The following is a 57,083-nucleotide window of genomic DNA, read 5'->3' as shown; positions in this document are numbered from 1 at the left end:
CCACGCCCGGGATGATTTCCACGCCGAGCTTCGCTCCCGCCTCCATCGCTTCGGCTACGCCTGCCACCGTATCGTGGTCCGTAATCGCAAGAGCAGCCAGTCCGGCTTCTTTTGCCAGGCGCACGTTTTCCGCAGGCTCGCAGGTGCCGTCTGACGCCTTTGTATGAGTATGTAAATCTGCTTGCTTGAGCATGTTGCTTCCACTCCTTCTTTTCGTTTTCTCTAAGTCTGAAATCCGCCCACCGCTCATAGGATGGTACCAAACCCGAATTTTCTCACAGGTTGAGCCGAGGAGGATGTCCATGCGGTTAAAAAACAAGACCCTGACCGGTGTCGTGCAGCCACTCTCCTATGTCGACAAAATGCTCAGACAGCAGGGGTTTCACCGATCAGGCGGGGACGGCATGCCCACGTATGATGTCGTCATGTACGATTCTGCCAGCAGCAGCACGTATTTCCTGCGCATTCCCACCAATTTCACCAACTCGTCAACAGGCAAAGGCGAGATGACTGTCAAGCTGGGTCATCCGTATCTGGAAGCGAAATTTTACATGAACACCTCGGAAGAAATTTTCTTCATACCGAAATCCGTTCGGGAAGCAGCCGAGCACAAACTGGCAGAGATTGCCGATTACCTGTCTTCTCCCTCCGCTCCATCCTGAACCGTGCTCCACAGCCATCTGTTCGCAGCAAACCGATACGCCACTCTCTTTTCTTTTGCCAGGCCGACGAGATAGCCCATGAAAGCCGTCCGGAACAGGGCGTAGCTTGTCGCGTTCTCGATGGAAATGTGCAAGCGTTCACACAGGAGGGCGAGAGCGTCTTCTACTCCGCGCTCCTCTCTTAAAATGTCTTCGATGACGGCGTAAATCCGTTCATGCCATTCCATATTTTTGTGCACCGCACCTTGAGAGGAGGTGGTGTACGCTCCATGACCGGGCAAATATCCTCTGCAATCGGTCGACAGGAGCTTGCGCAAACTGTTCATCGTCTCATGTGCATCTACGAGAAACGGCAGCTTGTGCTTTTCCAATACTTCTTCACCCAAATAACTGTCCGCGGCAAAGCAAATGTCCTCGCAGATCAGACCGACCTGCTGATAGCTGTGCCCCGGCAGAGAAAGGATCGTAAACGGCACACCGTCGATTTCCAGCATCCCTTCTAATGGAAGGAGGTGGTCCACCCGGGAAGCTTGCGCCAGCAAAAACTTGTTTTTCAGCTCCGCAAGCGGTTCTGCTCCCATGTTCAAGTAGATGGGTTCCAGAACCGGATAGCGGATGATCGCTTCTTCCAGCGGTGGCGCGAATACTTTGGCTTCGGGCCAGCATCCGAGCAGGTAGGCGTTTCCTCCGAAGTGATCGGCATGAGCGTGTGTTTGAATGATCGCGCACAAGGGCTGGGCAATCGCGTCCAGCCCTTTTTTGATTTTTTTGGCGGTTTGCGCCTCCAGTCCGGAATCGATCAGAATCGCTCCGCTGTTGCCGATAACCAGGCCGATGTTGACGTGACCGGGAAAATAGCCGACCCGCTCGGTTATCATTTGCGGTGTATAGGCAGACACGATGTTGTCCCTCATTTCATCCTTTTCCTATTTATTTTCTCCAAAATGTCTGCTTCCCCTGCCCTGTTTGCCGATCTCCCTGCCGCTTTTGCGCGAACAGGCTCGCTTGGGCCGCTTTTTCTTTGCGCAATCGGCGAAAGCGACAGGCCAGGCCCGCGCTTCTCGCGTGTGCCTGCCTGCCAAGTATGCAGCGGACCGATGATCGTATAGGGAGGCTGCTGCCGTCCAAGCCCGCTGAACATGTGCGTCGTCGCCGCTACCGCGATGATGGTCACAAGCGAAAACACCGTGCGCTCCAGCCCGATCGTATGCAGCGAACAGAGGACGATCAACCCGTCGATGGCGAGAATCAGCAGCGCCACAGACATGTTGAAGCGCCTGGCCAAAAATTGCGCCAGCAGGTCGGTCCCCCCTGTATTCGTGTCAAAAGCGAGCATCAGACCGACGCCCATTCCGATCAACACCCCGCCCGTCACCGCTGATGCGGACGTCGACCAACTGTTGAAGCCGCGCAAATCCGAGAGCACGTCGATAAAAAACGAAGAGATCAGCATTCCGTGAAAGCTGTGGAAAAACAGCCTGCGGTCATAAAAAAAGACGAGGACATAAACCGGGATACTGACACCCATCATCACCATTCCGGGCGGCCATTGCATGTAATACGTCGCAAGCAGCCCGATCCCGATCATTCCCCCATCCATGAGGCGGTGCGGCACCAAAAACAGGTTGACGCCAATGGCAACGAGCACACTTCCGACGATGATCGCCATACTTTTTTGCAGCCAGTACACGCGCCTCCCCTCCCCCGGACAACTGCTCGCTTATGTGTATGAAAAGACAGATTCGGGTATGTCCTGACAATGTGCAAAATGCGCCAGAGCAAATCGGAACGTTTTGACTCTTCGGTTGACCTATTGGTATACTTACCTGTAACAAGGAAGATACGAATGTTTAGCCGTTTTTGTTCGTACATTTAAAATACACTTAGCGTAACGGAGGTGAATTCTCCGCCTTTCGCACCGCGGGAGGCTGGAGGTGCGCTTGGAGAGTCCGATAGGGGAGATTACGCTGAATCTGCTGCTCGTGGTGTTTTTGGTCCTTCTGAACGGCTTCTTCGTCGCAGCAGAATTCTCGTTGGTAAAAGTTCGCCAAACTCGTCTGGCCCAGCTCGTCAGTGAGGGCAACAACAAACGTGCCCACTACGCGCAAAAGGTCACCCGCGAGCTCGACGCCTATTTATCCGCCTGCCAGCTCGGCATCACGCTGGCATCGCTTGGACTAGGCTGGGTTGGTGAGCCTGCAATCGCCCATTACGTCGAACCCATGATGGCCTATTTTCAATTCCCGTCCTATATGGTGGGGCCCGTTTCGCTTGCCATCGCGTTTGCCATCATCACATTCATGCATATCGTGTTCGGGGAGCTTGCTCCCAAGTCGCTTGCCATCCAGAGAGCGGAAGCAACCTCGCTGTGGACGGCTGCTCCGCTCATGTTTTTCTACAAGCTGAGCTATCCGCTCATCTGGTTTTTAAACGGCGCGGCCAACCTGTTCATCCGGCGTCTGGGCATCGAGCCTGCCCGGGAAAACGATCCGGCCCATACAGAGGAAGAAATCCGGCTGCTCGTCAACCAGAGCCATAAGAGCGGGCATATCGACCAGACGGAAATGGCCCTCGTGGACAACGTGTTCGAGTTTTCCGAACGCCTTGCCCGGGAAATTATGATCCCGCGCATCGACATGATTTGCCTGTACGACGACAACACATTTGACGAAAATCTCCAAATTATCCGGCAATCCCGCCATTCGCGCTTCCCTGTCGCGCACGAAGACAAAGACAGGCTGATCGGCTTCGTTCACACGTCCGACTTTTTCCTGTCGGCGCTGACAACCGGGAAAGCCGAGCTGAAAGATTTTCTCCGTCCCCTGCTCACGGTGCCGGAATCGATGGAAATCAGTCACGTATTGCGGCTGATGCAAAAACGCCGCTCGCAAATTGCGATCGTCATTGACGAGTACGGCGGTACGGCGGGTATTTTGACCATGGAGGACATTCTGGAAGAAATTGTCGGCGACATCCAGGACGAATTTGATGAGAACGAGCGCCCGGAAATCGAAGAAAGCGCAAGCAATGCCCTCTCCGTTTCCGGCAAAACGCTTTTGACCGAGCTGAACGATTTTTTGACCATCGAGATCGTCTCCGATGAGGTCGACACGATCGCCGGTTGGCTCTACAGCCAGTTAAACGAGGAAGTGACGCTCGGAAAAGCCGTCATGTACCAGGGCTATCTGTTCACCATCAGCGAGCTGGAAAACCATCGCATCACCCGTGTAGCGATCACCCATCTGGATGAGGAAGATTCAGCCGCCCTTCCCGACGATACGATTTTACTGCACGCCCAATCGTAAAGAACGACTTTTTTGGCACGTGTCCCCTGCCGCCAGGGGGCACTTCTTGTTTCAACGGTCCGCGTACGACTTTGACAAAGAAGCTGCTTTATCGAGGTGTCATCATGAACTATGCGTTACTAGACAACAAACCTATCCTGTTGCAGCCCGAGACTTACAACCGCATCCCGTACTGGCGCATGGCCGCCCGGCAGGACAAGGTTCGCTGTCCAGCCTGTACCGCCGCGCTGCGCCTGATTGCCGGAATCAGCTTTGAGCCGTACTTCGCGCATCCGGAGGGAGCCGTCTGCCCGCTTTTGGCGCAAGACAGCTCTGCTTCCATGGAGTGGCTGCAAGCTTTGGACGAGACTGCTGCGGCCGTTCTGCACCCGCTTGTGACTGGCGCAAGCCCTGGTGCTGCGACTGACGCTGCGCCCGCTCTCGCTGATGATCCGCATACGCGCGCGCCTGAGCACGCGGCTGCTGCCGACAGTTCGCTCGCCTTTTCGGATGCGGCCGTCCCGGCTCCGGCACAAACGCCAGACGAGCCTGCTGCCCGGGAAGAAGACACGGCGATGATCGGCTCTTTTCGCTTGCCGAAAAAAAGGGCGATTGGCAGCACGGTCACGCCTGCACCGCCTCCGCCAAAGCCTCCGGTCTTTCGCAAACGGTTTATGCCCAAAAAGACGATTGCGCATTTGGCCGAGCAGCAGTTGGACCAGCCGCTTCATCCTACCCAGCAGCAAGCCGTGCAAACGACTGACGGCCCGCTTTTGATCCTCGCCGGAGCCGGCAGCGGCAAGACGCGGGTCATGACGGCCCGCACCGCTCATCTCATCAAAGACTTGGGCGTGGAGCCAAAACGGATCATGGTCGTGACGTTTACGACCAAAGCAGCAGAGGAAATTCGCCAGCGCATCGCCCGGCAACTGCCGTCCGGCCAGGCTCGCGAGCTGATTGCCGGAACGTTCCACAGCATTTTTTACCGCATGCTGTTGCACCATCAGCCAAACGGCTGGGATCAGCAGCGGCTGCTGAAAAAGGACTGGCAAAAGTGGCGGCTGCTGCGCGAAACCGGAGCATTGCTCGGCCATGACGAGCTTATGGCGCTGAAAGAAACGGACATCACCGAAGCGCTCAGCATCGTCAGCCGTTGGAAAAACGAATACATTCTCCCGCAGGAAGCGGCTTTTCGCGAGGCGGCGACCGATGCGGAAAAACGGGCCGCCCAGCTTTACCCGCTCTACGAGGCCGCGAAAAAAAAGCACCAGTGGTTTGATTTTGACGACATGCTGCTCGGCTGCTACGAGCTGTTGCGCGATAACCGCGATCTGCTGCAACGCTACCAGGAGCGGATCACCCACGTCATGATCGACGAGTTTCAAGATATTAACCGCATCCAGTACGAAACGGTTAAGCTGCTCGCCGCACCGCAAAACAACCTGTGCGTCATCGGCGATGATGACCAGTCGATCTACGGCTTTCGCGGCAGTGACCCCCAGTACATATTGGGCTTCACCAAAGATTTTCCGCAAGCTTCCACGATTACGCTGGAAGTCAACTACCGCTCCCACTCCTCGATCGTCAGCCTCGGCTATTCGCTGATCGGCCACAACCGATCTCGCTGGGAAAAAGCGTGCCGGTCGTTCCATCGCGAAGAAGGCGACACGTTTTTGTTCGAACCGGACGACGAAGAAGAGCAGGCATCCCGAATCGTGGATGAAATCGTGCATCGGCGCGAGCAAGGAACGGCGTTCGGCGAGTGCGCGGTGCTGTACCGCACGAACGAGTCGGCCCGGCCGATCCTGGAGCGGCTGAGCGAGGCAGGCATTCCGTTTCACTACACGCAGGAGGAAGACTCGTTTTACCAGCGCCAGACTGTACGCTGGACGTTGCACTATTTGCGGCTGGCGCTCAATCCGGACGATACAGACGCGTTAAAAGAAATTTTGCCGACGCTCTACATCTCCGGCGATGCCTGGAATGCCGTGCGCAGCCAGGCGATTCTCGAGGACAAGCCGATTTTGCACATCCTCCCGCATCTGACCCAGCTCAAGCCCTACCAGCGCAAGCATATGCAAGCGATCAACGACATTCTCGCCGCCTGCAAAGACTGCCCTCCTGCCCAGGCGCTGGAGCTGATTTACGAGGACGGCAAGCTCCGCGAATATTTGAAAAAGCGGGCGCGTGACCGGGAAGATGGCCGGGAACGCTGGAGTGACGAGCTGCAGCAACTTCTCTCTGCCGCCAAGCGCCACGCGACGATCCGCGACTTTTTGGCCTACATCGAGCAGATGATTAGACAGGAAAAAGAGTGGCGCAATCTGCGGCCACTCCCGGATGAAGCTGTACACGTATTGAGTATTCATCGGGCAAAAGGGCTGGAGTACGATCACGTCTTTCTGCCTGATCTGGTCGAAGGCGCCCTGCCGCACGAGTACACGTTGGACGAGCTGCGCAAAGGCGGGTCGACAGCCCTGGAAGAAGAACGGCGTCTGCTATACGTGGCGATTACCCGGGCCCGCCGCAGCCTGTGTATCGGTATCCCCCGGGAGCGCTTCGGACGCAAGACCCGCCCCTCCCGTTTCATCAGCGAAATGGGCCGGTAAATACTGATAGCCGCCGCCCATGTAAATCAGAAACTCTTCCATGTTCGTAATCAATGGAAACATAAGCCAGGCTCCCTTCGTCGCATTTTGGTTAGTATGCGAGCAAAGGGAGCCTGTTATTCATTCGTATGGGCGCAAAACTTGGCCGCTTAGCCGCCGATGATGTTGTATCCGGCGTCTACGTGCAAAATCTCGCCCGTAATGCCTCTGGACAGGTTGCTGAACAGGAAGAGGGCTGTATCGCCTACTTCGGTCTGGTCAATCGTCCGGCGCAGCGGCGCTTTTTCTTCGATTTCTTTCAGAACCGCGTTGAAATTGCGGATGCCTTTTGCCGCCAGGGTGCGGATCGGACCTGCGGAAATCGCGTTGACGCGAATGTTTTCCTTGCCGAGATCGTTCGCGAGGTAGCGCACCGATGCGTCCAGCGCTGCTTTGGCTACGCCCATGACGTTGTAGTTTTGCACGACGCGCTCGCCGCCCAGGTAAGTCAAGGTCACGATGCTGCCGCCTTCTGTCATCAACGGACGAGCTGCGCGGGCAACCGCCACCAGCGAGAACGCGCTGATGTCTTGCGCAAGCGCGTAGCCGTCACGGGAAGTGTTGACAAATTCGCCTTCCAGCTCCTCGGTTTTGGCAAACGCGATGCAGTGCGCCAAGCCGTGAATGACGCCGACTTTTTCCCGAATCGTCGCAAACGCCGCTTCCACTTCTTCATCTTTGGTCACGTCGCAGTTGACCAAGAGCGATTCCTTGCCCAGTTTGGCGGACAGCTCTGCCACGTTTTCGCGCAGACGCTCTCCCTGATAGGTAAAAATCAGGTTCGCTCCTGCGTTGTGCAAAGATTGCGCAATTCCCCAAGCGATGCTGCGGTGGTTCGCTACACCCATGATTACGATATTTTTGCCTTGCAACAATGTATTCATTATGTATTCGCCCCTTCCCAAGCTATTCCCCGCCATTATAACCGATCTTGTCCTTCGTTACGAGAGGGGCGGAAGAAAAGAGCGCGAAACGCTTCGTTTCGACAGCGGCTTTTTGGCTGTTACTCGGCGGCTCCATCCTGTTCAGTCAGCGGCTTTGCAGAAGCAAACGTCCCCCACGTTTCGTCAAAAGGATTCAGCGACGTCCCCATGACCGGGAACTCCGTTACTCCCTGTGCGGCTTCGTCGAACTGGTTCAGATTGGGCTGGTTCATGCTCACATGACTCCTTCCATCCTGCTGCAATTCCATTGTTTTCTTAGGCTGGCAAAGAGCGCCCCTGTTTATGCATGCAGATGATTGGCATGCATGTACGCCGACAGCACAATGTAGATCAGAACCGCGCCAAAAAAGTAGACGCCGTATTCCGCCCGCCTCGCCTGCACGATATACGGCACGAGGTGGCTTGCTGACACGTACAAAAAAATTCCCGTCGTCATCGCGAGCATCACGCTCGACCAGTCAGGCGGAAAAAACCGTTCGGCAAGCCCGAAGCTGCATGCCCCCACTATCGTGGCAATCCCGAGCGAAGTCGCGCCCCACAATGCTTTTTTCCGGGAGTTCGTCGCGGCGAGCATCAAGGAGGCTACCGTGACCCCATCCGGTATTTTATGCAAAAGCATCGCCAGCAGGACAGACATGCCGACCTCTGCGTCCACCTTCAAGCTCGCCACGAGCGACACCCCTTCGACAAAAGCGTGCAGCAAAAAGCCGCCCAGCACCCCGATCACGCCCGTCGAGCCGATTTCCCCTCCGGCCGCCTTTCCGAGCAGCTCCAGCGCGAACAACGCGGCAAAGCCTACGAGCACAAACGGCATCATCCGCAAGCTTTCCCCCTGGATGACGTGCGGCATCAAGTCCAGCATCGTAATCGCCAGCAACAATCCGGCCCCTGCGCTAATCATCGCGAACAGCGCTTTGCGCGACCAGGCGCGAAGACAGAGCAGAAGCCCGCCGATACAGCTCGCAAGCGCCGCAGCAAGCAAAACAAGCCAAAAGAAAGGTTGCATCATACGGTCCTCTCCTCATCCCGCATGAGTATGGGGACGTGTATTCCTTCCATATGTACGCGCCTGTCCGGGTCAATATGAGTGAGCCAGCCACAATTTGTCCGGCTCGTGACGGAATGACAAAAAACGGAGCACCTGTCCGAAACGGGCGAAATGCCACTACTTTTTAGAACCTTTGTCGATTCTCTCTTACCCGGAAAAAAATGGTGCTATAATGAGTCCACCGGGAATACCGAGGGGAAAAAAGGAGTGATTCGGGATGGATGTACAAGTTTGGATGGCTTCGAAAGAGGTAGCTGATCGCCTTGACGTACATGTTCGTACGCTGCGCAACTGGCTGGACTTGTTCGTACCCGCAAAGGAACGTCTGAAAAATCCGCAGGGTCACTATTTGATTAGCGAAGCGGGCTTTGCCCTCTTGAAAGAAGTGAAGGAACGCAAAGATAGCGGAAACAGCTCGCTCAAGGAAATTCAGCGACAGCTCATAGATGAAGGCCGTTTGTCGGAAGAAATGCTGACTGCCGAAGAGTACGCCAGTGCGGAAGAAACAGCCGTAGCCCTCAGTTCCGGAAGCAACCTGGAAGCAGGCGTGAAGGAAATGGAGCTGGCCGTTCACGAGACGCTGCTGAAGTTCCAGCAGGAGCTGGCCCAGCTTTCCTCGCTGAACAACATGCAGTCGGCCATCCTGCAAAAAATCGCCGACATCGAAGAGATGCAGGAATCGCTGCGCCTGGAGATGCGCCGCGTCACCTTCGAGATGGATTTGATGCACCAGCGCCTGACCCGCCGCAAGGAACGGTACGCCCGCCACGAGCCACGCTGGTCGTTGAATCCGTTTCGCTGGTTTACCCGCTCCGACCGGGCGGCAGAACAGTGAGTTTGGCGAAAAAACGACAGAATGGGAAAAAACGACAATTTTAAGAAGTGACGGCAAGCAGTAGTGCCCTAGACTTTCCATATGATAGAATTGTACTAAGCGAACTGGCAGAATATCAGGACTATTTACATTCTATCGACAAAGGACTGGGGCTTTCGTTGTGAGAAAATTGCATATTACTTCAGTGAAGCCAGGAGATGTTATTGCCAAAAGCATTTTTCAGGAAAACGGGAACGTCCTGCTCGGGATGGGCGTACAACTGACGGAACGCTACATCGAACGCCTCAAGCAATTAGGGATTGATACGCTCTACATTCAGGACAAGCGTACAGACGACATTATCCCGGAAGACGTCATTCGCGATGAGACGCGCAAACAGGCGGTCGATGCCGTGTACAAGAAGATGACCACCCTGATGGACCAGCCGCACATGAAACGCCGTACCTCTCTGCCTGATTTTGGAAGCGCTTTTCAAAAGGTGTTCAAAGAGATATTGCAAGACTTGAGCAGCAGAAAAGACGTGCTCGTCAATCTGTCCAATCTCCACGTAATGGACGGCTATTTTTTTCACCACGCCGTCAATGTCGCTGTGCTCGCAGGTGTGGTTGGCCTGGCAAAAGGCTACAACCAGCAACAGATGTTGGAGCTTGGCATCGGCGCCTTGCTGTTTGACATCGGAATGACCCAAGTGCCAAAAGAGCTGTGGAGCTTGCGCAAAGAGTTGACAGCCGAAGAGCGTCAGCGCCTGCAATACCACACCGAAGAAGGCTTCAACCTCCTGCGCAGCCAGCATAATATTTCCGTCGTTTCCGCGCACTGTGCGCTGCAGCATCACGAGCGCTACAACGGGACGGGCTATCCGCGGCAGCTCTGTGGCAAGGACATTCACGAATACGCGCGCATCGTCGCGATTGCGGACGTCTACGACGCGCTGATCTCGCCGCGCCCTTTTCGGCAAAGCTATTCCCCCTCGGATGCGACCGAGTATTTGTTTGCTTCGGGGAATACGTATTTTGATCTGGAGCTGCTCAAGCTGTTTTTGCAGCACGTCGCCATTTTCCCGATTTCCTCCACCGTTCAGCTCAGTTCGGGACATACGGGCGTCGTCTCGCGGGTCAATCCGCTCGCCGTCAACCGGCCGACGATACGCATCCTGACCAACGAGGACGGCTCCGAGGTCGCTGCGCCGTTTGAAATCAACCTGTACGACAAAGAATGGATGAGCGTCACAATTGTCAAAACATTGTAACAATTCCAGTCATAGAAACAGCAGCCACTCCGCTATCGGAAGGGCTGCTGTTGTTTGCGCTATTTTCTAGTCACGCAACAGGCGAAATACTTGCTCGACGTCTTTGTCGCCGCGACCGGACAGGTTGACGATCACAATCTGCTCCCGCGACAGCGTCGGGGCAAGCTTCAGCGCGTAGGCGATGGCATGGGCGCTTTCCAAGGCAGGGATGATTCCTTCCGTCCGGGACAGCTCCTGGAAAGCGGCGAGCACTTCTTCGTTCGTCACGGTGTAATATTCCGCCCGCCCACTCGTCTTGAGCTGGCTGTGCTCCGGCCCGATGCCCGGATAGTCCAGCCCGGCAGCAATCGAGTACGTTTTTTTCGGCTCTCCCTGTTCATCGAGCAGCACGAGGCATTTGAAGCCGTGAATGACAGCCGGAACCCCTTCGGTCAAGGTCGGGGCCTGGTCTGGCTCCACTCCGATCAGGCGCACGGAAGGCTCGTCAATGTAATGGGCAAAAGCACCGATCGCGTTGCTTCCGCCCCCTACGGCAGCGATGACGGCATCAGGCAACCGCCCTTCCTTCTCCAAAATTTGGCGCTTCGACTCCTCGCTGATGATCGCCTGGAAGTGCTTGACCATCGTCGGGAACGGATGCGGCCCTACAGCAGAGCCTAGCAAGTAAAACGTGTTTTGGTAGTTTTGCACCAAATCGTTCAGCGCTTCGTCTACCGCGTCTTTCAATCGGCCCTGCCCTTTGGACACAGGCACTACTTTTGCCCCTAACAACTCCATCCGGAACACGTTCAGCGACTGGCGCTTCGTATCTTCCTCGCCCATGTAGATGATGCATTCCATGCCAAACATCGCGCACGCTGTCGCCGTCGCCACGCCGTGCTGCCCCGCTCCCGTCTCGGCAATGATCCGGTGGGCGCCCATGCGCTTGGCGAGCAAAATTTGCCCGATGACATTGTTGATTTTATGGGCACCTGTATGGTTCAAGTCTTCACGTTTCAAGTAAATTTTCGCGCCGCCCAGCTTGTCCGTCAAATGGCGGGCATACGTCAACGGATTTTCCCGTCCGACGTACTCCTTCAAATAATACCGGAACTCTTCGTTGAACTCGGGATCGTCCTTGTACGTCTCAAACTGCTCTGCCAAGTAATCCAATACTTCCTGCAGCTCTGGGGGAACAAAGCTCCCGCCGAATTCACCGAAATATCCCTTTTTGGTCTGCTCTGTCAAAGACATGCTCATCTCTCCTCAGCTATTACTAGACTCTTCTAATTTTTTCAATCATATAAGATAAAAAGAGCGTTTGTCAACGAATGTAAAGTTTATTCTGAAACTTCTTTGTTTACTGGACAGAAACGGGCAAAACGCTTTCCCGCTCCCGCCCAGGCGACTTGTCATCGCGCCTTTGCATGCGAACGCTGCCAGTACCCGAGCAGCAAAACTGCGCCCACCAACACGACCTTAAACAGCACCACCAGCCATGGCACCGGGGCGATCCATTCGCGGACCGCTTCCTCTGTGAAAATCATGTTGGCTGCAGCGAGGGCAAGCACTCCAGCCCCGACATAGACGAGCCAGGCGAACCGTTCCATGACGCGCAAAATCAACTGGCTGCCAAATACCATCAAGGGCACGCTAATCAGCAGCCCGATGACGATGAGGATGATATTCCCTTGCGCCGCTCCTGCGATGGCGAGAACGTTGTCCAGCCCCATCATGACGTCGGCCACGACGATCGTTTTCACCGCCTGCACGATATCCTCGCTCGCGTCAATGTCCTCCTGCCCGTCCTCCTCCCGCAGCAGCCTGTAACTGATCCACAGCAAAATCAGCCCGCCGATCAGGTACAAGTACGGGATTTTCAGCAAGTACACCGCGAGGATCGTAGCGATGACCCGGACGATTACGGCGAGCATCGTCCCCCAGATGATCGCCTTTTTTTGCTGCGCGACAGGCAGCTTGCGGCAGGCAATGGCGATGACGACGGCATTGTCTCCGCTCAGGACGATATTGATTGTAATAATGAGCAAAAGCGAAGAGTAAAAACCAGGCTCGAACAATGAATTTCCCTCCGTTTCCTTTTGCGTAAAATCTGTCATTTTTACGGTCACAAGCAAAAACAGCCGGTTCTCCCGCCGTGTCCGGGCTTGTTGTCACTGGGCGATTTCAGTATGATGGTAACGAGGAGGGTTGTCGAAATGTCGAAACAATTCGTTATTGAAGCGATCATGTTGGCTATCTACGGGGAGTTGATGGTCCCATCGCAACCGGTAGAATACCTGATACCCGCGTCGACAATCTATGAATTGGACGAATTTATCCAGAGTCCTGAACCAATCATGCCCTACTCCGGCGACGATCAGTACGTGCGTCGGGTCATGAAGGAAATGAGCCAGTTTTTTGCCGATCCATTCAATCGCAAGCGACTGGAAAAAGGACTGATTGCCCCCTGGTCCAAAGTTCCGTTCACCTTTCCGAACGGCGTCACGCTGACGGTCATCAAGGTGGAGGACAACGCCATGTGGGGAGAAATTTTTGATCCCGTCGAGACGCAGCTTCTGCTGACGTCCGTACGTTTTGAAGTCCCGCTGCTCACAGACCAGCCCGATTTTCAGGATCGGATTTTGGAATATATCGTACCTGTTCAATTTTACGATGTGGATGATTTCGATTTCGCCCTGGAGCAAGGCATCTCGCTCAACGACCTGCGCGAGCCGTAAAAGTTGCGAAAGCATGCCCGCAAAAAACAGACGAACAGACTGACGAGCCTGTGCTTGTTGGTCTGTTCGTTTTCTATTATGGCTTTTTATCCGAAGAAAATTGGCTCTTTTATTCTCATTTTTTTGTGCGTATAGTGAGACAAAAGAAAGGGAACAAAGGAGCCGTTTTTATGGGGAGAACTCCGATTTACACCCGCGTTTACAACCAGCTCAGGTACCAAATTTTGAGCGGCGAGCTGCCAATTGGCTCCCATTTGCCGCCGGAGCGAAAGCTCGCTGCCAGGCTCGGCGTCAGCCGCAATACCGTCGTCAGGGCGTATGCCGAGCTGGAGGTGGAAGGCTTCATCGCCGGAAAAATGGGCAGCGGCCGCTACGTCGAGGCTCTCCCGCCTGCCCCGGCCTTGAGCAGAATCCACTGGAGCAGCCAGCACAACTACACGCATCTGCACGCCGCGCCGCCTCATATGGCTGAACTGCTGGCGATTACGGATACGTACCCGGACACGATCAACTTCGCGCATGGCGATGGAGGCAAGCATACGCTCGTCACTTCCGGCTTTCCCGCTTATGTCAAAAGCGCCGCCGACCAGATCAACTCCTACTTTTTCACATCGGTCCAGGGCTTTCCCCTGCTGCGCGAGCAACTCGTCCGCTGGATGGGCTTCGAACAAGTTTCTTCGCCCGAGCAAGTTTGCGTGACTAGCGGCTCGCAGGAAGGGCTGTACCTCATCACGTCCATGCTCGCCAGGCCCGGAGACTGCATCGTCACGGAAATGCCAACGTACTTCGGCTCGTTGCAGCTTTTTCAGTCGCTGGGCATCCAGGTGATTCCCGTTCCGCTCGATCAGGAGGGCATGAAGACGGATATTTTGGAAGGCATTCTTGGCCGCTACCGCCCGCGCTTCATCTACACAGTCCCGACGTTTCACAACCCGACTGGCTACACGCTTTCCCTGGAGCGCCGCAAACATCTTCTGTCGCTGTCCGAGCGCTACGGCATCCCGGTCGTGGAGGACGACGCCTACCGCCACTTGCATCTGGACACACCGCCGCCGCCAGCCCTCAAGGCACTGGACCAAGCCGGCCACGTCATTTATTTAAACACGCTGTCCAAGCTATTGTTCCCCGGGCTGCGCATCGGCTGGATCGCCGCCAATCAGCATTTTATCCAGCTTGTAAGCAGGCTCAAGGAGCTGTCCATCTCTACCAACACGCTGGGACAGATCGCTCTTGCCAACTACTTGAAAGCCGATGCGCTCACGCCTCATCTCGCTCGTTCACGCAACTTGTATCGGCAGCAGGCCGAAGTGATGGAAGCCCATCTACAGCCGCTGACAGCACTCGGTCTGCAATATGAAAAAGCAGCGGGCGGCTTTTACTTCTGGGTCTCGCTTCCGGAAGGCGTCGAAGCGCGCAAGCTGATGCAAACGTGCAGGCAAAAAGGCGTGTCGTTCACGTGCGGGGACATGTTTTTGCTGCGCCATGCCGAGCAGCCCTACATCCGTCTCTGCTTCACCCACGAGCCGCCGAGCCAGATCGAGCGGGGAATGTCGATCATCAGCGAAATTCTCACGCGTCAAAAGGAGGAAGCGTAAATGAAGCTGTCCAAACATTCAGCTAGCTTGTTTTGGCAGGGAGCCTGGGACGCGCTGCCGCTTGCGGCCAGCTACATTTTGTCGGCCATCATTTTCGGGATGATGGCGCTTGCCGCTGGCTTGACCGTCTGGGAGAGCGTGGCGATGTCGCTGTTCATCTACACGGGAGCGGCCCAGTTCAGCGCGGTCGGGATGATTGCGGAGCATACAGGCATGTGGGCGATCCTTCTCACGACGTTCCTGTTGAACACGCGCCATTTTTTGATGGGACTGTCGGTATCTCCGTACTACCAGGGCTTGCCGCTTGCCCACGTGAACGTCCTGGCCTTTTTTATGACCGATGAACAATATGCCGTCTCACTGAATCGGTTTCGCCATCATCAGAGCGAGGCGGCTTATTTGTACGGGGTCAGCCTGACTTTGCACGCTTGCTGGGTGTTGGGCACGTGGGCAGGCAGCCTCGCCGGAGAGTGGATTCCTGATCCGGGGGCGCTTGGCCTTGGGTTCAGCTATATCGCGATGTTCATCGCCTTGTCCTATTTTCAGCTCACCTCGCTTTCGCGCATCCTCACGTTTCTTTTGTGCGGAGGGCTGGCCGTCGGCGTCGCCTTGCTTTTGCCAAACGGGCTGCATCTGCTCGTAGCGGGACTGGTCGCCTTTTGCATCGGATTCGCCTTGCCTGCCAAGGAAAAAGCCGCTTCATCGCCACAAGCCGAATCGGCACAGGGGGTCGAGACTGCATGAATCTGTTCTGGCTGTTTGTCCTCATGAGTATCGCCACGTACTTCTCCCGCCGCGCTTTCATGCGCCTGCCCAGCTACTGGATGTCGCCACGGCTGAAAAGCGGGCTGAGCTACATTCCGGTAGGGATTTTCGCAGCGCTCATTTTCCCGGCGCTGTTCGTGCAAAACCAGTCGCTCGTCTTCCAGCCGATATTCTTCGTCGCCGGGATCGCCTGCCTCATCGTCATGCTGCTCAGCAAAAACGCCTTTCTCAGCTTTGGCGTCAGCATGGCGATTGTCGTGATCGCCTCGCTGCAGCTCCTGCCCTAACCTGGCGGAAAAAATGCCGCCGCAGAGGTTTGTCCATGGTACAATGTGGGTAAAGACATAGGAAAGCGGTCCGGGGAGGAATTGTATAAATGGAACTGACAAAACGAAGCAACGGTACAGATTGGGAGGCAGAAGCGGCAACGGCCCAATCGATCTTGTTTAAAATGGGAAGCGAGTATTACGGGCTCTCCATTGCTTTGGTGCGCGAAATCATCAAGCCACTGCCCATCACCCGTTTCCCCAAGTCGCCTGTGTACGTGGAAGGCGTCATCGACCTGCGCGGGCGGATTTTGCCGATCGTGAACCTGCGCAAAATGTTCGGCCTGGAGCCGATTGCCCAGACGGATGACACCCGCTTTGTCGATTTGCAACTGGAAGGGCTGAATATCGGCATCATCGTCGACGCGGTGTCCGAAGTGATGAACATTCCACAGCATCTGATCGAACCGGCGCCACCGATCGTCGCTGGCGTAGAGGGCAAGTATTTGCAAGGAATTGCCCGCCTGGACGATAAGCTGATTATGCTTTTGGATGTCGATGAAATTTTTGGTCAATGGAAAAAAGTGTAGGCGATAGCCTGAGCGAAACCAGTACATGACAACTGTACTGGTTTTTTTGTACGGTCGTCCTGCCGCTTTGGACGGCGGTCTTTGCGAAACCTGGCGGCAGCTTGATGCGTACTACTCGTTGCAATCATTTTCTTTTTAACGGAGCGTGAATCCTGTGCATACTCATCCGCTTTTCCCGCTGGCAAAAGCAATTCCGCTCGCTCTCTGCTGCGGTCAGTATAAAACGCTGTACAGCATGTGCAGCGCGGCCTTTCGGGACGAGGTCAGTCTGGAGGAATTTGTTTCCTTCGCCTCCGACTTTCAGCGCGATGGCACCCCATATGCGGAACAGCCACTCTCCGTCGTGCCGCTTGCGGGGATGAGCCGTTTCGTCTGGACTACAAGCGATGGACAAAAAGGCTTGTCCGCGGCGATCGACTCGCAAGGAACGACCGGGTCGCAGCCGGGGATGTGCTCGGGCGGTGCGGGAACTCGGGCAATTCCAGCGAAGCGCATCTGCATTTTCAAGTCTCCAACGCCCTCGACCCGTACACCGCCGTCTCGATTCCGATCCGGTTTCAGTCGCACGCTGCGATCGTCCAAGGGATGTTTGTCCGTGGCTGATTCCCCGATCTCGGACTCCCTTGCTTCCCGATTGGAAAACTTGGCGGCACAATTCTTATCTGTACAAAAAAAGAGCGGGAGCCATCCCGCCCTTTCTGTTTTCTACTCCCTGCCCCCACTTGCCAAATACGCATAATTCACCCAGACCATTTCTTCGATCCCTAAAATCTCTTTGAAAAGATCCACCGAATCGTACAAAAGCGAAGCGCCGGTTTCTTCGTCTACATCTGTCAGCAGTTGCAAATCAAACAGCGAGCGCAACTGCTGCACTTGTTTTGGCCCCGCGATCCGACTGAACGATTGCGGCTTGATTCGCGTAATTCCTTTGCCTACCTCTCGCCGATACAACTCCGAACGCACAACCCGGTCCAGTATGTCTTCATACTTTTGCCGAACGTCCTCGCTGTCTGTAATCCCTTCCTGCAGGTCAATCTCCGGATAAAGTCTGCCGAACTCCGCCTCCGCCATCTCCACATCCAGTGAATAGCTGATCGTCGCCGAAGAGACTTCGAAACCAGCATCGAACAGACGAAACCCCCAGCCATTGTCTTCTGCGTCGTGAAACCAAAGCAGCGGCACGAATTGCTTCGACAGTTGAAGCAAAAACTCAAGCGTCGAGGAAGTTTCAATCCACTCATCCTGCAGGAAAAATGCGTTCCAGTCGCCATTGATGCTTCTGTGGAAGTACGGTTGCGAAGACTTGGACAAGGCAATCAGCACTTTCGGTTCGTATTTGCGTGGATAAAGAATGCCGGTCGTGAACTCACCCATCCGTTTTCCACCGCTTTCTGGAAAGCTTTCCCTGGTCCTTTTCTTAGTCTATTCAGGTACCGCTTGTTTTTTGCTGTGATCTTTATCAAACGTGCTCGTGTGGATCACCGTATGCACAGCTCCCTCCGGCAAAAGCTCCGAACGGTACAGATGGACATGCCGCACCTTCCAGCGAGGCGCGTCGGCTGCCAAGTACCGCTCGTTCCAGTCGAGCAGCGGCAGCCCTTCCGGCGATGCTTGCGGTCCGCGGGCGAGCGTGATGTGCGGACGGTAGCGCTTGCGATCATACGACACCCCCTGATGTAGCTCGAACCGTCTGCCGAGCAGCAGGTGAAGCTGCTTGAGCGGATTCGTTTGCCCGCACAGGCCGAGCCAGAGGACGCGGGGATGCTGGGCATGGGGAAACGCCCCGAAGCCGCCGATGCGCAGTTGAAACGGTTCGATAATCGCGCTGACGATGTCCATGTCCTCACAGATGGCCGGGACGAGCGCTTCGTCGACTTCGCCGAGAAAATGCAGCGTCAAATGAAGATTGTGCAGCGGCTGCCATCTGTCTGCCTGTACTTCCGATTTCAGCCGCTTTTGTACATCGGCAATATAGCGGACAGCCTCTTCGGGAATGTCCAGGGCCACGAACAAACGCATAGACGGATTCCTGCCTCCTTTTTATCCAAACGCCTGCCTTGCCGCGAACGAAAAATAGCCCCCCTGTGACGGAGAGCCATTTTTTACATCCACGCCGCGTCAGGCAGCCATCATCTTTCCGGTTACGATGCCCAAAACGCTGCGCACATATTCGCCGAGTCGCCCGGAGCCAGGCTGATACGTAAAACGAAGCGTCAATTCGACATGTCCCACATGTCCCGCAGGAGGAATGTTCCAGAAAAGGTCCGCTTCTCCGTACAAAATTTCCTCAATGCGCTGCTTCTTGCCTTCGATGTCCAGATCAGGATCGTGAGACAACGAGAATTTCATCATGATGGAAAACGAATCTTTTTTGATCCCATCCCGCAAGCTTAATTTGCCGTGGATCGCGACGAGTCCCGCTTCTCCCCACAAGTTGTACTCCAGCAAAGCCTGGCATTGCGGTTGAACCTGCAGCTCAAGAGCCGGAAGTCCTCCCTCAATCGTAAGTGCGTGACGCTTTGCCAACAGTTCGATCTCCCCTTGAAAACGGTGAGCGCATTCGGAAACAGCCTGGAACAAATCGGGCTCTACAGCGTACATCGTCGTCACCTCTCCCCAACGGATTATCTGCTTTACTACTTCGAAACTCCCCTTGTCGTATCCTTTGTTGAAAAATGACTTATTTACCCATATTTCCTCGAAGGGCAAAAGATTCCTATGAAAATTCTTTTTCACAATGTTGCAACATTCATTCGTACGGGACGGGCATTCCCGGAAACGCTTTCACAAACAGGGCTCGCAGGTGCTCCTGTACACGCTCGTCCAGCTCCAATTGGTAGAGTGCGCCATTTTCATAGCGCAAAAAGGGAAACGCTCCCAAGCGCAAAGGAGAAACTTCTTTAGTCTCCACATACTCCGGCAAAGTCAGCAGGAAACGGGAAAACGGGTTAGCCTCGTCCTCGGACATATGGACGACTTCAAACAGGTCGGACAGGCCGGGCGTCACAATCAGCTCCAGCAGCTCGCCGCGCTCTGCGACCCAGACCGTAAACGACGATTCCCTCACTTCGCTGCGCGCGTGCCTGCGCATCACCCAGACCGCCTGGCGGACCGTACTCATTAACAGATGCTGCGCGCCTTCTGCCCCATGTGCCTCAACCATCCGCCTGTAGCGGAAAACAAAGGCCAGCCCTTCTTCTGCAAGCACAGCGTCGGGCAAGGAAAGCGCCGGGATGCTGAGCGTCTCCTCCTCGCGCACCTGCGCCTCCTGCGGTATGGCTTCGCTTCTCCCCTCGAACAGCGAGCGAATCATTTCCCGGGTGCGCTCAACCTCTGCTGTGGAAAACGAAATGGCCTCGGAGTATATGTGCGTCAGCTCGCCTCCCTCGTAAGCCAAATAGTGCAAAAAGGTGCGCGGCTGCTCCAGCATTTTCAGCGCCATGCCCCGCTGCTCCGCCTGCCGGATGTCAAAAGTGAGCGGAAAGCCGAGCGGCTGCAGCGGATCGGACAAAGTCCAGATCACGCCGAGCAGCTTTCCCTGGTACGTCTTGAATTCGACGGAGACAGCATCGCGCGTCTGCTCGACGAAGGCGTCCACCGATTCAAACACCAGGTACAGCTCGACTTCGCCCTGCCCGTTCAACCGGGCAAAATAGGGCAGCCCGGCCTCGCTCGCAAGCTCGTACAAATCACGGTACGCGCTCTTGTCGAGCACCTCGCCCTGCGTCGCCGCCTCGGGCGATCGCAGGGCAGGGTCCGGGCTGAGCACAGGATAAAAGTCCTCACTCATCCGGTTGCTCCCCCTGTTTTGCCCACGCCTGCATCAGCGGCCAGCCATCCATCTGCGCGAGCAGCGCACGGTCCGTCGCATCAATGTGCACAGGCGTGATGGCGATATAATCATGCTTCACGAGGTCGTAGTCAAACGGCTCGGCAATCGGCATGACTTGCGGATACTCGCGTGTCAAAAAGTACCCTTCCGCTTCCTCGCTGTACTTGTCTTCATAATGATGCAGCGAAAGCGTGGCCGGGACGATGCCTTTCACCTGCGCCAACGGAACGTGCGGGATGTTGACGTTCCAGAAAACTTCCGGGGGCAGCTCGCCTTTTACTGCCCGTTCGCTGAACTCTTTCACCAGCGGCTCAATCATCTGCACGACATCGCCGTAATTTTCCTGGTCATACCAGTTATCGTAGGACAGGGCTACGCCAGGAACGCCCAAAATGACCGCTTCCCGCGCCCCGCTGCACGTGCCGGAGTAATAAATGTCACGCCCCAGATTCGTTCCGACATTGATTCCGGAAAAGACGATATCCGGTTTTTCGTCCGCGGCAAACAGCAAATGGTACGCCGCCTTGACGCAGTCGGCCGGATTGCCGTTCACGGCCCACGCTTTGACGGGAAGACCGTAAAAGTCGCGTTTTTCCGGTGCCAGTGCGGTACGATAGGTTACCCCATGACCGACACCGCTTTTTTCTTCAACGGGAGCCACCACAAAGATTTCCGCTTGGTCCAGTACGAGCAGTGCTTCCACCAATCGCTTGATGCCCAGAGCATCAATGCCGTCGTCATTCGTCACTAAAATTCGCAACACAAGATCTCCTCCTTCATCGTGGCGCCCATCTTCACTTGCACGTGGCTTCCTTTTATTGTACTTTAGAAAGCTTTGCCAAGCCAAGCTTCCAGAAGCTTCCGGTCGAGAGCGCCGCCTCTTTGCCTATTAGAAAACTTGGCTGCGCCAAGCTTTTGGCGCAGCCTTCGTTGCCCTTATACTTATCTGTATGAAAAAAAAGGCCCCAACAACGGGGGCCTTGCCTATTCACCGACAATGTCCTTCCAGCGGTCGCGCCAGGCAATGCCTTCGCGAATCCACTCCTCAACCTGCGCCTGCTTCTCCTCCGAGATGCCAATCAGGCAGGCGATCCGCGCGATTTCCTTCGTCTCCGACGGCGACAGCTTCCGGTCGATCAAAGCCATGTGATACAGCTTGCGCATCATCACGAGCTTCTCGCTTTGGCTCATGTCAACCAGATCCTCCACAATCGTCTCCGGGCGTTTCGGATAGTCGATGTCATCCATTAAAATTTGCCGTTCTTTCAAGGTAAAATGTTCCGAATTGACGATGTCATGAATGCGATCCACTTCTCTTGAACCTATATAACCGTCGGCATGCCCAACGCAAATCATCAAACGAATGGAGGCAAACAAAATATGTTTGTCCTTTTCTGTTCTCGTATACAACGTGCGGTTCCTCCTCCGAGCTTAAGTAACAAACGATAATATCTACATCTAATAATACGATGAAAGAGGAAAGCGGTTTCACACGATTATGTGACAAATTTATGCTACTCTCTCAAAAAAACGGACCGAAAGTCAATCCAGCCGTATGCGTCAAGGCTTACCCCCGACAATCGCGGGTGCGCGATCATCTCGATGCGGTTCGCGTACAGCGGAACAAACAGATGGCGGGCCTTCAGCCTGTCCATGATCGCGCGCACGACAGCCTGCCGCTCCTCTGTCGTTGTAGTTTGCCCCATCTGGCGAATCAGTTGCTCGACCTCCGCTTTTGTCCGCTCGTCCAGGTGGTGCGTAATGCTCAGCGCCTCTGCCCGCAAAAATTCAACGAGCGACAGCTCTGTGCGTTCATCCGCATTGGCGCTGTCCACGACCAGGTCGGCTGCCTGCAGCACGGCAGGTTGGGCCAGCTCTTCAGGCGACGCGTAGCGGATTTCGATGACGATGCCGTATTCCTTCGCCTTTTCCCTGATCCACTCGGCATCCTCCACGTGGTCCGCATCTGGGTAGGTGTACAGGGCAAGCTTCTCCCCGCGGTAGCCGCTGGCTGCAATCAAGCGCGCGGCCTCTTTGGCATCGGGCAGACGTGTATCCTGCTGCATCCGTTCTCCCCATACCTCAGCCTGCTCTCTTCCGCCTTGCAGCGCCGCTCTCAGCGCTGCGCCAGATAGCATGCTGGCGACCAAGGCGCGGAACGCATCGTCTGCGAGCGGCCCTTTTTTGGCTGCATTCAGGCTGACGTATTGAAAGCATTGCTCCTGGCGGACGACGTCTCTCCAGGAGGCATCTGCCAGCTCATAGGCCTGATGCGCTTTGTCCACGACCAGCATGCTCTCCTCGGTCAGCTCCGGCTGGCGCATCCCAGGGACGCACCAAAGTTCAATCCGGTCCAAAAACGGCCGCCCGGCAAAGTACGGCGCAAACGCTTCGAGCACGAGCATGGAGTCGTCATGGCGCACAACCCGAAACGGCCCTGTCCCTGCCGGAAGCCGGGCGAATTGCTCTCCCATCTGCTCGGCATAATCGCGCGGAACGATCGCCATCTGCTCTTTGCTCAGCGCTTGCAAAAACAGCTCATCCCGCTGCTTCAGCCTGATCGTCACCACATAGTCATCGCGGACGTCCACCGCCGCAATCGAGCGGGCAAGCCAGCGGTGCTTGAACGATTGCTGCATCAGGCGCAGCAGGGAAAAACGCACATCGTCAGCCGTCAGCGTGCGGCCATGATGAAACAGCACCCCTTTTCGCAAATAAAACGTCCAGCGCGTCCCGTCCTCATCCGCCTCCCAGTAAAAGGCGAGATGCGGCTCCACCCGCTTCGTTGCCGGATCGAAACGGACCAGCGTATCGAACAAATGCTTGACCAAATGCGTCTGCGAGCGCAGCAACACGTGGATCGGGTCCAGCCCTGCAAACGGTCGGTCGAAAAAAAGACGCAATGTATCCACTCGGCCACTACTACCCTTTTCCCGGGTAATCCGCGCTCCAAACTGGATATTCATCCAGCGAGAAAAATGTTGGGCAAAAGTCGGCCAAGCCTGCCCGTATTGCTCCAACAGCTCCTGCGAAGCGCGAATCTCGCCGGTTTGGACGAGCTCCTTGGCCACAGACAGCAGCAAGTCTGCCGGGTCGAGGACGAGCGTCAGCACCGAACGGTTCCCTCTCCCTCGTCCCGGCTGCCAGAGCAGCCAGCCGCGCGCCTGCATCTTTTTCAGGGTCAGCGTAGCGTTGCGCAACGTACAACACAAGATCGCCGCGACCTCTGCCAATGTAATGTCCAGCGGCCGACCAAACGCTTCCTTTGGCCTGGCCGCGCATAAACGAATGTACTGTTCAACAAGCTGCACGAGATTCACCACCGATTTCGCCAAAAAACATGAAAAAATGCTTCCCCTAATCCTACGCTTTTTCTCCTGACTGCGCCAGCTTACAATTCTCGAAAGAAACAAAGCCAAACCGAAAAAAACCGGAGAAAGGACACACACTTATGAATCTGTTACTCGCTTCCCTTGCCCGTTTTCTTGCTGCGTATCCGCCCTTGCTGTGGGTCCGCCTGTTCGGGGAAACGCTCACGTCCCTGTCCAGCACGATGATCGCTCCGTTTCTGGTCCTGTACTTGAGCGAAAACGTCAGCGGCTCCGTCACCGTGACCATGCTGGTGATTGGCTTGCAGCCCTTTTCCGAGATTGTTCTGACCTTGTTTGCAGGCGGGTTGACGGACCGGATTCGCCGCAAAACGATCATGCTTGCAGCGCTGCTCATCCAAGGCTTCGCCATGCTCGGAATGGCCTTTGCGGATTCTATCGCAGCTTTCGCGGTGCTGTACATCATCAATGGCGCTGGCCGCTCCCTGTTCATCCCGGCAAGCCGCGCCCATCTGGCCGACGCGATTTTGCCCGCGCAGATGGCGAGCGCCTTTGCGCTATTGAATACGTCCAGCAGCATCGGGGCGGCGATCGGCCCGCTCATCGGGGTCATTTTGTACCAGTACGATCCCGCCATGGCGTTTTTGCTCACCGCTATCTCGCTCTTGCTCTACGCGATTGCCGTCTGGTGGAAAATTCCGCAAACCCCGCTGCCTGACCTGCCTGCCCAAGCCGGAGAAAACGCCCGTAGCGGCAAGCGCGAAAGCTGGCAAGCGTATCGCCCGGCACTCGCAATCATGACGCTGTCGCTGCCGATCAGCCTGTTTTACGCGCAAACCGAGACGAATTTGCAGTTGCACCTGAAACATACACTGCCTGACTACTTGCACGCACTTGCGCTGCTCATTGCCGTCAAAGGCGTCCTGCTTATTTTGTTCGAATTTCTGCTGGTCAAATGGACCCAGCATCTGCCTGCCCGCCTGCTGATTACTGGCGCGTACGGCTGCTTCATGCTCGTCTCGCTTGGCTATGCCTACATCGACTACTTGCCGCTTTTGCTCGCCATGCAAGTGCTGCTCGTCATCGGCGAAAGCGTCGGCCTGACACAGCTTTTGGCTTTTGTCACACGCATTTCCCCGCCTTCCATGCGCGGACGGTACTTTGCCATCACCGGAACGCATTGGGACATTTCCCGCACGTTCGGTCCGTATCTCGGCAGCCTTGTTTTGCTGCACAATGGCGGTGCGCTTCTGTTCACCCTTGTCGCCGTCATTTTGGCGATTGGAGCGTGGGCGATGCACCACTATTTGCGCAGCAAAGAAAAAGCCCTCCCGCATGCGCAGGAAGGCTGATAAAAAGCGTCAGGTCAACAGGAAGCGGTCTTCGCTGAAGCTCTCGCCGCCACGGGCTGCTTCGAACGCGCGAAGCAAATCCTGCGGCTTCATCGTCCGCTTCTTCTCGTCCGGAATGTCGAGAATGATGCCGCCATCGTGCAGCATCAGCAGGCGGTTCCCCATGTTCAACGCTTGCTCCATATTGTGCGTGACCATGATCGTCGTCAGCTTGTGGCGCGCGACGATCTTGTCGGTCAGCTCCACGATGAGCTGCGCCCGCTTCGGGTCCAACGCCGCTGTATGCTCGTCCAGCAGCAAAATTTTCGGTTCCGTAAAAGTCGCCATTAACAGGCTGAGCGCCTGGCGCTGACCGCCGGAGAGAAATCCGACTTTTGTCTTCAAACGGTTTTCCAGCCCCTGGTCAAGCTGCTTGAGTTGCTCGCGGAACAGCTCGCGCTTGTGGTTGTTCACCCCGAAGCCGAGTGTGCGGCGGCGGCCGCGGCCGAGCGCAATCGCCAGGTTTTCTTCAATCGTCATGTTCGGCGCAGTACCCGCCATCGGGTCCTGGAACACCCGCCCGATCAGCTCGGCGCGCTGGTGCTCGCCGAGGCGCGTCACGTCCTTGCCGTCAATCGTGATCGTTCCGCTATCCGGGAACAGCCCGCCGGAGATCATGTTCATCATTGTCGATTTTCCGGCCCCGTTGCTGCCGATCACGGTGATGAACTCTCCGCGCTTGACGTGCAGGTTGACGTTGCGCAGGGCGATTTTTTCGTTCACCGTGCCTGCGTTGAACACTTTGTTGACGTTCGAAATTTTAAGCATGTCCGTTTCCTCCCCTTGCCGTGCGTACCGCTTGCTTTCTCCAGATGCCTTTGGCAACGGTCGGGACGGTCAGTGCCACGATCACGATCAAAGCGGTAATCAGCTTCATGTCCGACGGATTCAGCCCTGCTTGCAAAGCCAATGCGATCACCAGACGGTACACGATCGAGCCGAGAATGACGGCGAGCGTGACTCTGAAAATGGAGGAGCTGCCAAACAGCACTTCTCCGACAATAACAGAAGCAAGACCAATCACGATCATCCCGATCCCCATGCCGACGTCGGCAAAGCCCTGGTACTGGGCAACCCATGCGCCAGATACCGCTACCAGACCGTTGGACAGCGCCAGACCGATAATGGTCGTCGTATCGGTGTTGACACCGAAGCTGCGAATCATCTTCGGATTGTCGCCCGTCGCGCGCAGGTCGAGGCCAAGATCGGTGTGCAGGAACCAGTCGATTACCAGCTTGAGCAGCAAAATCCCGACGAGAAACACGACGGACACGCCTGTCAGCAAAGTGACTCCGTTTACTGTCAAATTCGGAATGCTCAAGTCTTTTACATAGGTGAACAACGTATCTTCACGAAGCAAAGGCAAGTTTGCCTTCCCCATGATCCGCAGGTTGATCGAATAAAGGGCGATCATCGTCAAAATCCCTGCCAGCAGTGCGTTGACCTTCCCTTTTGTATGCAAAACGCCGGTAAATGCCCCTGCCAGGCCTCCGACGACGAACGCCAAGAGGGTAGCCAGGTACGGGTTGGTTCCATCGATGATAAACTTGGCTGCGATCGCGCCGCCCAGGGCAAAGCTGCCATCTACCGTCAAGTCAGGTACGTTCAGAATGCGAAAGGTCAAATACACGCCCAGAGCTAAAATTCCAAATAGCAAGCCCTGCTCGATGGCTCCCATTATTGCCAAATTCATAGAAGAAATCCTCCTGTTGCTGCGTTTATTACTCGATCACTTCGCCTGCGCGGTCGAGCATGGATTGCGGAATGGTCACTCCCATTTTCTCCGCTGCTTTTTTGTTCAAGACGAGTTTCATGTCTGCTTGCATCTCAACCGCCATGTCAGCCGGCTTCGCTTCGCCCTTCAAAATTTTCACGGCCATGTCCGCAGTTTGCTCGCCCAATTTGGTGTAGTCGATGCCGTAAGTGGCAATCGCCCCGCTCTTCACGGAGTTTTCCTCGCCTGCGATCACCGGAATTTTTTGCGCTTCCGCTACGCCCAGTACAGCCGCGATGGACGATACGACCATGTTGTCGGTCGGCACGTAGAACGCATCGACTTTGCCTACCATCGACTCGGCCGCTTGCTTCACTTCTGTCGCGCTCGTGATTGCCGCTTCCTGGATGGTCAGGCCGAGCTTGTCCGCAACCGCTTTGGCTGCGTCTACCTGTACCTTGGAGTTTACTTCACCCGAGCTGTAGATGACGCCTACCGACTTCGCGTCCGCTTTCAGCTCTTTTACCAGCTTGAGCTGCTCTTCGACCGGGTTCATGTCGGAAGTACCTGTCACGTTCGCGCCTGGCTGCTCCATTGATTTTACCAGACCAGCCTCGACCGGGTCAGTAACTGCCGTAAACAAAATCGGAATTTCTTTGCTCGTCTGCGCTGCTGCCTGCGCGGTTGGAGTGGCGATCGCCAGCACGAGGTCTACTTTGTCCGCCTCGAATTTTTGCGCGATGGAAATCGCTGTGTCCATGCTCGCCTGCGCCGATTTCACGTCAATTTTCACTTGCTTGCCGTCTTCGTAGCCGTTTTTCGCAAGCTGCGCCACAAATCCTTCACGCGCTGCATCCAAGGCAGGGTGCTCTACGAATTGGGAAATGCCAATCGTAAACTGCTTGTTCTCAGCAGAAGGCGCCGGCTGATTCGCAGCAGGGGTTTCCTGCCCGTTGTTCGCCGGAGTAGCGCTTTGCTGTCCACATGCGGTAACAGACAAAAGCAGCAAAGGAAATAAAATACTCTGAATTTTTCTGATAGTCTTTTTTTGTTTAACCATGCGATAAATACCCCCTTGAAAAATTTTTACTAATTTTAACACGGATAAAACAGTTTTAAAAGAATAAAAAGAGAGCTTGACGCTCTCTTTTTACTTGATGATTTCTTTCGCCTGCTGTTTGAGTGCCTCAGAAATCGTGAGACCAAACTTCCCGGCAGCCGTTTCATTGATGTACAGGTCGGCCTGCTTTGAAATTTCGACTGGAGTGTCGGCGACCGCTTGTCCTTTCAGGACGCGGGCAGCCATCTCTCCTGTTTGTTTGCCAATCAGGTAGTAATCGATTCCGTACGTGGCGACTGCGCCGCGCTTGACGGTGTCGGTGTCAGAAGCGAAGACAGGAATCTTGTTCGCTTCCGCTGCTCCCAGTACGGCCTCAAACGAAGACACGACGGTGTTGTCAATCGGAATGAACATGGCGTCTGCTTTTCCAGCAAGTCCCTGAGCTGCCAGTTGCACCTCGGAGAGCTGGGAAATGCCCGCCTTGACGATTTCTACGCCTTCTTTGCTCGCTGCTTCTTCCAGTTCTTTTACCTGAACCTCCGAATTTACTTCAGAGGTGGTGTAGATGACGCCCAGCTTTTTCAACTGTGGCAGGAAGGTTTTGACCAGCTTCAATTGCTGTTCCATGGATACTTTGTCGCTCGTACCGGTCACGTTTTTGTCCGGTTTTTCCAGACTGCTGACCAGTTGAGCCGAGATCGGGTCTGTTACGGAACTGAACACAACAGGTTTGTCGGCAATCGCCTTGGCTGCAGCCTGAGCGGACGGGGTAGCGATCGCTACGACCAAATCCTTTTTGTCTCCGGCGTACTTTTGCGCAATTGATACCGTGTTGTTCATATCGCCATGGGCGTTCTGGTAGTCAACCTCCAGATTTTTGCCCTCTTCGTAGCCGGATTCCTTCAAGCCATCCAAAATTCCTTGATGAATCGCATCCAGTGCCGGATGCTCTACGAATTGCGTCAGGCCAATTTTCACGGTTTGCTCCTGGCCGGAATTAGCCGTGGTAGCCTCGCTTTGTCCACCTGTTTGATTTCCACATGCTGCCAAAGAAAAGGCCAGCAATGTGGTCAGTACCATACTGACTGCTCGTCTCATCTGTACTTCCTCCTCTAAGCTCTGCTCTCTTAGCCACTGACCACCCTCCGGCGGCCGGGCCTTTTTGCATTTGTGCAACTTGTGTCCCATTATAGCATATTATTGCGTCCTGAAAAGCTTTTTTCATCAATCTTTCGTACCGATTTCTTCCTCGACGTTCGCCAGTTTTTTGACAAAAACTCTGGTAATCCGGTAATGATCGACTTCCCCGACCACGAACTCGTACTTGCCTTCGCGCACCCGGTCGCCCACGCGCGGCGGGTGGTCAATCTGCATGTAAATCCAGCCGGCAAGCGTATCCACCTCGCTTGATTCCAGATCAATGTCCAGGTAGTCGCCCACTTCCTCCAGGAGCATCCGACCGTCGAGCGACAAAATCCCGTCGTTTTTCTCGACTTCCGGGCGCTCATCGTCAAACTCGTCCTGGATGTCTCCGACGATTTCTTCCATAATATCTTCAAGCGTGACCAGCCCCGCTGTCCCGCCGTACTCGTCAATGATGATCGCCAGTTGTCCCCGCTGTTTTTGCAGCATCGTCAAAAGACGGCTGATCGAGATCGTCTCGGGCACAGTCAGGATCGGGCGCATCAGCGTCTGCAAATCTTTGTGCTCGCCCTCCAACAGACCCGTCAGCAAATCTTTGATGTGCAAGCTCCCCACGACGTGATCCTTGTCACCGTCCACGACCGGATAGCGGGTAAAACGGCCGTTTTGCACCAGCCGGACGTTTTCCTCGAACGGATCGCGCAAGTTCAGCACCACCATGTCTGTGCGCGGAACCATGATTTCTCGGGCCATCGTCTCGGAAAAGTCGAAGATGTTGTCGACGAGCATCAGCTCGGTTTGGTCGATCAGCCCGCTTTTGTGGCTTTCGTTGACGAGAATGCGGATTTCTTCTTCGGTATGCGCTTCCTGATGCGGCTCCATCGAAATGTGAAACAGCGCGAGAAAGCGGCTGGCCGACCAGTTCAAGAGCGCAATGAACGGATACATGATTTTGTGAAACAGTTGAATCGGCCGGGCCACAGCCAGCACGACCATTTCCGTGCGCTGGATCGCCAACGTTTTCGGTGCCAGCTCCCCCAGTACAATGTGCAGAAAGGTAATGACCGAAAACGCGATAATAAAGGAAATGCTGCTCACCAGCGTCTCGTTGAGCTGAAAATAGCGAAAAACGGGATGCAGCAGATGAGCCACCGCAGGCTCGCCCAGCCAGCCAAGCCCGAGAGACGCCAGCGTGATGCCAAGCTGGCACGCAGACAAATAAGCGTCCAAATTTTGGATGACCTGCTCGACGTTTACGGCGCGCTTGTTCCCTTCCGCCACCAGTTGGGCAATCCTCGATTCCCTCACTTTTACGACGGCAAATTCGGTTGCGACAAAGAACCCGTTGAGGAAAACGAGGATCAAGACCAATCCCAAGTTGAACAAGCTTCCCCACGTTCCCATGCTCCTCGCCTTCCTTTCCGACCATGCTTCGGGATATTGTTTCCCATCCAACCGTAAATGTTACCTGTTCGTTTTTCTTTCTTTTCCGGATTGTGATACCATAGTGCTGATTCATATGCCGTTTGTAACGAGGTGAATCTCTTGTCTTATCGTCCAGACTTGCCGATGATCGTGCAAAGCGATCGCACTATTTTATTGGAAACGCAGCATCCGCAGTTTGCCGAAGCCAGACAGGCCATCAGCGGGTTTTGCGAACTGCTGAAAAGCCCGGAGTACATCCATACGTACCGGATGACGCCGCTGTCGCTCTGGAATGCGGCCGCGAGCGGGATGCAGCCGCACGAGGTGACAGGCATCCTCGGCGCGTACAGCAAATACGGCGTGCCGCCAACCATCGTCAAGGAAATCGACGAAACGATGCGCAAATACGGTCTGATCCGGCTCGAACGCCGCGGGGACAACCTCGTTTTACATAGCGACGATCCGCTCGTTCTCACGGAGCTTGCCGCATACAAGTCGATCGCGGCCCTGCTCGAAGACGGCTACGTGCTCAAAAGCTACGCGCGCGGCCTCATCAAGCAGGAGCTGATCCGGTTGGGGCTGCCTGTCCAGGATTTGGCGGGCTATTCGCAAGGCGAGTCGTGCCCGGTCAGCTTGCGGGCGAACAGCGCTGCGGGAAAGCCGTTTGCCTTGCGCCCGTACCAGCAGGAAGCGGTAGACGCCTTTTACCGCGGCGGCTCCGCTCTAGGCGGAAGCGGCGTGCTCGTGCTGCCCTGTGGAGCCGGGAAGACCGTCATTGGCATTGGCGCGATTTCCCAGTTGCAGACTGCTACGCTTATTTTGACGACGAATACGACTTCCGTGCGGCAATGGATCGCCGAGCTGCTGGACAAAACCGATCTTGATCCCGAGCTTGTCGGCGAATACACCGGCGATCACAAGGAAGTAAAGCCGATAACTGTGGCAACTTATCAAATTCTCACATACCGCCCCACCTCTCTGGATGAATTTCCTCATATGAAACTCTTTTCAGAGCGTGACTGGGGGCTTATTATTTACGATGAGGTGCATTTATTGCCTGCACCTGTTTTTCGTGTTACTTCCGGGATTCAGGCGACACGCCGACTGGGCTTGACGGCTACGCTCGTCAGGGAAGACGGCCGGGAAGAAGACGTCTTTACGCTGATCGGGCCGAAAAAGTACGAGGTTCCTTGGAAAGCGATGGAGGATGCGGGCTGGATTGCGGAAGCGCGCTGCCGGGAAATCCGGCTGCCTTTTGAGCCGAAGTGGCGGGAAGCGTATGCGCATGCGACGGCACGGCAAAAGTTCCGGATCGCCGCCGAAAACCCGAAAAAGCTGGACGTTGTCAAAAAGCTGCTGGAGCGCCACGAAGGCGACCGGGTGCTGATTATCGGCCAGTACGTCGACCAACTGGAACAGATGGCGACTGCCCTGCAACTGCCGCTGATTACGGGCAAAGTGCCGGAAAAAGAGCGCGAGACGCTGTATCAACAATTTAAAAAAGGGGAAATCACACGCCTGATCGTCTCCAAGGTGGCCAATTTCGCCGTTGATTTGCCGGACGCCAATGTGGCGATTCAAATCTCGGGCACGTTTGGCTCCCGCCAGGAAGAAGCGCAGCGACTGGGACGAATCTTGCGACCAAAAACCGAAAATAACACCGCTCACTTTTATACGCTGGTGACACGCGATACGAGAGAGCAGGAGTTTTCGCTCCACCGTCAGCTTTTTCTCGTCGAGCAAGGCTATCCATACGAAATTATAGAAAACGAGATGCTGGTCTGAAACGTTTCGGAAAAAGCCAGCGTCACATAGAGGGAAGGGAGGCCGGAGATTCAATGCAATCCGACGCCGAAATCATTCAGCGGATTCTTCAGGGCGACATCGAAGGGTATCGCGACCTCATCCAGCGATATCAGCATATGATCTACGTATTCATCTACAAAATGGTGAACAATCGCGCTGATGCGGAGGATCTGACTCAGGAAGTGTTCGTGAAGGCGTATGAGAAGCTGTCCACGTTCCGAGGCGACTCTCAGTTTTCATCCTGGTTACATACGCTTGCTCGCAACAAGAGCATTGACTTTTTACGCAGACGAAAGTTTCACGACTCCGACGAGCAGTTGGCGTATGTGCCGTCCAATACGCGGGACGAGTCTCCGCAAGAATCGCTCATGAACAAGGAGCAGCGCAGGGAAATCGAGGAGGCATTCGCCTTGCTGTCGGATTCCTACCGGGAAGTGATCGTCCTTCGCTGCACGCATGAATATCCGTTCGAAAAAATTGCTACTCTTCTCGGCATCGCCGAGTCTACAGCACGCGTCCGTTACTTGCGCGCTCGCCAAGAACTCGCAAAATTGTTATCACGCAAGGAAGGGGGGCTCGTACATGAACTGCCAGGCATTTAGAAAAGCATGGCTAGATGACACGGATAGCGATATTTTTTCCCATATAGAGACCTGTGAGGACTGTATCGCATGGATCGAAACACAAATGACAACCGAAGAGGAGGTGCAGTTCTTGAAAGAGGTTCCACCGCCTCAAGCGAACCTGGAAGAGAGGATCATGCAGGCCATCTACCAGAACGCCGGACAAGGTGTGCCCCCTCACGCCGCAACCGTCGCTGTGCTTCCACAGCAAGCGGCAGCACCTATGCCCAGCAAGCGTCGGACCAAAGGCTTCCCTTCATTCGCCTGGGTCAGCGCAGCGGCAGTCCTTTTGGCAGTGGGCTTCATCAGCTACCAGCAGCTCCAAGACGGTCAATTCCAGACAGCGTCACAACAGCCCGCAGCAAACCAGGCAGGCGCTGGCACCCAGATCGCGACGCATGCCACCGAAGCGATGCAAATGCAGGACGCTGCTCCGGCATCCTCGCCTGCCTCTGCCCAATCGGCGGCAAATGCCTATGCTAGCAGCGAGCAACCGCTGGCAAAGCAAAACGAGGCAACAGCCAAAGCGTCTCAGCCTGCTTCCCCGGCTACACCAAACGCCGCTTCGCCATCGGCCAGCCATGAGCTTGCGCTAAATACGCAGGAACCCAAAACAGCAGCACCCCAGACGCAAGCGCCGCAAGCCGAGGGAGAGGCGTCCATAGCTTCCCGCAGCGTTCCGACAGGTTCAGAGGAACAAGGCGCAAACGCCAAGGCAGCCCTGGCAAAAGAGGCAAACGGAGCCGAGAACAACCTGGTCGCCGGGAAAAAAGCCAGAGCCGCCGCAGAAGACCAGCAAGCCTATGGGATTACTGCCATGGGCGAACCGGAAGCCAAACAAGCGAAACAAGCGGAAAGCAGTGACAGCGGCCTTATAGGGCCGACGCTGGCTATGACAGCCAAGCAGCCGATCACGCTGTCGACCTTCTCGGACACGGATACAGCCGTCCAGGCATCGGATATGCCTGTTCCCGTGCTTGCGCAAAACGCGAACAGCTTTTCCTTGAGTACGATCTCTGTCCAGTACGAATCGGAGACGAGCCAAAAGGTCACGCGCCTCTCAGCGGATTACAAGCGCAACGACGACTGGATTCGCATCGAGGTAGTTCGCAATGCGAAAGGCAAACGCAGCCTGTCGATCCCCGGCACGTTCTCCGCTACCCAGCTCTTTGCCGTAAACGGCGAGCAGGCCATCGCCGTCTCGTTTGACAATCCGGACAAGAAAAGCTCTGTCGCCGAGCACGCCGTTCATTTCAACGCCCAGTCCAATAACCAGTCGCTCTACGTAGTAGTAACCGCCCACGGCATTTCCTTGGACGAATTGATCGAAACTTCCAAGCAGATGACCTGGAAGCCTTAGCCGCAACCGGAAGACGCGTTTCTGGCAGACACGACCTGTCGCATCAGGTGCGTGTCTTTTTTGTTGGCTCGCGCGCGGATTTTGCCCCCATGCGGCATCTAGAAATTCGCCTCGCCCCGCCAGCAACGGCTGAATCGTGACGACTTTTTTTCGCAAAAAAATACGCCGTCTTTTGCCCTGCATCGCAAAAAGACGGCGTTTCTTCTTTATAAGCTAGTGAGTCTGGTTTTTCGCCTGGTTCCACTGCTTGATTTGCTCGATAATTTCCCGGATTTGATTGCGCGCAGCCTGGTGCTCCGGCTCGCTACCCCAATGCTGGATGAGCGGCGGCATCGCTTTTGCCATCGTGGTGTACAGGCACCATACTTTTACCATCTCGACGCGCTCCGGCGTCGCTTCACCCGTCAACAGCTCGGTAAACTTGTGCAGCAGTTCATCCAGTTCGGGCACCAGCGCTTCTTTTTTCTCACTCATGGATCATCCCCCGCTTTCCTTTCCTTTTTCATTTCTTGGAACATTGTATGCAAGATTTCTGCCCGGCAAAAGGGAGATTTTTCAGCCCATCGGTTTTGGTGTCAAGAACTGGAGCAGACCGTAGGCGACTGCTGCCGTAAGGATGACGCTCCAGATCACGATGCCAATCGACATCCACCACATCAGTTTGCCTGTCGGTGCGCCGAGCGAAATGCCGATCGCAGCCCCAAGCGGAGCGCCTGTCAACAGCGGAGAAGCCAATCCGAGGCCGATTACGCCGTACTTCTCCCAGATGCGGCCCATCCGGCTCTGGCGCCCTGCTTTTTTCTCCACGCGCTTCATCAGCCAGCTTCTGAGCGAACCGCCCAAATAGATGACAATCCCGGCGCTGGCAATCGCGCCAAGGGCACTGAATATCCCGGTAAGCAACGGAGGCAGTTGCAGCATGAAGCCAATCGGAATCGCTCCCCACAGTTCAAGCATACTCGTCAGTGCAACCGTCCCGCATTTCCATAACATGTCCATAATCTCACGCCAATCTCCTCTCGGTGCCATTCTTGGTCCTTCCATGAAATACGAATGAAACGGAAAAAGGTAGCGTTTTTTTCCAGATCAGGAAGTTACGTCTCTGCGAGTAAAGACGGTGTATGCTACAATCAGCGCCGCGACTGCCCAGATCGTCAGTACAGCCAACGAGAACGGCAGCGTCATTCCTTTGATCGGAGGCAGCGTGCCATTGAGGTAGTCGGTGAGCTGCAGGTTGACGACAAACAAGTATTTGGACGACTCCCACGACGAAGCCATCTGCGTCAGGATCGTCCCGCTGATGAGCGCCGCCATCATGATGCCCATGCCTGCGGCGGCGCTGCGAATGAGGACGGAGACCATGAACGTAACGGTTCCGACGACGATGCAAACAAACCAGCCGAGCCCATACTGCATGAGCAGAAATTGCCACTGCGGCAGCATGAACGCTCCCGACGTCACAAGCTCCCCGCCTGTCACCTCGAAGCCTGTGAGAATCGGCAAATCCCAGCCGGAATAGCCAAACACGACACCCGACAGCAAATAGGCCAAGATGAGCGTCATCAGTACCGTAAGCGAGGTGAACAGCAACAGCGTGATGTACTTGCTGGTCAGCACCTTCCAGCGCCGCACGGGTCTGGTCAAAAGCAGCTTGATCGTCCCTTCACTAAACTCGGCCGACACGATATCGACCGCCAGCACGACGATAATCATCGGCAAAAACATGGAGATCGCCTGATCCATGAAGCCGCGGGCAAATGTCGGGCCTCCGGGCGCCATCGGATTGATATTGTGGTCGAGGTAATACTGCTGCTGCTGAATCCGGATTTTGATAAAATCGCGCCATTCTTCCGGAAGACGGCTGGACGCGAGCCGGTTTTGCATGTCGACGATCTGCTGAGTCAAGAGCGGCCGCCAGTCCGTCGTGCCCATCCGCTCCTGAGCCGTCACGACCGAGCGGTACTGGGCGTATGTAAAAATCGGGATCAGAATGGCCAGGATGAGCACGACCACGAGAAAGCGGCGGCGGCGCAGCAATTTGACGGTTTCGTTTTGGACGAGGCCCAGCATGCTTTGATTCATTTCTCTCCCCCTCCCCCTGTCAGCGTCAGGAACAAGTCTTCCAGCGTCACGGTTTTCGTGGCAATCCCGACCACCGGGACTCCCGCCTGCACCAGCTTCTGGTTGACTTCGCCTACCCGCTCCATATCCATCCGCGTCTTCACGCTTTCCTCCCCGACCGCCAAAATATCCGTCACGGCGTTGTGCCCGCGCAATACATCCAGCGCTTTTGGCAGGTGGGCGTGCGGGATCGTCCATTCCACCTGGTCGGCAAACTGCTCCATCAACTCGCGCACCAGTCCGACCGAAATGACTTTTCCCTGGTTGATAATCGCCACCCGGTCGCACATCATCTCGATCTCGCTGAGCAGGTGGCTGGAAATGAAGACCGCAAGCCCCTCCTCCTCGGCCAGACGGCGAATGAACTGGCGCAGCTCGCGAATCCCTGCCGGGTCAAGCCCGTTTGTCGGTTCGTCGAGAATCAAGATTTTCGGCCGGTGCAGCAGCGCTTGCGCGATCCCCAGCCGCTGCCGCATCCCGAGCGAATACGTTTTGACTTTGTCGTCAATCGCCCGTTCCAGGTCGACGAAGCGGACGATTTCTTCGATCCGCTCCTGCGTAATCCCTCCGCTCATGCGGGCAAACTGCTCCAGGTTTTCCCTGCCTGTCAAAAATTTGTACAGCTCGGGATTTTCCACGATGCAGCCGACTTGCGCAATCGCCTCCGGGAAGTTCTCCGAGAGCGATATCCCGCCGATGCGGATATCTCCCCCGTCTGCTTTAGCCAGACCGACCAGCATGCGAATAGTCGTCGTCTTGCCCGCGCCGTTCGGCCCCAAAAAGCCAAACACTTCGCCAGCGAGCACGTCGAATGTAATATCGTGAATAATCTGCTTTTTGCCGATCGTTTTTTGCAATCGCGATACTGCGAGGACTGTGTCGCCCAAGGTGCGCCCTCCTGTCTTTGTTCCGCTTCCCGCAACTGACGGCAGCGATTCGTTTATGGTACACTGGCATAAGATGTCCCACCACATTATACCATGTCTACCCACTTCCCATCGAATAGGAGGATAGCCGATGCGCACATCCGGCAAACTTCTCTGGCGCACTACAGGGTTGTTGTCGCTTCTGTCCTTTTTATTGTTTGCCGCAGGCTTTGTCCTGGCGATGAACCCGCAGCAGTTGGCCCCGACCACGGGAGCGCCACCTGTGGAAACCGAGGAACCGCCTGCCCCTTTGCCAAAAGAAGGCGTCCACAAAGTCGTCGCGCTCGGAGACTCGCTCACCCGCGGCGCTGGCGATGCGAACGGCCAAGGCTATGTCGGGCTCGTCCGACAAGCGCTGGAAAAAAAGGCGGGCCACCCGATTACGTTTACGAATCTCGCCATTAACGGGCAAGAGTCGTCCGACCTGCTCAAGCAAATGTCCGAAGCGCAAGTCAAAACGCTGCTCGCCGAGGCCGATCTGATCCTTTTCACCATCGGCGGCAACGACTTGTTCAGGCAAACGGGCGGGCTCTACACGATCGACAAAGAAAAAGTGGCCGCAGCCACGGACAGGCTTGCGACCAACTACGAGGAAATCATCCGGCAAATTCGCCAGTTGAACAGCAAAGCGACGATTGTTTACACGTCGTTGTACAACCCTTTTGGCAATACGGAAGCGGCTGTCGATACGGTGCAGCCCGTTCTGGACTGGAACAGCACGGCCTCCGCGATTGCCTCCCGCTATCCGCAGGTGTTCGTCGTGCCGACGTATGACATGTTCCTGCGCAAAGAGCAGGCGTATTTGTACACCGATCATTTTCACCCGAATGCAGAGGGCTATGCCCGCATCGCGGAGCGCATTTTGCAGGCGCTAGAGTGATTCTGCCCTGCTCTGATTGAGCGACTTGCCGTGGGTAGCGAAGTACACCCGTTGGCCCGCCCACTGGAATGCGCTGCTCACCATGGAAAACGCCGCTACGGTCAAGAACAGTGTCGTGCCGCCGTAAAGCCCGAGCAGCAGGCCGCCCATCCACGGGCCGATGAACTGTCCGAGGTTGCTGAAGCTTTTCGCGCCGTAATAGCTGCCGCGCATTCCTTCCGGGGCCATGCGGTCAATCAGGACGTCACCTGCGGTAAAGGTCAAGATTTCCCCAAACGTAAACAGCACCATCCCGATAATAAAGACGATCCAGGAGTTGGCGTAGGCAAAGCCGACGTCGCCCAGCGCATACATGACGTTTCCCACCACAATGGCGGTGAGAGGCGTCTTTTTTTCGGCCCATCGGGTCAGCGGCATCTGCATGAGCACGACCACGACAGCGTTGACGCTCATCAGGATGGCAAACAGTTCTGCGCCGGACGCAACGGTCATTTCCGTGAACTTGGCGAGGGTAGACGACATCTGCGAATAGCCGATCGCGCCCAGCACGCCTGCGACCATGTAGTAGCGAAACGCCTTGTCGTGCACGATCACGCTGAAGGCCCGCCCAAAGGTGACCGTCTCTTTCTTTTGCCCTTCAATTTGTTTGATCCCGAACTTGTTCAACAGCCCTTGCAAGCTGATGACGTACACGAGGTAAATGAGCGCGGTAATCAGAAACGGCAGGGCGACGGACGTCTTCGCCAGCACGGCGCCTGCGATCGGGCCAACTGCGACCCCGACGTTGATCGCGGTGTAGCGCAGGCCGAATACCCGGAAGCGTTTCTCAGGCGGCGTCACGTCTGCCATCAGCGCCTGCGACACCGGCTCGTAAAACGAGCGACAGAGCCCGCCTGCCATGTTGAGCAAAAGCAAAATCAGCGGGTTTTTGCTGAGCGCAAACCCGACGAATACGAGCGTCCAGACGTACAGCGCCCCCAGCATGACCCGTCTGCGGCCGATCCGGTCGGACAGCGTCCCGGCAATGAAGCCGCCAATCGTTCCGGCGAGCGGCCCGGCCCCGATGGTCAGGCCGATCATTGCCAGGTCCATATCGGTTTGGTTGGATAAGTATAAAAACAAAAACGGCATGCTCATCGAGCTGGCAGCCCTGACGAACACGGTCCCGACGACCAGCGACCAGACGATCGGGTGGTACTCTTGCATACGTGATTTGATCCAGCTCATTGTCTCTCTCCCCGCAACTGTTCTGCTTCGTCCTGCCTACCAGAACAGATGCTCTGTGATGTTCCTATTGTAGTGAGCCGTCTATCGTTCGTCAATGAGCATTCGAAATTTTTGGATTATGAAAAATTTCTATGAGGCTTATCGAAATTTCGATAGCTTGAAAAATGTTTGGCGTGGCTGGAGTATCTTTTTCCCGCCTGCAAGCAAAAAAAAAAACCGGGAGCATCCCGGTTTTACTCTACAATCTTTCTATAATCAATAAGTTCTCCCTTGTCGTTCCACTTCACGGCCCGGTAGACATTATCGTGGTAAAAGGTGAACCACGCCTCTTGGCGGATGCCGCCGTGAATCCATTCTTCCTTGGCGAAGATCGAGGTCATCGGGTAGTCGTCGTAAGCCATGACCCACAGCGGATTTTGGTGGGCGTGCGTCGGCATGATATCGGCGAGGTGCAACAACAGGTGGCCTTGGCTTTCCATGCGGACGATGGCATGTCCCTGGCTGTGGCCGCCTGTGTGGTGCAGGGTAATGCCGGGAACGACCTCGAAAGTGGCGCCGTACGTCTGCACCTGCGACTCGATGGGACGCCAGTTGTCCTCCCAGTATGTATTGCGCGAACGGATGTTGGGCTCTCGCATCTCGGCCCACTCCTGCTCCTGCACGTAGATCACTGCGTTCGGAAACGTGGAAAAAAGCTGGCCGTCCCGCACCGAGACGAGGCCATTCGCATGATCGTAGTGCATGTGCGTCATGATGACGATGTCGATGTCAGCAGGCGTCAAGCCTTTTGCCGCCAGCCCTTCCTGGACTTGCGATTCTTCCACCAGCCCAAAGTTGCGCTTCTGCTTCTCCGTCAGTCGGTCTTTGCCGATACCGGACTCGATCAGGATGCGTTTTCCGAAAGCTTGTACCAAAATCGGGTCCGCTCGCAGCGGAATCTGGTTCAAATCGTTCGGAGGGTAGCGTTTGCTCCAGAGCGGCTTGGGAACCACCCCAAACATCGCGCCTCCATCGAGCTGTGTCAGACCGCCTTTGAGCCATGCCAATTGCAGCTCGCCTACTTGCCATTCGTTACCTGCCAATTCATCCAGCCTCCTCGCCTGCATTTTCTGTAGAGAAAAAAAGCGAAAAGCACCCCGCCAAGGGTGCCTTACTGCTTCTCTGCCACACTCACGGTTCTGGTCGCAGGAGCGATTTCCAGCAAAAGCTCGCTGGATACAGCCTGCACGGTAACATCCGAGTCGGAACGTCTATGATGAAGCACGAGTTGAGCAACCTTTTCATTTTCGCGGTACATACTGATTAATGTCTGAAGTGGGTTTGCACTACCACCTGCAATCATCTTAAACCCCGGGGCAATCGTAAACGTCCATCCCTCCACCTCTACTACCTGCGCAGTGGAGTACAGGAAGTAACGCTTTCCTAAAAGAATGCCATTGTGGTTCATCAAGGCGAAAGCCCCCAATCACATGAATTTAAACAGTATGCCTTCATTGTGCAAGAATTTAAGTATGTTGAAAAGCGATTCGACAAAAGTTCCGAAAAGACGACATCTTTTTCTCATCATACACGATCCAGCCTATTTTCGGAATAGAAAATCTTTTGCGAACATCAAATCGCTCTGCCAACCTGTGCCCCTTCCAGGATCGCCCGCTTGGCGTCCAGCTCTCCCGCCTCTTTTGCCCCGCCGATCAGATGAACCGGGAGGCGGTTGGTCAGTGCGTGATACAGCGATTGGTTCGGCGTAGCGCCAGCCGCGATAATCACCGTATCGGCAGGCACGAGCTGCTCTTCGTCGTTTACGCTGATGTACACCCCTTCCGGAGCGATTCGCTTGTACTCGATCTGGGTCAGCATCTCCACGCCTCTTTGCTTTAATTGCGCCAATGTCGCCCAGCGGGTCGTTTTGCCCAAGCCGCTGCCGACATGCTTGCCTCTGCGCAGCATGAACACTTTTCGCTTGCTCGCTTGCAACCTGTGAATCGTCTGTTCGTCCACGATCCGGTAGGAGAGCAAATACTCCGCCGTTTGCGCGGAAATGACTTCATTGTGGACGAGCAAATGCGACAAGTCACAGGCGATTCCCCCTGCTCCCACAATCGCCACCTTGTTTCCGACCTTCGCCTTTTGCTCGAACACTTCGTTGTACATGACGACATGCCCAAGCTCCCGGCCAGGAATCTCCGGCACGCGCGGGACGACTCCCGTGGCGATGACAACTTCCGCAAAGCCTTCCGCCACCAGCGCATCCGCCTCTGCTTCCGTCCCCAGCCTGATCTCTACGCCCAGCCGCGCAAGCTGCGTGCGATAGTAGCGCAGCGTTTCGTTGAATTCCGCTTTGCCCGGCACTTGCCGCGCGTAGTTGAGCTGGCCGCCAATCCGCGTTTGTTTTTCGAACAGGACGACCTCGTGCCCGCGCTCTGCCAGCACGCGCGCCGCCTCCAAGCCCGCGGGACCCGCGCCCACGACCGCCACCTTTTTCCGAACTCCCGCCGGAACAATCGCCCATTCCGCCTCTCTGCCGACCTGCGGATTGACCAGACAGGAAGCCACTTTGCCGTCAAAAATATGGTCGAGGCAAGCCTGGTTGCAGGCAATGCACGTGTTGACCTCGTCATACCGTCCTTCCACGCTCTTCGCCACGATTTGCGGGTCTGCCAAAAAAGGCCGGGCCATGGAGACGAGATCGCAATGCCCTTCCCGCAAAATTTCTTCGGCATGGCGCACATCGTTAATCCGGTTGCTGGCGATCACCGGGATGCTGACAGCCTGCTTGACCTGCCGGGCGACCCACACGTACGCTCCGCGCGGGACCATCATCGAAATCGTCGGTACTTTCGACTCGTGCCAGCCGATTCCGATGTTGAGCGCATTCACGCCTGCGTCCTCCAGCATGCGGGCGAATTGCAACGTCTCCTCCATGCTCGTGCTGTCCGGAATCAGATCGAGCCCGGACATCCGAAACACGACAGGAAAATCAGGCCCAACCGCCTCGCGCACCCGCTTCGCCACTTCGATGCCAAACCGCGCCCGGCGCAAAAAGTCTCCCCCCCAGTCGTCCTGGCGATGGTTGGTGACTGGAGAGAGGAACTGGTTGATGAGATAGCCTTCCGAGCCCATGATCTCCACCGCGTCAAATCCGGCCTTTTGCGCGCGGACCGCTCCGGCGGCAAAGGCAGCAATCGTCAGTTCGATCTCCGACGCATCCAGCTCCCGCGGCTTCCAGCGATTGATCGGGGCTTGCAACGGCGACGGCGCTACCGGATCAAGCCCGGTTGCCTCCTTGTACGCATAGCGGCCTGCGTGAAAAAGCTGCAAGGCAATTTTGCCGTTGGCCTGGTGAACTTTTTCCGTAATCACCCTCAGTTGCTCGATGTGCTCATCCAAGTACACGTTGCAGTACACTTCGCCCATGCCGCCCTCTGGCAGCACAGCAGCGCCTCCCGTCACGATCAGCCCGGCTCCCCCTCTGGCCCGCTCCGCGTAAAACTCGGCGAGCCGTGCCACACCGTCCGGCAGTCGTTCAAAACCGACGTGCATCGACCCCATGATGATTCGGTTCGGCAGTGTCATCGCCCCAATTTGGACAGGTTCCTGTACGTTTGCAAGCTTCAAAATATGCCCCTCCCTCAATACGAATGAATACTCATTCATTTTCTATTGTATTCGATTCTGCACACCAGCTCGCAAATCCTGCCCGTTCTGCTGGCAAAACCAAACAAAACTCACCGTGCGGGGGAAGAACATCCAAAAAGGCCCAGGAGCACTTCTCCTGAGCCTGTGTGTCGCAGCCTGTGTGTCGCAGCCTGTGTGTCGCAGCCTGCCTGTCTGCCTACCCGAGCTTGACCAACTCGCCCAAATCTGCCGCGAACCTTTCCAATGTCTCGTTCAAGTCCGCTTCTTCCGCTGCGCTCTGCGGCGTCTGGACGACAAAGTGATAGTCCACCTGCACGCTCGTCTCGGCGAGCTTGCCTGGCTCTATGTAACGGCGCTTTTCCGACAGCGAGCACTCCGCCACCCGGCTTCTGGCCTGCGCCCACAACGCCTGGATCTGTTCTGCCGCCAGCTCGTACGGATACGCGATCTCGACCTCTACCTCGCAGCTTTTTTCATCTTCCAGCAAAAACAGATGAATGGTAGCTACAGGCTGTTCTTCTTCAAAGGTGCCCGCGAAGGAAATCATCACTTCACGCATTTCCTCGTCTTCGAGCAAAGAGCGGTCCGAGCGCAAGACGATATCCGTAATCATTCCTCGCGCAGACAGCAGTTGATTTAGTTTTTCGACCAATAATTGCAGCACGTAAATGGTTCCTCCTGTTAGTTGCGTTATTCCTTATCCAGCTAGAAGTATAGCACGATTGCCCCGGACACGAAAAACCCCTTCACTCAGGAAGGGGTCGGTGTATTGTTCATATTTTTTTGGTTCATAAATTCAGAGAGCCACGCGCGTCTTACTTCCTTGTTCGGGCAATAGCCTAAAATGTAGCTTTCCCCGCGCATATATTTTTCCTTAATCCACTCTTTGTGCTTGCGGAAAAAGGCGTGTTGGAAATCGATCGGCATCTGCTGATATTCTTCCAGCGCTGAGGGGTTCTGGAGGAAAAAATCTTCGTCGTACACAAGCTCTTCATTTTGTTGGCGGCTGATGAGGTACACAAAGGCAATCACCAGAAACAGGTTCACCAAGAAAATCGTCATCCAAATCCCTCCAGTCAGGTCCTTAATTATCTGATTAATCTGTCTTATCAGCATATTATTATTGTACCACGAAATTGGTGTTTTCTAAACCTTTCGTTTCATTTTTCGTAAAAAAAAATCTATTGAAAATAGAAATGCTTGGCTATGTCGAAAAAAAAGCACCCGCTCTTCCGAAAGAAAGAAGCGAGTGCCTGTTTGGCGTACTTATGATTTGCTTGTCGGGCTGCCTTGCGTCGCTCCGCTGTCCTGCCCGGTGACAGGAGGGGAAACGATGTCTGGCGGCGGCGCCGGTGTTCCGGTATTGCCTGCTGGTGCGGAAGGCGGCTGGGTCGCATTCCTATTCGAAGCTGGCGTCTGCGCGTCAGGCACAGTGGTCTGGCCTTGAGGCTGCTCGGGACTGACTACATCCGGGGGAGGAGCGGCGCCCTCTTCCGCAAGCTCCTGTCCTTCCGCTACTTCGATCGGCTCCGTCTGCTTTTTCGGCTCCTCTGTCGCTTTCGGCTTGGAAGTCGCCGGAGCCGCTGATTCTGTCGTTCTATTTTTGGTCGACTTGCTGCTGCTGGAGGCAACCGATGATTCACCCGCTCCGAGGATCGGGGAGTTGTTCAACTGTGCGACTACTTTGCCGGACAGGCCCATCTCCGCCTGCAAGGAGCTGCGGATCAGCTCCAGCTTTTCTTTTTCCAGGAACGTATATCCGCCCTGCCAGTACGCTCCGTTGTCGAGCGTGGTCAAGGTAGAAGCGTTGAAGCCTTTGAAATCATAGGCCAACCCTTTGATCTGCTCTTTGGACAGGTCGGTATGGATGTGCTTCGCGCCTACTTCCATGATGTTAAAAATTTTGGTCAAGCCGTCCAGGGAACCGACTTTGTCGACAACGGCGCGGATCACTTCCTGCTGGCGGCGGTTGCGATCGAAGTCGCTAGAGTAGTATTTCGTTCCGCGATTGTCGTGGCGGTGGCGCACGTAGCCAAGTGCCTGCTCGCCGTTCAGCGTCTGGAGTCCCGGATTCAGATTGATGTGCGTGTCGTCGGTCGGATCGTCGTACACGAGCTTGCGGTCGACGTTGACCTCGACTCCGCCCAGCTCGTCGATTACCGCCTTGAAGCCGTCAAAGTCGACAGCGACGTAATGCTCAATCGGAATCCCCAAAATTTCGTTCAACGTTTTCTTCGTCAAGGAAATGCCGTCTTCGGTCGGCGTCTGGTTGTTGCGCTCTGCCTGTCTCCGCTCTGCCTCGCCGTTGGCGTAAACCGAGTTGATCTTGTGGTAGTCGCGATATCCCGGAATTTTCACCCGTGTATCGCGCGGGATGGATACCATCGTCACTTTTTTCGTCTGTGGATTGGCGACCGCGACGATCATGACGTCCGTGTTCATCGAGCCTGTCTCGGGACGCGAGTCGGAGCCGAGCAAGATGAAGGACATCGGCTTGTCGGCGCGGTAAACCGGGTCCGCATTTTTCGAAGCTTCCGAAGCAAAACCATTTTCTACCGGCTTTGTTACTACATCCAGAGTGTCTTCAATTTTCCAATAAATTGCTCCGGCAACTCCGCCTACCAACAACAGGACCGTCAATGTGAAAATCATCAGGAACCTGCGCAGCTTGCGGCTGCGGGTCGGCTGTTTTTTCTTGCGTGGAGCAGAAGCGCGTGTTTTTACAACAGTTTCTGGCATATGTATCAATCTCCTTGTTTGCGCACGCTTTTTGACAAAAGAAAAGGGAGGCACAATTGTGAACAGTGCCACTCAACCAGATGCACTAATATTTTCTTCTGTTGGTAATCATCTGATTCAGATATTGTATCACAGGATTGTCTTCATTTGTAGAAAAATGTTCCTTACAAGAGAAACTCCCCCACCGTTTTTGTCGATGGGGGAGGCTTTTTGTTTGTTATTGCAAGCCTTTTGGCGCCTGGCTAAAACCTTGTACGGGACCCTCCGGCTGCTTTTGCTTGGAGCGGTGAGAATCGCCGCCTTGGCGCACGTGACTTTCCTGCTTGCCGTTTACGTCGTTCGATTTCTTTTCCATGTACACTCCTCCTCGCTGCTGATACGCAAGTAGTGTACGTCATCTTATGTATTCTCATTCCCGCTCGAAAATCTGCATTTCTTTTCCGGCAAAAAACTCTTTTCGCTGCAAAAGCGCGCGCAGGTCGTAATCGCCCGTTTTGTGCTGGCTCAACTCGGCGAGCGCCATTCCGTAAGCCGCTTGCTCTCGGAGCAGGGGCGTCATCCGCTGCGCGTAAATAATCCCCGCGGCAAATGCATCGCACGCCGCTTCGCGGATCGGCGTAGGAGGAGCCGCTACCCAGATGGACTCTTCCTGGCGGCACAGATACAGGCCAGCCTCGCCGCAGTTCACCATAAGCTGATGGAGTCCCTGCTCGAGCAGCCGCTTTGCACACGCTTCCACGTCGCTAAAGGAGTGAAGCGATTGGCCGCACAGCACCTCGACCTCGTCAATGCTCGCAATCAGCACGCGGACTCCCGGCAAAAACGGCCGCCATTTTTCCGCCTTTTTCACAGAGACGGGATCGACCACCACGATTTTTCCCAATCGGTTTGCTTCGTCTACAAAAACGCGCATGACAGCAACAGGCAGGTTCGCATCCATAAACAGCCCCGCTGCATGCGGCAGGCGCTCCAGGGCATGCTGAACCAGCTCGTCTGTCCACGCTTCATTGACTTCCATATCGGCCACGGCTGTGTACAGCTCGCCATCGAGGTCGCGAATCGCCAAATACCGTCCTGTCGATTTGCCGGCGATTCGCACCATTCCATGCGTCGCTACTCCGCTTTTGGCCGTCACTTGTCTCAACCATTCTCCGTCAGCGTCTTCCCCTACGAGAGCGAAGAGCTGCACTTCTTCCCCCAACCACCCCAGATTTTCCGCCACATTTCGAGCTACTCCGCCTGCCACTTGCTGAACATGCCCTGGATTGCTCGTCCCAGGCAGCAATCTGGCAGAAGTGACTCCTTGCACGTCCACGTTGGCTCCACCCACGCATAGCCAGTATTCGGTCATCCCTTTCAGCACTTTGGCACTCCTCCCAGCCTTTTGCTCATGGTCTAGTCCATCTTCTCCCCCATCTTTTTCGACAACGCTCTGGCATTTACCTACCGGGTTGAAAACTTCCTCGCCAGAAAGCCGTTATGTCTTGCCGCCATATGCCGTCCAGACAGTAATGACGCCTCCCTCTATTCCGTGCTACAGTGAGAAAAAGTGCGTGGGCGAACAGAGGGTACATGGGTAATTGCGCTGTTTTTTTACACTACAACTAAATGGAGATGAACTGACATGAGTGCCACATCTACGCCGCTCCAGGCATCCGGCGGGGGGAAAGCGGCACCTACCGTCTACCGCATGCTGTTTGCCATCAGCCTCGTTCATTTGCTGAACGACAGCCTGCAAGCGGTCATTCCCGCCCTGCTTCCGATCGTGGAAAAAAATCTTGCGTTGACCTTCACGCAGGTAGGGGTCATCCTGTTGGTCATGAACTTGACTTCCTCCGTCCTGCAGCCGGTAGTCGGCTACTATTCCGATCGCAAATCGCAACCGTTTTTGCCGCCGCTCGCCTTGCTCGTCTCGGGGATCGGGATGCTCGCGCTCGCGTTTGCGGGCAGTTACTACCTCGTGCTCGTCGCCGTTGCCTGCGTCGGAATCGGCTCGGCCGTCTTCCACCCGGAGGCGTCCCGCTTCGCCCATCAGGCGTCTGGCCCTCGCCGCGGCCTGGGGCAATCGATCTTCCAGGTAGGGGGAAACGCCGGGCAAGCGCTGGCACCGCTGATGACCATTCTCGTGTTCGCCAATCTCGGCCAGCCTGGCGCAGCCTGGTTTTTGCTGCCAGCCGTATTGGCAAGCTGCGTCCTGCTCTACGTGGCGCTCTGGTATCGCGGCCAGCAACGAATGAAGAAAACGGCTGCCGCCGTCGTCGCGTACACGAATCGCAAGCAGCGGCTGATCGCCCTCTGGCTGCTGATTCTGATCGTCAGCGTCCGCTCGTGGATGAACGCAGGCTATCAGAGCTTTTACCAGTTTTACTTGATGTACATCAAGCACATGGACTATTCCAGCGCCCAGCTCGTCGTGTTCGGCTTCCTGTTCGCCGGAGCCGTCGGGACCTTCTTCGGCGGCCCGCTCTCGGATCGGTTCGGAAAACGCAATCTGCTGATTCTCTCGACGCTCGGATCGCTGCCGTTCACCTTGTTGACACCATACGTCTCCGGGTTCTGGGCCTTTCCGCTCTTGGTCGTAAGCGGCTTTATCATGCTTTCCAGCTTTTCGGTCACAGTCGTCTACGCCCAGGAGCTTCTGCCGGGCAAAATCGGCACCGTATCCGGCCTGATTATCGGCCTGGCATTCGGGATGGGCGGCATGGGCGCGCTCGTGTTCGGCTATTTGGCAGACATCTTCGGCCTTGGCTTCGTCATCACGCTCTGCTCCGCGTTGCCGTTGATCGGCTTCGTCGGACTTTTGCTGCCAAAAGACAAGACGCTGCGAGAATGGGCACGGTAAGCGTGTCCTGGCATCAGGAAGGAAAGAAAAAACCCGAGGAGCCTTTTCCTCGGGTTTTGTTTGTTTGTCGATCAAGCTGTTGGTTAGACCAACACGCCAGTCCGCACTCCCAGCAGTTGGGCAATGACGGGCGGGTACAGCTCAGGCGTGCCATACAGGCGCCAGAGGCCGTCCTCGCCTTTGCCGACCAGACCGGAGACGATCCAGTCAGATGTCAGCACGTCTTTCACATCTGCCGCTACAGCCAGCGTCATTTTCTCGCCGTCAGGGCGTTTGACTACCAAACCGTCGGCGTCGGCGCCAAGCACGACCAGCGCTTCTTCTGCGACATCCTTCGGCACAGTCGCCTGGCCGTACAGATTCTGGTTCGCTGCTTTTTCCAGCAGACCGCGCATGCGGTAGGCTTCCGGCAAGCTTTCTTTCAACTCGGCAAACAAGGACTGCATGTTCGCATGCAAGCTTGTCTTGCTGTGCTTGTCCAGCCATTTGAAGAAAGCGGTCATGACCGACAACAGGTTCGTTGCCAACGTCTTCGTCACGGCATCCGCGCGTGTGTAAATATCGTGCACGAGGAAGTAAGCCAGATCTTCCTTGCGCAGTTGTTCCCATGTAAACGAAGGACCGAACGCGCCTCTTACAAAAGAGCGGAAGTTGTTCATAACCTCGTCGTACTTTTTGACAGTTGCTTCCGACTTGCCGTCCGTCATCTCCTGAACGAAGCGGTTGATGTCGGCGAGCCTGTCCGGGTGGACCGTGTACACGCTCTCCGGCAAGCCTTCGATCAGCGGGCGGGTGAGCAGGTTGTTCACGTGCAGGCTGTCGTTTTGAAGCGACAGACGCGGGCGCAACATATCCATCCGAATGTAGCGCGCAAGGCCTTGTCCTACTTTATGGTCTTGCTCCAACTGCTCCAGCAGGCTCTCCAGCTTGGCGTGCAGCTCTTTGCTGTCGGTTGCCGCAACCAGGACAGGGGCCAGCTCTTCCAACGCTTCGTGTGGCGTCACCAGCCATTTTTCCGCAAAATACGTTTGCACGGCCCACTGCAAAACCTTCGGCGGCAGCGTAGGCTGGCTGGTAATAAACAAGGTGCCTTTGGACAGCTTGGAGCCGGTCGAGGTCAGGACGCGAATCTCTTCCTCTTGCTCGTAGGCAAGCAGCAACAGCAACTGCGCTACTTCCTCCAGATCCGGTGCGTATCCTTCCAGATACAGCTTGTCATCCTCAAACAGCACCTCTGCCTGCACTTCATACAGCTCCAGGAGCGCATCCTTCAAAGCCGGGAACAGGTGCTCTTCCTTGCGCGTGGCATACACCCACACTTCTTTTGTACCGTCGGACTTTTTCAGTTCGAAAGCAGGGTTTGCCTCAATCGCCTTGAGCAGTTGCTCGCGATTTTGCAACGGATACGTGCGACGGAGCAAGGAGCTTTGGCCCGCTCCTGCCTGTCCGTTGTCCGTTCCGCCAAACTGGACAATAAAACGGTACAGCGCCGTGGTGTACACCCGTTTGCTCGTGTCGGCCGCCGCTTCTTCGACTTCCGGATGCTCCTTCAGCCATTCCAGCAAGCTGTCCTTGACGTGCGGCTGCAAAATGATGCTGCCGGAAAACAGCATGTTGCGCAGCCCCAGGTTCAAGAGACGTCCCACGATGATTTGCCCAGGCATGACGCTCAGGCTGTTGGATCGCAGGATGTAATGCTTCTCCAGCGTGAGCGGCTGTTGAACGGTCATGACATCCCGCTCAACCTCCATGATTTCGTACACATTCAGATGCAAGTCGGCAAAAGCACGGCGAAGATCAGGCTCCATCCGGCGACCGTGCTGCTTGATGTAGTTCTCAAGCAACGTGCTTCCGCCTGTTCTTACATCTAGGACACACCAGTTGAAGAAATGCGCGGCCCACTCTGGACGCGTGACCTCTTCTTCGGTCAGGCCGACTTCTGCCGCAAACCGGCTGCGCGCTTCCTGAATCGTCTCGCTGGTCACATTGCCGCCAACGAAATGATTCAGGCGCTCCACCCAGCCCGCGTATTCCTTCTGCAATTTTTGCTCGTGACGGCTGCGCAGCTCCGCAATCGGAGTGACTACCCCACAGCATTTCTTGTATTTTTTTCCGCTCCCGCAAGGGCACAGTTCGTTTCTTCCTACTGACATAGAGGGTTTGGATCTCCTTTCCATCCCACGCGGCATGCGCGGGGAATCCTGCACAATCCCCCTATTTTACCGCATTTTCCATCATGTGTTCAAGTGTTCTCGTTTTGGTTCATGAGCGATTCCCACATCACTTTTGCCTTCCCATTGGCTGATAAACAGCTCCAGGCGGTTCATCAACCGGACGATGCGCTGCTTCTCGCTCATGCATGCAGAAATAGCAGAGAGCTGGTTGGCGGCAAAAAGTTCCACCACTTCCTGCTCCATGTCTTGAAGGCGAATCCGATAACTCGCGATGACGTCGCGCAGCAAATCAAATCGCTGTTCCAACCGGATCGTGGCCTCAAGCTTACTCATTGTTGCTCACTGGTCGCCAGTACTTGCTGAATGCCAAGCACGATCTGCTCATGCTTATGTTTCTCTTTCATCAGCACTTCTATAGCTTGCATATTGCTTTGTTGAAAATGGGCGACAACCTCCTGGGACATCTCCTGGTTGCGGCCTTCCAGGCGGCTGATCGCCTGTTGCAGCAATTGTTGTACTTCCTCCAGCACTCGCGTGTTCGTAGCGTTTGTCATGTTCGTTTCCTCCTTAGTAAAAATTGGTTCCTGCTGTTCGGTTGCCTGCTGCAAAAGATTCACTGATTCGGGGGCAACTTCCTCTGTTTCATTCTCGATGATGGCTATCGATTCAGAAGAGTCTGCCGCTGCGATTTCTTCCGCAGCCAGCTCCTCATCGGTCACATCACTGCGCGCAATGATATACAGCGTATCTCCCTCAATCCGGAAACGGTCGTCCAGCATGGGCAGAAAAGCAGCATCTGCCGCTATCCTCACTTCTTGCTCCAAAAAATGAACAAGCGAGCGGGCAGCTACTTGCGTGATACCATTGTCCCGGCAAAAATCGTACACCTGGTCATTCGCTTGTGTCCACTCTGCCAAAAACCATCTGTCGTCACCTTGGTACTGCACAAAGCGAGGGTCGCGTTCCAGTTGCAACATGCGAAGGATCTGGTTCCAGCCAAACTGCGTCTGACGGCGCAGCTCTGCGACGATCTGCTCCAGCTTTTTCGGCGCTTGCGTGTCGCGCAAAAAGCGATACGCCAGGTCGTACACCTGATGAGGCTGGTAGGTGATCTCCACAATCGCCTCCGAGCTGGCAACCCGCACTGGCGACTGCTCCATCTTCAACACTTTATCAAGTAGTGTCGAACTGTCCAGATCCATCAAAGCAGTCAGCTCATTCGCTTCCATCCGGGAACAAATCTCCGTACGTGGGAGGGAGCGCTCACCGGACCGGAATACCTTCTTGACAATACTTGGTAGGGTATAGGTTGGCCGTTTCATGCACTTTCTCCTTCTCGTGATCGGCATTTTTGCCAAATCAAATGGGAATCAAGAAGTTATTCTACAAAAAGAAAAAAAATCCTACCAGCCGTGAAGTGTTTGTCTATTTTGAAAAGAAAAGCTGCAAGCCCGGCCATTTGCGAAGGAATAAGCCCGCATAGAAGAACCCGGCACGCTCTGTCGCGATGCCGGGCCACTGCCTGTCTAGTATGATGCTGTCCACTCGATCCAACTGTCCACGACTTCGCCTGTAGCCGCGTCCACCTGCATCGCTTCCGTATCGGCCGTTGGCAAATAGACGAGCTGCGGAGTGGTCGCAGTCTGTCCCCCCACCTTCGGGTAGTCGTACGCCAGGCGCAGGACCATGCTTTGCACAAAAGCTTGCTTCGCTTTTTCCTCGCCGATGACGCCCGACTGATCGATGGTCGCAGGCATGGCTGGGATTTCGTTCACCTTTGCTGCCACGACCGTTCCCTTTTTCGCGTCCACCTCGACCGTGAACAGCGGCGTTTTGGCCGGGATGTCATTGCTGTGCGGGAAGAAGGCGTAGCTGTAGATCGGCCGGACGAGATTTTGGTCTGCCCAGCCAGGCAAATTGTCAAGCTGGCGGGTTTTTCGCACCACGAAGGACTGTTCCTTGGTCAGCAAATGCTTCTCGGCAAATTCGAGCGCCAGCGCCTTCGCCTCTTCGGCTTGCAACGGCTTTTCCAGCTCTTTCTCTGCCGATCCGTCGAGCCTGAACTCGATGAGCGACTTCGTTTTGCGGTCGACCAGAACAGAGGCGCTCTGGTACATTCTCGCGTTCCACTCGTACAGATCGGTATCCCGCTTTTTCGCTTTCTCCGATGGCGCCTGGAACGTCAGCGTATTCACGCGCAGCTTGAACGTCGCCTCCAGCCACTGCTCCATTTTTTTGCGGTCGCCCCAGATGCTGTTGTCAGCCGAGCCTTTCAGCTTGAGAACCTCGCTCTCTTTGCTGTACACAGCAGGGACGACTTCTCCGGTCACGGCGTCAATTACCGGCAGCTCTGTCGGCTCGTACACCAGCTTGCCCGCGGCCGCGTCGTACACGAGTTGCATGCGAAGCTGGTTTTCCCACTCGCGTTTCGCCTTCTCCAGCGGAATCGCTTTTTTCGGGTCAGCCACCTCCGACGCCAGCGGCAGCTTGATTTTTTCCTGATGAAACTGGACAATTTGCCCGGACGCGTCTATGAACGCGCGGCCCATTTCTTTTTTCACCCAGACATCGTTGAGCAACGGGTAAAAAGACACGACGGCCAACTGGTCGAGCTGCGACCTCCGATCCGTCGAGAGCATCGGTTGGGCAGCGATGACGTGGCTGACAGGCACCTGCTCGCGGATAAAATCGCTCAGCTTTTGATAGCTTTGTTTTTTGTCCCATTTTTTCGACTTGTCCCGATCTGCGCCTTTCAGCTCCAGGGACGTAATGTTGCCGTCAGCATCGACGACCAGTTCCAAAGATACCCCTGCCGTAATGACGTTTTTCCTGTCGGACAGAGAAATGATCGTCTCGGATTTGCTGCCTGTGCCGATCGAATCGACATGCAGCTCCGACAGCGCTGGCACGTAATCGTCCCGCAGCTCGACCAATAGCTTGCGCATGTCGTCTGGCAACGGAATGATGTCGAGATCAGATTTGCCGTCGTAGGCGTAAACGTGAGCCGGCGCAAACGGAACTCCCGGCGCGGCCAGTACGCTGGCCGCCAGCAAAAGCACAGCCATTTTGCTCCTTTTTTTCACAGATTCTCCTCCTTTGCAAAGCCAATCATCTAGTAAGACGCCCTTGCAAGGAAAAGGTTTCAGAAAACTTGCGCCGCCAAAGCTCCCGGAAAAATCCCTGTCCGTCCGGCGGCAAGTAAAAAGGCCAACTGTCTGATTCGCGCAGTTGGCCTTTGTCCTCGTCTCGTTTCTCTAGCAAGGCTGCGGATACGTTAATAGCCCCGCCAAACTTTTCGTCTGAGCGCTCCGGCGTACGCCCATTCTTCGTCTTCGCTCATGTCGGCAAGCGTCTGTCCGAGCGCATTCATTTTACTGTCAATCTGGTCGAGGTAGTGGAACAGGACCGCAGTCGGCGTCTTGCCGGATACTGCGCTTCCCCAGCCGTTTTCCACTTCCCCGTGGTGGCTCAGGATGCAATGCTTGAGATGCAGCACTTCGGCATCCCCCAGCGGAATGTCGAGCTTGCGGCAAACGCCGCTCACCATCTCTACGCCCATAACCAGATGGCCGATCAGTTGGCCTGGCGTGGTGTAATCCGGGGCGATCGGGTCAGACAGCTCGTACAGCTTGCCGATATCGTGCAGGATGCAGGTCGCGTACAAGACGTCCCTGTCGACCTGCGGATAGAGCGGCAGCAAGCTTTGCGCCGCTGTCAGCAACGAGACGATATGCTCCAAAAGCCCGTGATAGTAGTTGTGGTGCATCCGCACCCCTGCCGGGTAATGGCGGAGCCGGTCCCTGATCTCCTCCGTGGCGAGCGCCTCCCGGATGATCGCCTTGAGCGTGTTGCTCTTCAAGCTGTCCACTGTCGCTTCCAGCTTCGTCCACAGCTCGTCCACCGGAACAGGCGACACAGGGATGAGCGACTCCATCGCGACTTCGTCTGATGCCGCTGCCGGGCGGATGCGCTGGATCACCAGTTGCTTTTTCCCCCGGTACAACTGGACGGTGGCATCAATTTTTACGACCGATTTGACGGCGATCCACTCTTTCATTTCCGGGCTGACGTCCCACAACTTCGCCATGATCGTCCCGGAGCGATCTCCCAGTTCCAGATTCAAATACTCGCTCTGGTTGCTTGCGACCCCGGCTTCCTTGTTCTTCACCAGGCAAAAAGCGACAACACGCTCTCCCTCTTGATAATCAAGCAAATATTTTGTCATCTGTGTCCCATCCTGTTTATTTTTTTCGGAACAAAGTTTCTTCCAGCTTTTTCACGATTTTTTTGCCGACGAGGTCATCCGCCGACTTCACGACCTTGGTAATGACGGCGAGCAAGTCATCTTTGCCGTTCCAATGCTCGCGAACGATTTTTTCGTCCACGTCCACCAAAATCCGGCGCAGGGCGTAGACGGCCAAAATGACGTCGTCCAGCAGGCCAAAGCCTCCCACAAGCGCCTCCGGAATAAAGTCGATCGGCGTAATGAAGTACGCAACAGCCACTCCGGCAACCGCCTTGGACTGGACGCCGACGCGCTTGTCGAGCAGCAGGCGCGCAAGCAGCACGAACAGGTCGGGCGCGAGCAAAATATAGCTGGCGACCGTGTCGTTTACGCCCTTGTCTTTAATAAATGCCTCGATCTTGGCTCGCAGTTTATCGTAAAAGCGCTGGTGCACCTCCGGCAATTCGATCGGAACGAGCTGCTCCGGCTGGCGCACTGCCGGAAGCTGGCTTGCCTGCTGGTTTTCCTGCCGATTCTCTTCACTCATTGCATTCCCCTCCGTTTTTGCTTTTTCAAACTCGCCTGATGCCGAAAGTACGACCAGGCCGCAATGATTGCGAACACCGCGATAAAGAAGATCGCCAAATTGCGCGAGATGAGATTGAACAGCTCGTCCCAGCGCTCTCCCAATTGCCAGCCCAAGGTGACGAACAGCAGGCTCCAAAACAGTCCGCCCGCATACGTGTACAGCAGGAAGGTCGGAAATGGCAGTCTTGTAATCCCTGCAAAGTAGGCGGTAAACTGGCGCACGCCCGGAATAAAGTAGCCGAGCGGCAGCGCCCATTTTCCTACGCGGTTGAACCATTCTTCCGTTTTTTTATAGACGGTGTAGCCCATTCCGAGCCGTTTTCCGTAGCGCTCCAGAAAAGGGAAGCCCAATGTCCGGCCGATCCAGTAAGCCGTCGTCATCGCCGTTACAGAGCCCAAGAAGCAGACCAGAAAAGTAGGCCAGTATGCGAGTTGGCCAGTCGAAACCAAAAACCCGGAGAAAACAAGCAAGGTCTCTTCCGGCAGCGGCATCCCCAAAATTCCCAGAAAAAACAAGCCAAACAGAGCTCCATAACCGTACTGCGCAATATAGTCGCCAAATGTTCCCATAACCTCTGTCATGAAAGTCCACCACTTTTCTTGCAGGTCTGCCCTCTCCATTATGCCAAAAGATAGTACCATTCACAAATGATACGCTTTTGTTGGCGGAGGGGACGGGGAAAGCTATGAATCTATAGAAAACTGGACATACTCTTGTTGATCCGACGAAAACGGCAGCACATGACCACACGACAAACGAGGGACAGCGGATGTGGACCAAACTGTATCGAAAACTGAAACTCGAATACTACAAGCTGATCCGCATGAAGGGTGCCCCGTCATTTGTCGCCCGCGGTTTTTCGGTAGGAATTTTTGTGGAGTTTATCACCTTGCCTACCTTTGGCCTCGCCTTTTTGCTGCTCTTTCCGCTGGTCAGGCTGTTTCGCGCCAGCTTGCCGGCCGGCTTGATCGCGTTTGTCATCGGAAAGCTCGTCCTGCCGATCTTCATGGTCATCAACTACAATATTGGGTACGCTTTAGTCGGCAAACCGTTACAGCATCCCACAGGCCCGCATCAGGCCGCCTGGCGGGAGTGGCTCGTCTGGATGCAGGACAAGGGGCTGGCTTACTTCACGGGAAGCGCCGTAATGGGCCTCTTCGTCGCATTCGCCAGCTACTTTTTGGTGCACGGAGCTTTGCAGTTGTATCGCCGGAAAAAAGGGCGCCGCTCGCTGTCGCAAAGCCGCACGTCGCCTTGACGGCCACAGCGCTTCGCTTCGGACAAATAAAAAAGGCCGGTACCGACAAATGCTTGTCTGGTATTATCCCCTCATGGTAGACAGTGAAAAAAGACCTCATGGTATGATGAGATCAACACTGTTGACCGGAGGGGATTTTCTTATGCCGCCACGTAAAGGGCAAAAACAGCAGCAATATGA

The 57,083-nt window shown here is 55.4% G+C and carries 58 protein-coding genes (1 of these 58 running past the window's edge); 18 read left to right on the top strand and 40 right to left on the bottom strand.

Translation table 11 applies throughout. The features are described from left to right. On the bottom strand, positions 1-193 hold the start of the coding sequence (locus AC27IT_RS22920) for a PHP domain-containing protein (protein ID WP_007784549.1). 653 nt of this gene lie to the left of the window's left edge; only the first 193 of its 846 coding nucleotides appear in the window; it begins with the start codon at positions 191-193; the stop codon falls past the left edge of the window. Positions 194-302: 109 nt separating this feature from the next. On the opposite strand from AC27IT_RS22920, the gene AC27IT_RS22915 reads away from it, so the two are divergent. Next, positions 303-662, top strand: a complete 360-nt coding sequence (locus AC27IT_RS22915) for a YugN family protein (protein WP_005828236.1) — start codon at positions 303-305, stop codon at positions 660-662. On the opposite strand, the gene AC27IT_RS22910 is transcribed toward AC27IT_RS22915, so the two are convergent. Together AC27IT_RS22910 and AC27IT_RS22905 are read right to left on the bottom strand one after the other, a co-directional pair. Then, a complete protein-coding gene (locus AC27IT_RS22910) occupies positions 632-1,576 on the bottom strand; it encodes an MBL fold metallo-hydrolase (protein ID WP_005828234.1) in 945 nt (314 codons plus the stop codon). The genes AC27IT_RS22915 and AC27IT_RS22910 overlap by 31 nt on opposite strands. Beyond that, positions 1,573-2,352, bottom strand: coding sequence for a YitT family protein (locus AC27IT_RS22905; RefSeq protein WP_310670565.1), 780 nt, complete (start codon positions 2,350-2,352; stop codon positions 1,573-1,575). The genes AC27IT_RS22910 and AC27IT_RS22905 overlap by 4 nt, the downstream gene beginning before the upstream one ends. 244 nt (positions 2,353-2,596) lie before the next feature. Here AC27IT_RS22905 and AC27IT_RS22900 point away from each other — a divergent pair, with 244 nt between their 5' ends. Together AC27IT_RS22900 and AC27IT_RS22895 are read left to right on the top strand one after the other, a co-directional pair. Continuing rightward, on the top strand, positions 2,597-3,967 hold the full coding sequence (locus tag AC27IT_RS22900; protein ID WP_035987282.1) for a hemolysin family protein: 1,371 nt from the start codon (positions 2,597-2,599) through the stop codon (positions 3,965-3,967). 104 nt (positions 3,968-4,071) lie between these two features. Continuing rightward, positions 4,072-6,555 carry a UvrD-helicase domain-containing protein gene (locus tag AC27IT_RS22895; RefSeq protein ID WP_290426504.1) on the top strand — a complete coding sequence of 828 codons (2,484 nt, stop codon included), beginning with the start codon at positions 4,072-4,074 and terminating at the stop codon, positions 6,553-6,555. Between the two features lie 149 nt (positions 6,556-6,704). Here the strand turns inward: AC27IT_RS22895 and fabI are convergent, their stop codons facing one another. The 3 genes from fabI to AC27IT_RS22880 form a co-directional block, all read right to left on the bottom strand. Beyond that, positions 6,705-7,478, bottom strand: coding sequence for an enoyl-ACP reductase FabI (fabI, locus tag AC27IT_RS22890; RefSeq protein ID WP_005828227.1), 774 nt, complete (start codon positions 7,476-7,478; stop codon positions 6,705-6,707). A 119-nt stretch (positions 7,479-7,597) separates the two neighbouring features. Further along, on the bottom strand, positions 7,598-7,750 hold the full coding sequence (locus AC27IT_RS22885; protein WP_005828225.1) for a hypothetical protein: 153 nt from the start codon (positions 7,748-7,750) through the stop codon (positions 7,598-7,600). A gap of 68 nt (positions 7,751-7,818) precedes the next feature. Beyond that, entirely contained in the window at positions 7,819-8,547 is a 729-nt protein-coding gene (locus tag AC27IT_RS22880; protein WP_025846622.1) for a ZIP family metal transporter, read from the bottom strand. Positions 8,548-8,803: 256 nt separating this feature from the next. On the opposite strand from AC27IT_RS22880, the gene AC27IT_RS22875 reads away from it, so the two are divergent. Beyond that, positions 8,804-9,421 (top strand): MerR family transcriptional regulator, encoded by a 618-nt coding sequence (locus AC27IT_RS22875; RefSeq protein WP_487092118.1) that lies wholly within the window; start codon positions 8,804-8,806, stop codon positions 9,419-9,421. Positions 9,422-9,581: 160 nt separating this feature from the next. After that, on the top strand, positions 9,582-10,670 hold the full coding sequence (locus tag AC27IT_RS22870; RefSeq protein ID WP_005828218.1) for an HD-GYP domain-containing protein: 1,089 nt from the start codon (positions 9,582-9,584) through the stop codon (positions 10,668-10,670). Between the two features lie 66 nt (positions 10,671-10,736). Here AC27IT_RS22870 and trpB read toward each other — a convergent pair whose 3' ends face one another. Further along, on the bottom strand, positions 10,737-11,903 hold the full coding sequence (trpB, locus tag AC27IT_RS22865; RefSeq protein WP_005828216.1) for a tryptophan synthase subunit beta: 1,167 nt from the start codon (positions 11,901-11,903) through the stop codon (positions 10,737-10,739). A gap of 158 nt (positions 11,904-12,061) precedes the next feature. Continuing rightward, a complete protein-coding gene (locus AC27IT_RS22860; RefSeq protein ID WP_051556843.1) occupies positions 12,062-12,766 on the bottom strand; it encodes a TerC family protein in 705 nt (234 codons plus the stop codon). Between the two features lie 99 nt (positions 12,767-12,865). Between AC27IT_RS22860 and AC27IT_RS22855 the strand changes: the two genes are divergently transcribed. From AC27IT_RS22855 to AC27IT_RS22830, 6 genes are all read left to right on the top strand, one after another. Beyond that, complete coding sequence (locus AC27IT_RS22855; RefSeq protein WP_005828212.1) at positions 12,866-13,387, top strand: hypothetical protein; 522 nt, start codon at positions 12,866-12,868, stop codon at positions 13,385-13,387. Positions 13,388-13,557: 170 nt separating this feature from the next. Continuing rightward, a complete protein-coding gene (pdxR, locus tag AC27IT_RS22850; protein ID WP_487092117.1) occupies positions 13,558-14,982 on the top strand; it encodes a MocR-like pyridoxine biosynthesis transcription factor PdxR in 1,425 nt (474 codons plus the stop codon). Beyond that, entirely contained in the window at positions 14,983-15,726 is a 744-nt protein-coding gene (locus AC27IT_RS22845; protein WP_197187537.1) for an AzlC family ABC transporter permease, read from the top strand. Further along, a complete protein-coding gene (locus tag AC27IT_RS22840; RefSeq protein WP_122953050.1) occupies positions 15,723-16,034 on the top strand; it encodes an AzlD domain-containing protein in 312 nt (103 codons plus the stop codon). The genes AC27IT_RS22845 and AC27IT_RS22840 overlap by 4 nt, the downstream gene beginning before the upstream one ends. A gap of 89 nt (positions 16,035-16,123) precedes the next feature. Further along, positions 16,124-16,603 carry a chemotaxis protein CheW gene (locus tag AC27IT_RS22835; protein WP_007784566.1) on the top strand — a complete coding sequence of 160 codons (480 nt, stop codon included), beginning with the start codon at positions 16,124-16,126 and terminating at the stop codon, positions 16,601-16,603. A gap of 237 nt (positions 16,604-16,840) precedes the next feature. Continuing rightward, complete coding sequence (locus AC27IT_RS22830; RefSeq protein ID WP_412679518.1) at positions 16,841-17,206, top strand: M23 family metallopeptidase; 366 nt, start codon at positions 16,841-16,843, stop codon at positions 17,204-17,206. Positions 17,207-17,308: 102 nt separating this feature from the next. On the opposite strand, the gene AC27IT_RS22825 is transcribed toward AC27IT_RS22830, so the two are convergent. From AC27IT_RS22825 to AC27IT_RS22795, 7 genes are all read right to left on the bottom strand, one after another. Then, positions 17,309-17,977, bottom strand: a complete 669-nt coding sequence (locus tag AC27IT_RS22825; protein WP_003842325.1) for a hypothetical protein — start codon at positions 17,975-17,977, stop codon at positions 17,309-17,311. Between the two features lie 48 nt (positions 17,978-18,025). Beyond that, positions 18,026-18,622, bottom strand: a complete 597-nt coding sequence (gene thpR / locus AC27IT_RS22820) for an RNA 2',3'-cyclic phosphodiesterase (protein WP_487092116.1) — start codon at positions 18,620-18,622, stop codon at positions 18,026-18,028. Positions 18,623-18,721: 99 nt separating this feature from the next. After that, positions 18,722-19,204 carry a hypothetical protein gene (locus AC27IT_RS22815; RefSeq protein ID WP_005828919.1) on the bottom strand — a complete coding sequence of 161 codons (483 nt, stop codon included), beginning with the start codon at positions 19,202-19,204 and terminating at the stop codon, positions 18,722-18,724. Positions 19,205-19,352: 148 nt separating this feature from the next. Beyond that, positions 19,353-20,393, bottom strand: coding sequence for a hypothetical protein (locus tag AC27IT_RS22810; protein WP_026557497.1), 1,041 nt, complete (start codon positions 20,391-20,393; stop codon positions 19,353-19,355). After that, positions 20,386-21,195, bottom strand: coding sequence for a 5'/3'-nucleotidase SurE (gene surE, locus AC27IT_RS22805; protein ID WP_025845854.1), 810 nt, complete (start codon positions 21,193-21,195; stop codon positions 20,386-20,388). The genes AC27IT_RS22810 and surE overlap by 8 nt, the downstream gene beginning before the upstream one ends. A 224-nt stretch (positions 21,196-21,419) precedes the next feature. Further along, on the bottom strand, positions 21,420-21,845 hold the full coding sequence (locus AC27IT_RS22800) for a tellurite resistance TerB family protein (RefSeq protein WP_005828922.1): 426 nt from the start codon (positions 21,843-21,845) through the stop codon (positions 21,420-21,422). Between the two features lie 104 nt (positions 21,846-21,949). Beyond that, positions 21,950-23,746, bottom strand: coding sequence for an ABC transporter substrate-binding protein (locus AC27IT_RS22795; RefSeq protein WP_487092115.1), 1,797 nt, complete (start codon positions 23,744-23,746; stop codon positions 21,950-21,952). Positions 23,747-23,886: 140 nt separating this feature from the next. Between AC27IT_RS22795 and AC27IT_RS22790 the strand changes: the two genes are divergently transcribed. Then, on the top strand, positions 23,887-25,116 hold the full coding sequence (locus AC27IT_RS22790) for an MDR family MFS transporter (RefSeq protein WP_005828924.1): 1,230 nt from the start codon (positions 23,887-23,889) through the stop codon (positions 25,114-25,116). A 9-nt stretch (positions 25,117-25,125) separates the two neighbouring features. Here the strand turns inward: AC27IT_RS22790 and AC27IT_RS22785 are convergent, their stop codons facing one another. From AC27IT_RS22785 to AC27IT_RS22765, 5 genes are all read right to left on the bottom strand, one after another. Then, complete coding sequence (locus AC27IT_RS22785) at positions 25,126-25,923, bottom strand: ABC transporter ATP-binding protein (protein ID WP_005828925.1); 798 nt, start codon at positions 25,921-25,923, stop codon at positions 25,126-25,128. Then, on the bottom strand, positions 25,916-26,848 hold the full coding sequence (locus AC27IT_RS22780) for an ABC transporter permease (protein WP_026557500.1): 933 nt from the start codon (positions 26,846-26,848) through the stop codon (positions 25,916-25,918). Before AC27IT_RS22780 ends, AC27IT_RS22785 begins: the two co-directional genes overlap by 8 nt. A 28-nt stretch (positions 26,849-26,876) precedes the next feature. Further along, a complete protein-coding gene (locus AC27IT_RS22775; RefSeq protein WP_005828927.1) occupies positions 26,877-27,929 on the bottom strand; it encodes an ABC transporter substrate-binding protein in 1,053 nt (350 codons plus the stop codon). A gap of 90 nt (positions 27,930-28,019) precedes the next feature. After that, positions 28,020-29,027 (bottom strand): ABC transporter substrate-binding protein, encoded by a 1,008-nt coding sequence (locus tag AC27IT_RS22770; RefSeq protein WP_005828928.1) that lies wholly within the window; start codon positions 29,025-29,027, stop codon positions 28,020-28,022. 126 nt (positions 29,028-29,153) lie between these two features. Then, entirely contained in the window at positions 29,154-30,476 is a 1,323-nt protein-coding gene (locus tag AC27IT_RS22765; RefSeq protein WP_007784581.1) for a hemolysin family protein, read from the bottom strand. A 141-nt stretch (positions 30,477-30,617) separates the two neighbouring features. Here AC27IT_RS22765 and AC27IT_RS22760 point away from each other — a divergent pair, with 141 nt between their 5' ends. The 3 genes from AC27IT_RS22760 (at position 30,618) to AC27IT_RS22750 (ending at position 34,286) form a co-directional block, all read left to right on the top strand. Further along, positions 30,618-32,282, top strand: coding sequence for a DNA repair helicase XPB (locus tag AC27IT_RS22760; protein WP_487092112.1), 1,665 nt, complete (start codon positions 30,618-30,620; stop codon positions 32,280-32,282). A gap of 53 nt (positions 32,283-32,335) precedes the next feature. Then, the gene (locus AC27IT_RS22755; protein WP_005828931.1) at positions 32,336-32,905 is read left to right on the top strand and encodes an RNA polymerase sigma factor; all 570 of its coding nucleotides are present in this window, start codon (positions 32,336-32,338) and stop codon (positions 32,903-32,905) included. A gap of 103 nt (positions 32,906-33,008) precedes the next feature. Beyond that, positions 33,009-34,286 (top strand): hypothetical protein, encoded by a 1,278-nt coding sequence (locus AC27IT_RS22750; protein WP_340673181.1) that lies wholly within the window; start codon positions 33,009-33,011, stop codon positions 34,284-34,286. 213 nt (positions 34,287-34,499) lie between these two features. On the opposite strand, the gene AC27IT_RS22745 is transcribed toward AC27IT_RS22750, so the two are convergent. The 4 genes from AC27IT_RS22745 to AC27IT_RS22730 form a co-directional block, all read right to left on the bottom strand. After that, positions 34,500-34,760, bottom strand: coding sequence for a DUF2573 family protein (locus AC27IT_RS22745; RefSeq protein WP_005828933.1), 261 nt, complete (start codon positions 34,758-34,760; stop codon positions 34,500-34,502). An 81-nt stretch (positions 34,761-34,841) separates the two neighbouring features. After that, complete coding sequence (locus AC27IT_RS22740) at positions 34,842-35,285, bottom strand: small multi-drug export protein (protein ID WP_005828934.1); 444 nt, start codon at positions 35,283-35,285, stop codon at positions 34,842-34,844. An 87-nt stretch (positions 35,286-35,372) separates the two neighbouring features. Further along, positions 35,373-36,368 (bottom strand): ABC transporter permease subunit, encoded by a 996-nt coding sequence (locus AC27IT_RS22735; RefSeq protein WP_007784592.1) that lies wholly within the window; start codon positions 36,366-36,368, stop codon positions 35,373-35,375. After that, positions 36,365-37,294, bottom strand: a complete 930-nt coding sequence (locus AC27IT_RS22730; RefSeq protein ID WP_283858003.1) for an ABC transporter ATP-binding protein — start codon at positions 37,292-37,294, stop codon at positions 36,365-36,367. Before AC27IT_RS22730 ends, AC27IT_RS22735 begins: the two co-directional genes overlap by 4 nt. Positions 37,295-37,424: 130 nt before the next feature. Here AC27IT_RS22730 and AC27IT_RS22725 point away from each other — a divergent pair, with 130 nt between their 5' ends. Next, positions 37,425-38,213 carry a GDSL-type esterase/lipase family protein gene (locus AC27IT_RS22725; protein WP_005828940.1) on the top strand — a complete coding sequence of 263 codons (789 nt, stop codon included), beginning with the start codon at positions 37,425-37,427 and terminating at the stop codon, positions 38,211-38,213. Here AC27IT_RS22725 and AC27IT_RS22720 read toward each other — a convergent pair. The 9 genes from AC27IT_RS22720 to AC27IT_RS22680 form a co-directional block, all read right to left on the bottom strand. Beyond that, the gene (locus AC27IT_RS22720) at positions 38,205-39,440 is read right to left on the bottom strand and encodes an MDR family MFS transporter (RefSeq protein ID WP_007784596.1); all 1,236 of its coding nucleotides are present in this window, start codon (positions 39,438-39,440) and stop codon (positions 38,205-38,207) included. The genes AC27IT_RS22725 and AC27IT_RS22720 overlap by 9 nt on opposite strands. A 233-nt stretch (positions 39,441-39,673) precedes the next feature. Continuing rightward, a complete protein-coding gene (locus tag AC27IT_RS22715; protein ID WP_005828944.1) occupies positions 39,674-40,522 on the bottom strand; it encodes a YtnP family quorum-quenching lactonase in 849 nt (282 codons plus the stop codon). A 68-nt stretch (positions 40,523-40,590) separates the two neighbouring features. Then, entirely contained in the window at positions 40,591-40,887 is a 297-nt protein-coding gene (locus AC27IT_RS22710; RefSeq protein ID WP_025848968.1) for a hypothetical protein, read from the bottom strand. A gap of 164 nt (positions 40,888-41,051) precedes the next feature. After that, positions 41,052-43,094 carry an oxidoreductase gene (locus AC27IT_RS22705; RefSeq protein ID WP_369750403.1) on the bottom strand — a complete coding sequence of 681 codons (2,043 nt, stop codon included), beginning with the start codon at positions 43,092-43,094 and terminating at the stop codon, positions 41,052-41,054. Between the two features lie 178 nt (positions 43,095-43,272). Continuing rightward, positions 43,273-43,740, bottom strand: a complete 468-nt coding sequence (locus AC27IT_RS22700; protein ID WP_005828949.1) for a hypothetical protein — start codon at positions 43,738-43,740, stop codon at positions 43,273-43,275. 86 nt (positions 43,741-43,826) lie between these two features. Further along, complete coding sequence (locus AC27IT_RS22695; protein ID WP_005828950.1) at positions 43,827-44,138, bottom strand: hypothetical protein; 312 nt, start codon at positions 44,136-44,138, stop codon at positions 43,827-43,829. A 204-nt stretch (positions 44,139-44,342) separates the two neighbouring features. Beyond that, the gene (locus tag AC27IT_RS22690; RefSeq protein ID WP_283858004.1) at positions 44,343-45,815 is read right to left on the bottom strand and encodes an LCP family protein; all 1,473 of its coding nucleotides are present in this window, start codon (positions 45,813-45,815) and stop codon (positions 44,343-44,345) included. A gap of 217 nt (positions 45,816-46,032) precedes the next feature. Continuing rightward, a complete protein-coding gene (locus tag AC27IT_RS22685) occupies positions 46,033-46,170 on the bottom strand; it encodes a hypothetical protein (RefSeq protein WP_005828954.1) in 138 nt (45 codons plus the stop codon). 54 nt (positions 46,171-46,224) lie between these two features. Next, positions 46,225-47,178: a carbohydrate kinase family protein gene (locus tag AC27IT_RS22680; protein ID WP_005828955.1), complete on the bottom strand. Its 954-nt coding sequence runs from the start codon at positions 47,176-47,178 to the stop codon at positions 46,225-46,227. A gap of 261 nt (positions 47,179-47,439) precedes the next feature. Here AC27IT_RS22680 and AC27IT_RS22675 point away from each other — a divergent pair, with 261 nt between their 5' ends. Continuing rightward, positions 47,440-48,657 carry an MFS transporter gene (locus AC27IT_RS22675; RefSeq protein WP_005828957.1) on the top strand — a complete coding sequence of 406 codons (1,218 nt, stop codon included), beginning with the start codon at positions 47,440-47,442 and terminating at the stop codon, positions 48,655-48,657. An 83-nt stretch (positions 48,658-48,740) separates the two neighbouring features. Here AC27IT_RS22675 and AC27IT_RS22670 read toward each other — a convergent pair whose 3' ends face one another. From AC27IT_RS22670 to AC27IT_RS22640, 7 genes are all read right to left on the bottom strand, one after another. Then, entirely contained in the window at positions 48,741-50,810 is a 2,070-nt protein-coding gene (locus AC27IT_RS22670; protein WP_283858005.1) for a YecA family protein, read from the bottom strand. 81 nt (positions 50,811-50,891) lie between these two features. Beyond that, positions 50,892-51,164 (bottom strand): hypothetical protein, encoded by a 273-nt coding sequence (locus tag AC27IT_RS22665; RefSeq protein WP_005828962.1) that lies wholly within the window; start codon positions 51,162-51,164, stop codon positions 50,892-50,894. Then, a complete protein-coding gene (locus AC27IT_RS22660) occupies positions 51,161-52,153 on the bottom strand; it encodes a hypothetical protein (RefSeq protein WP_007784604.1) in 993 nt (330 codons plus the stop codon). Before AC27IT_RS22660 ends, AC27IT_RS22665 begins: the two co-directional genes overlap by 4 nt. 204 nt (positions 52,154-52,357) lie before the next feature. After that, positions 52,358-53,914, bottom strand: coding sequence for a YcdB/YcdC domain-containing protein (locus AC27IT_RS22655; protein ID WP_025848960.1), 1,557 nt, complete (start codon positions 53,912-53,914; stop codon positions 52,358-52,360). A gap of 191 nt (positions 53,915-54,105) precedes the next feature. After that, complete coding sequence (locus AC27IT_RS22650; protein WP_487092111.1) at positions 54,106-55,056, bottom strand: 3'-5' exoribonuclease YhaM family protein; 951 nt, start codon at positions 55,054-55,056, stop codon at positions 54,106-54,108. Between the two features lie 16 nt (positions 55,057-55,072). Then, positions 55,073-55,603 carry a YkvA family protein gene (locus AC27IT_RS22645; protein ID WP_005828969.1) on the bottom strand — a complete coding sequence of 177 codons (531 nt, stop codon included), beginning with the start codon at positions 55,601-55,603 and terminating at the stop codon, positions 55,073-55,075. After that, positions 55,600-56,226 carry a DedA family protein gene (locus tag AC27IT_RS22640; RefSeq protein WP_005828971.1) on the bottom strand — a complete coding sequence of 209 codons (627 nt, stop codon included), beginning with the start codon at positions 56,224-56,226 and terminating at the stop codon, positions 55,600-55,602. Before AC27IT_RS22640 ends, AC27IT_RS22645 begins: the two co-directional genes overlap by 4 nt. Positions 56,227-56,414: 188 nt before the next feature. Here AC27IT_RS22640 and AC27IT_RS22635 point away from each other — a divergent pair, with 188 nt between their 5' ends. Next, on the top strand, positions 56,415-56,903 hold the full coding sequence (locus AC27IT_RS22635; protein WP_005828972.1) for a DUF2062 domain-containing protein: 489 nt from the start codon (positions 56,415-56,417) through the stop codon (positions 56,901-56,903). Positions 56,904-57,083 lie beyond the last annotated feature (180 nt).

The organism is Brevibacillus sp. YAE8, from assembly GCF_057543335.1.
Note: the sequence above shows the minus strand (reverse complement) of the source record. Positions and strands in the feature narration are given on the sequence as shown.

Coding starts and splice junctions, on each gene's coding strand:
- AC27IT_RS22915 (WP_005828236.1), top strand. CDS start 303: ATGCGGTTAAAAAACAAGACCCTGACCGGTGTCGTGCAGCCACTCTCC.
- AC27IT_RS22910 (WP_005828234.1), bottom strand. CDS start 1,576: ATGAGGGACAACATCGTGTCTGCCTATACACCGCAAATGATAACCGAG.
- AC27IT_RS22895 (WP_290426504.1), top strand. CDS start 4,072: ATGAACTATGCGTTACTAGACAACAAACCTATCCTGTTGCAGCCCGAG.
- fabI (WP_005828227.1), bottom strand. CDS start 7,478: ATGAATACATTGTTGCAAGGCAAAAATATCGTAATCATGGGTGTAGCG.
- AC27IT_RS22885 (WP_005828225.1), bottom strand. CDS start 7,750: ATGAACCAGCCCAATCTGAACCAGTTCGACGAAGCCGCACAGGGAGTA.
- AC27IT_RS22880 (WP_025846622.1), bottom strand. CDS start 8,547: ATGATGCAACCTTTCTTTTGGCTTGTTTTGCTTGCTGCGGCGCTTGCG.
- AC27IT_RS22875 (WP_487092118.1), top strand. CDS start 8,804: ATGGATGTACAAGTTTGGATGGCTTCGAAAGAGGTAGCTGATCGCCTT.
- trpB (WP_005828216.1), bottom strand. CDS start 11,903: ATGTCTTTGACAGAGCAGACCAAAAAGGGATATTTCGGTGAATTCGGC.
- AC27IT_RS22860 (WP_051556843.1), bottom strand. CDS start 12,766: ATGACAGATTTTACGCAAAAGGAAACGGAGGGAAATTCATTGTTCGAG.
- AC27IT_RS22855 (WP_005828212.1), top strand. CDS start 12,866: ATGTCGAAACAATTCGTTATTGAAGCGATCATGTTGGCTATCTACGGG.
- pdxR (WP_487092117.1), top strand. CDS start 13,558: ATGGGGAGAACTCCGATTTACACCCGCGTTTACAACCAGCTCAGGTAC.
- AC27IT_RS22845 (WP_197187537.1), top strand. CDS start 14,983: ATGAAGCTGTCCAAACATTCAGCTAGCTTGTTTTGGCAGGGAGCCTGG.
- AC27IT_RS22840 (WP_122953050.1), top strand. CDS start 15,723: ATGAATCTGTTCTGGCTGTTTGTCCTCATGAGTATCGCCACGTACTTC.
- AC27IT_RS22835 (WP_007784566.1), top strand. CDS start 16,124: ATGGAACTGACAAAACGAAGCAACGGTACAGATTGGGAGGCAGAAGCG.
- AC27IT_RS22825 (WP_003842325.1), bottom strand. CDS start 17,977: ATGGGTGAGTTCACGACCGGCATTCTTTATCCACGCAAATACGAACCG.
- thpR (WP_487092116.1), bottom strand. CDS start 18,622: ATGCGTTTGTTCGTGGCCCTGGACATTCCCGAAGAGGCTGTCCGCTAT.
- AC27IT_RS22815 (WP_005828919.1), bottom strand. CDS start 19,204: ATGTACGCTGTAGAGCCCGATTTGTTCCAGGCTGTTTCCGAATGCGCT.
- AC27IT_RS22810 (WP_026557497.1), bottom strand. CDS start 20,393: ATGAGTGAGGACTTTTATCCTGTGCTCAGCCCGGACCCTGCCCTGCGA.
- AC27IT_RS22790 (WP_005828924.1), top strand. CDS start 23,887: ATGAATCTGTTACTCGCTTCCCTTGCCCGTTTTCTTGCTGCGTATCCG.
- AC27IT_RS22785 (WP_005828925.1), bottom strand. CDS start 25,923: ATGCTTAAAATTTCGAACGTCAACAAAGTGTTCAACGCAGGCACGGTG.
- AC27IT_RS22780 (WP_026557500.1), bottom strand. CDS start 26,848: ATGAATTTGGCAATAATGGGAGCCATCGAGCAGGGCTTGCTATTTGGA.
- AC27IT_RS22775 (WP_005828927.1), bottom strand. CDS start 27,929: ATGGTTAAACAAAAAAAGACTATCAGAAAAATTCAGAGTATTTTATTT.
- AC27IT_RS22770 (WP_005828928.1), bottom strand. CDS start 29,027: ATGAGACGAGCAGTCAGTATGGTACTGACCACATTGCTGGCCTTTTCT.
- AC27IT_RS22765 (WP_007784581.1), bottom strand. CDS start 30,476: ATGGGAACGTGGGGAAGCTTGTTCAACTTGGGATTGGTCTTGATCCTC.
- AC27IT_RS22755 (WP_005828931.1), top strand. CDS start 32,336: ATGCAATCCGACGCCGAAATCATTCAGCGGATTCTTCAGGGCGACATC.
- AC27IT_RS22745 (WP_005828933.1), bottom strand. CDS start 34,760: ATGAGTGAGAAAAAAGAAGCGCTGGTGCCCGAACTGGATGAACTGCTG.
- AC27IT_RS22740 (WP_005828934.1), bottom strand. CDS start 35,285: ATGGACATGTTATGGAAATGCGGGACGGTTGCACTGACGAGTATGCTT.
- AC27IT_RS22735 (WP_007784592.1), bottom strand. CDS start 36,368: ATGAATCAAAGCATGCTGGGCCTCGTCCAAAACGAAACCGTCAAATTG.
- AC27IT_RS22725 (WP_005828940.1), top strand. CDS start 37,425: ATGCGCACATCCGGCAAACTTCTCTGGCGCACTACAGGGTTGTTGTCG.
- AC27IT_RS22720 (WP_007784596.1), bottom strand. CDS start 39,440: ATGAGCTGGATCAAATCACGTATGCAAGAGTACCACCCGATCGTCTGG.
- AC27IT_RS22710 (WP_025848968.1), bottom strand. CDS start 40,887: ATGAACCACAATGGCATTCTTTTAGGAAAGCGTTACTTCCTGTACTCC.
- AC27IT_RS22705 (WP_369750403.1), bottom strand. CDS start 43,094: ATGAATGAGTATTCATTCGTATTGAGGGAGGGGCATATTTTGAAGCTT.
- AC27IT_RS22695 (WP_005828950.1), bottom strand. CDS start 44,138: ATGACGATTTTCTTGGTGAACCTGTTTCTGGTGATTGCCTTTGTGTAC.
- AC27IT_RS22690 (WP_283858004.1), bottom strand. CDS start 45,815: ATGCCAGAAACTGTTGTAAAAACACGCGCTTCTGCTCCACGCAAGAAA.
- AC27IT_RS22685 (WP_005828954.1), bottom strand. CDS start 46,170: ATGGAAAAGAAATCGAACGACGTAAACGGCAAGCAGGAAAGTCACGTG.
- AC27IT_RS22675 (WP_005828957.1), top strand. CDS start 47,440: ATGAGTGCCACATCTACGCCGCTCCAGGCATCCGGCGGGGGGAAAGCG.
- AC27IT_RS22670 (WP_283858005.1), bottom strand. CDS start 50,810: ATGTCAGTAGGAAGAAACGAACTGTGCCCTTGCGGGAGCGGAAAAAAA.
- AC27IT_RS22665 (WP_005828962.1), bottom strand. CDS start 51,164: ATGAGTAAGCTTGAGGCCACGATCCGGTTGGAACAGCGATTTGATTTG.
- AC27IT_RS22660 (WP_007784604.1), bottom strand. CDS start 52,153: ATGAAACGGCCAACCTATACCCTACCAAGTATTGTCAAGAAGGTATTC.
- AC27IT_RS22650 (WP_487092111.1), bottom strand. CDS start 55,056: ATGACAAAATATTTGCTTGATTATCAAGAGGGAGAGCGTGTTGTCGCT.
- AC27IT_RS22645 (WP_005828969.1), bottom strand. CDS start 55,603: ATGAGTGAAGAGAATCGGCAGGAAAACCAGCAGGCAAGCCAGCTTCCG.
- AC27IT_RS22640 (WP_005828971.1), bottom strand. CDS start 56,226: ATGACAGAGGTTATGGGAACATTTGGCGACTATATTGCGCAGTACGGT.
- AC27IT_RS22635 (WP_005828972.1), top strand. CDS start 56,415: ATGTGGACCAAACTGTATCGAAAACTGAAACTCGAATACTACAAGCTG.